This is a genomic window from Rhodoferax sp. RT4P68 (assembly GCF_056521305.1).
Genome location: NZ_JBWMBB010000015.1, coordinates 57,672 through 114,787, shown reverse-complemented (window position 1 = coordinate 114,787; position 57,116 = coordinate 57,672). Strand labels below are relative to the sequence as shown.

The following is a 57,116-nucleotide window of genomic DNA, read 5'->3' as shown; positions in this document are numbered from 1 at the left end:
CCGGAAAGCGGTGCTCGGGCGCCAGCCGGTAGTCCAGCGACAACACGGCGCAGCCAGCCCGGTGCGCCAGCTCGCGGCACAGCACGTCGTGCGTGGCGACGCTGCCGATCGTGAAGCCGCCGCCATGCAGGTACAGCAGCACGGGCAAGGCGTCGTCGGTCCGGGGCGCCACCAGCCGGGCGGCCAGTGTGTGCCCGGCCCGCGCGGGAATTTCCAGGTCTTCCACGCGCGCCAGCTCGCGCCTTGAAATCTCCAGCACGCCGGCCCCGGCCGCATAGGCCAGGCGCGCCTGCTCCGGCGCCAGGGTGTGCAACGGCGGGTGCCCGGCACGCGCCATGCGGTCGATCACGCTGCGCATGGACGCGCTCAGCAGCGTCCTGGGGTCGAGGTTCGGCCTCACGCGGCAGCGCCCTCGTCGGACGGCAGTGTCCAGTCAAAAGGGTCCTGCTGCAGCACCATGTCGATGTCCAGCCCCAACAGCAACCCCACCTCGCCCGGGAAGCTGGTGGCCAGCGCCTTGTCGTCGTAGTGCGCTTCGCGTGCGCGGGCGCGCCACGCGGCCAGATTCAGCAGCCCGGCCATCGGCTCGTGCGCGTCGCGCTCGAACGGTGCAGCCTGATGGGCCAGCGCATCGACAACCACCGGCGGAAAACCCCAGCGCCGCGCCAGCGCCGCGCCGACCTCGGCATAGCTGTAGCCCATCCGGCGCAGTTCCACCCGTCCACGGCGCAGGTCGAACGGGCCGGCTGTGGCGTTCAGCGCCACCATGTCCTGCGGCCGCTCGGCCTGCAGCACCAGCTCGCCGATGGCGTGGACCAGCCCAGCGGTGTAGGCGATGGCCTGGCTCTGGCGCACCTGCGCGGCCAGGGCCCGGGCCAGCTTGGCCACATGCACGCTGTACCGCCAGAACTGCGGCAGTGCGAGGCCTGGCGCCGACCGCAGCCCCCCGGCCATCGCAGCGGCCGACGCCAGCGGCCGCAGATCGGCGACCTGCAAGACAGCCAGCGCCTGGGCGATGCTGGCGATGCCCTGGACACCCGGCTCGGCCGTTATGGGCTGCGGCTGCGCCTGCGCTTGCTCATTGGCCAGACGGAGCAGGCGCGCCGCCAGGCCCGGGTCACCGGCGAACAGCTGGTTGAGCTTGCGCAGGTCAGGCTGCTCGCGTGCCAGCTCGCTCATCAACAGCGCGACGCTCTTGGGCATGCTGGGCAACGCGATCTCGCCCGCCAGCAGATGGTCGAGGTCCATGGTGGTTCGCGCCGCGTACCTGGAGAGAGGTGTGCGTCGCCGGCGTCAGCGCTTGGCCGCCTGCAGGCGGGCGAAGGCCGATGCCATGGCAGATGGCGATGCCGTGTCCTGACGTCCTGCCGGGCGCCCGCCCCGCTGGCCGGCGCCAGCGTGTTCGAAGCGGTTCTCACGCGGGGCGTCGCGCCGCGCCGCTGCGGCGTCCAGCTTCATGGTCAGGCTGATGCGCTTGCGCGCCGCGTCCACCTCCAGCACCTTGACCTTGACGATGTCGCCGGTCTTGACGACCTCGCGCGCGTCGGTGACGAACTTGTTCGACAGCTGGCTCACGTGCACCAGCCCGTCCTGGTGCACGCCCAGGTCAATGAAAGCGCCGAACGCCGCCACGTTGCTGACCGTGCCCTCCAGCACCATGCCCTCGGTCAGGTCCTTGATGTCTTCCACACCGTCGTTGAAACGGGCGACCTTGAAATCCGGCCGCGGGTCGCGGCCCGGCTTTTCCAGCTCGGCCAGGATGTCGCGGACCGTGATGACGCCGAAGCGCGCGTTGGCGAACAGCTCGGGCTTGAGCGTCTTGAGCATCTCGGCGCGGCCCATCAGCTCCTGCACCGGCCGCGCCGTGTGCGCGAGGATGGTCTCCACCACCGGGTACGTTTCCGGGTGAACGCCGGTCATGTCCAGCGGGTTGCTGCCGCCGCGGATGCGCAGGAAGCCGGCGCTCTGCTCGAAGCTTTTGGGCCCCAGGCCCGTCACCTCCAGCAGCTGCTGGCGGGTGGCAAACGCGCCATGGCTCTCGCGCCAACGCACCACGGCCTTGGCCACGCTGGGCGACAGGCCCGAGACGCGCGACAGCAGCGGAACGCTGGCCGTGTTCAGGTCAACGCCGACGGCGTTCACGCAGTCCTCGACCACCGCCTCCAGCGTGCGCGCCAGCTCGCTTTGGTTCACGTCGTGCTGGTACTGGCCGACACCGATCGACTTCGGGTCGATCTTGACCAGTTCGGCCAGCGGGTCTTGCAGGCGCCGCGCAATGCTGGCGGCGCCGCGCAGGCTCACATCTACATCCGGCATTTCCTGCGAGGCGAATTCGCTGGCGGAGTAGACCGAGGCGCCGGCCTCGCTGACGACCACGCGCTGCATCTCGGCGTCCGGCGCAACTTTCTCCAGCCGCTTCATCAGGTCGGCGGCCAGCTTGTCGGTCTCGCGGCTGGCCGTGCCGTTGCCAATCGCAATCAGGTTCACGCCATGCTTGGCGCACAGCTGGCCCAGCGTGTGCAGCGACCCTTCCCAATCGCGCCGCGGCTCGTGCGGGAACACGGTGCCGGTGTCCACCAGCTTGCCGGTGGCATCGACCACGGCTACCTTCACGCCGGTGCGGATGCCCGGGTCCAGGCCCATCACCACGCGCGGGCCGGCGGGCGCAGCCAGCAGCAAATCGCGCAGGTTGTCCGAGAACACTTTGATGGCCACCTTCTCGGCGTCTTCGCGCAGCCGCGTGAACAGGTCACGCTCCGTCGACAGGCTGAGCTTGACGCGCCAGGTCCAGGCCACGCACTTGCGCAGCAGGTCGTCGGCCGCCCTGCCCTGGTGGCTCCAGCCCAGGTGCTGGGCGATGCGGCCCTCGGCCAGGCTGGGCACGGGCGTGCCGGGCTTGGCGCTGGCCGGCGCCTGCGCTTCGGGCAGCACCAGCTTGGCGTCCAGGATGTCCAGAGCGCGTCCGCGGAACACCGCCAGCGCACGGTGCGAGGGCACGCGGCCGATCGGCTCGTCGTAGTCGAAATAGTCGCGGAACTTGGCCACATCGGCGTGGTGCTCGTCCTTGCCGCTGGCCAGTTTGCTTTGCAGCAGGCCCTCATTCCAGAGCCACGCGCGCAGGCCCTGCACCAGCGTCGCGTCTTCGGCCCAGCGTTCGGCCAGGATGTCGCGCACGCCGTCCAGCACGGCGGCCACCGTGGTGAAGTCGTCGCCGTTCTCGCTCTTCTCGGCTTTCACAAATGCAGCAGCCGCATCGGCCGGCACCAGAGACGGGTTGGCGAACAGTTGGTCGGCCAGCGGCTCGATGCCTGCCTCGCGGGCAATCTGGCCCTTGGTGCGGCGCTTGGTCTTGTAGGGCAGGTACAGGTCTTCGACCTCCTGCTTGGACGCTGCCGCTTCGATCGCGGCGCGCAGCGCAGGCGTCAGCTTGCCTTGTTCCTCGATGCTCTTGAGCACGGCCTCACGCCGGTCTTCCAGTTCACGCAGATAGGACAGCCGGGCCTCCAGCTCGCGGAGTTGGATGTCGTCCAGACCATTGGTGACCTCTTTGCGGTAGCGGGCGATGAAGGGAACGGTGGCGCCACCGTCGAGCAGTTCGACCGCTGCCTTGACCTGGTCCTCGCGGATCTTGATCTCGGCGGCAAGCTGGCGAAAGATTTTCTGCATCCTGGTCTGCAATGGGGACAAGGGGCGGCAGTTTGCCACACGCCCGTCATCGCGCAGACACGCCGGGCGCGGACCCGGATCGCGTGGGCCGGCACGCCGCCACGCTGTCTCCGAAACACCTACAGCGGCTTCATCCAAACAGCGACTGCAACGACGCGAGGGCCGAACTTACATTCACATACATCCAATCCACCCTCGCACCGGCCACCAGCCGCAAGCGCACCTTGTCAGGAACGCACCATGCAGTTTGCCCAGAGTCAGCTCCCCCTCCCGGGCCAGTCATTGGCCCGACTCGCCGTGCCGCCTGGGTTGAGCCGGACCGACCCGAACACCCCCTGGCTCGAGGAGCGCCTGCCGTTCACGGTGCGCGTGGTGCGCACCGAGGCCGACCTGCACAAGGCGGTTCAGATCCGCCATGCGGCGTACGCACGCCATGTGCCCACGTTCGCCGAAAGCCTCAGGGCGCCGGAGGCCTACGACGCGATGGACGGCGTGGTCGTGCTACTGGCCGAATCCAAGCTGGATGGCACGCCGTTGGGCACCATGCGCATCCAGACCAACCGGTACCGCCCGCTGACGCTGGAGCAATCGGTCGCGCTGCCAGGCTGGCTGGCCGAGCGCCCGCTCGCCGAAGCCACGCGGCTGGGCGTCACCGATCGGCTGCAAGGTCGCGCAGTCAAGACCGTGCTGTTCAAGGCGTTCTTTCTGTATTGCCAGCAGCAGCACATCGACTGGATGGTGATCACGGCGCGCAGTCCGATCGATCGCCAGTACGAGCGGCTCCTGTTCAGCGACGTCGACCCTGCGCGCGGCTATGTGCCGTTGCGCCATGTGGGCAACCTGCCCCACCGCATCATGTCGTTTGAGGTGGGCACGGCCGAAGCGCGCTGGGCTGCGGCACACCATCCGCTGTTCGACTTCATCTTCCGCACCCGGCACGTGGACATCGACATCGGCCAACCGACGCGCCATGCGCACCAGAACTGGCGTGGCGTGAACACCGCAGGCACGCCGCTCATGCCCATGTAGAGACCGCCTGGCGGCGTGGAGCGTGCGATTGGGTCATTTTTCGACCATAAGTCCAAGGAAGTTCCAGATACGCTCATAATTTGTTGCAAATTGTGACCTCTTGACCGACGCCCGTTGCGCGACAGCGTGAAGGGTGAAAATCGAACGAAATGAAACTTCAAGGCTTGGGCATGCCCCGGCTGCACCACGCGATGGAGACCGGCGTGTACGTCCTGGCGACGTACGCGCTGCCCATCCTCATTGCACTCGTATCCTTGATCGCGCTGGTGGCGTGGTCTCACCACTTCCCGACTTCCAATGCCCGGCCGCTGTCGTTCAGCGTGCTGCGTGACGACACCGGCGCGCTGGACTCACCTGCGACTGCAGCGACGCGGCTGCGCAGCGAAGCCACGGTGGCCTTGAGGGACACCGACATGTCCGAGGCGCCGCATTGGTTCCTGCTGCCGCTCGGCACGCCGCCGTCGCCGCGGCAGGAGAGCATCGAGTTCCCCTCGCGCCATGCAAGCGAGCTGACCTGCTGGAACGCCCAGACCTTCCAGTGGCTCGGCCATGCCACCCGCAGCGTCGGCGAGGGCGCGCTGCAGGCCATCAAGGCCGGCTTTGCGATGGATCTGGCGCAGGTGCCACCGGTGCAGGAGCTGCTCTGCAAGGGCCGCTTCGTCGGCCCGGCCCGGCTGACGGCGCTGGCCTGGCCCCACGGCGAGCTGATGCTGTCGGCACAGGAGTTCTACCGCAAGTCCGGGCTGCTCGATGGCGGCCTGATCGTGCTGGCGCTGTTCATGCTGACGACCGCGCTGATCAACCGCACCAGCGTCTATCTGCTGTTTGCGGTCTGGCTGGTGCTGAACGTGCGCATGGGCGGCCTGTCGGCTGGCTGGGACACGCAGTGGCTGGGCCGGACGGTCCCCACGGACTGGATGCCGCGCGCGCGCCTGCTCACGATGGCGCTGTACTACACGCTGACGATCACGCTGTTCCGCACGCTGTTCCGCGACGATCTGACCAAGGTCGGGTTCACGCCGCTCCTGCGGTTCGCGCAATGGACCTGCGCGCCGCTGGTGCTGATGGCCGCAACGCTGTCCTACGCCACGACATTGCCTTTCATCTGGGCCGCCACAGGGCTGAACACCTGCGTGCTGGTGTTCTTCCTGGGCCTCATCCTCAAGCGCACCCGCTCACGCGTGGCCATGTGGTACGGCGCCTCATTGGCAGTCACGCTGGGCGCCAGTCTGTACGAGGTGGTGTCCGCAGCGCTGGGCACCAAGGGGCTGATCGGCTCGATCAACAGCGTCACAGCGGCACTGTCCTCCAGCCTGCTGGCCTCGCTGGCGATTGCCGAGCAGATGCGCCAGGAGCACCAGCAGCGCCTGGACGTGCAGGCCGAGCTCGAACACACCTACGAGGCCATGCCGATCGGCTTGTTCACGCTGGACCTGCAGGGCCGCTTCACCAGCGCCAACCCGGCCCTGCGCATCATGCTGGGTCAGGACGTGCTCCAGCCCGGGCGCCATGCGTGGCACCAGTACTTCCACGAAGGCGCCTGGCCCCAGCTCTACCAGATGCTGCAGGCGCACACCAGCGGCGAGCTGGAGGTACGCGGGCGCAGCCTGCTGGGCGCCGGGACCAGCCGGCGTTACCTGGTCAAGGCCGCGCTGGCGCGCGACAAGATCGAAGGCTCGCTGCAGGACGTGACCGAAAAGTCGCGCGCCACGGAAGAGCTGCAGTTCATGGCCAACAACGACTCGCTCACCAAGGTGCTCAACCGCCGAGGCATCGAGCGGGTGCTGGAACGCGCGCTGACGCAGATCGACGGACGCAACCCGCTGGCCCTGGCCTACCTGGACCTGGACCGCTTCAAGCTGATCAACGACCTGTTCGGCCACAACGCCGGCGATGAGGTGTTGCAGCAGGTCTGCGTGCGGGTGGGCAGTTTGCTGTCTGGCAGCATGGTGGTCGGGCGCATGGGCGGCGACGAGTTTCTGATCGTGATGCCTTCCACCCGCACGCCTTTGGCCACGGTGATCTGCCAGGGCATCGTCGCCAGCATCGGCAGCACGCCGTACCGTGTGGGCGACAAGGCGTTCCACGTGCGCGGCTCGATCGGGCTGATCGAGGTCGGGCCGAGCACGCGCCCCAAGGACGCGGTGTCCACCGCCGACCGGGCCTGCCGCGAGGCCAAGCGCAACAGCGTGGAGGGCCTGGTCGTCTACGAGCAGAACGCCGTGGCGCTGCGCGAGCATGAGGCCGAGCTTCGGCTGGTAGAACGCTTGTCGGGGAGTTCGGCAACCGAGGGCCTGTACCTGGAGATGCAGCCCATCATGTCGCTCAGCGCGCCGCATGCTTCGCTGAATTTCGAAGTGTTGCTGCGCATGCGCGATCCGGACGGCAAGGTGGTGCCGACCGACCGGGTGATCGCCGCCGGTGAGAACAGTGGCCGCATGGGCATCATCGACCGCTGGGTGCTGTCGGCCACGCTGGCCTGGCTGAACACCCACCTCTCGCGGCTGCGCAACACCCGGTTCATCTGCATGAACCTGTCGGGCGCCTCGCTCAACGACGAGAAGTTCATGCAGGATGTGTTCACGCAGCTGGCGCAGAACATCCATGTGGCCGGCCACCTGTGCTTTGAGATCACCGAAAGCGTGGCCCTGCACGACCTGGCCAACACGCGCCGCTTCATCGACAAGGTGCGCAGCTACGGCGCCAAGGTGGCGCTGGACGATTTCGGCGCCGGCTACACGTCTTTTTCCTATCTGAAGGAGTTGCCGGCCGATCTGCTGAAGATCGATGGCAGCTTCATCGTCAACATGAACAAGCACCCGGCCAACGTGGCCATCGTCGAGGCCATCGTCAACCTCGGTCGCAACCTGGGCATGCGCACGGTGGCCGAGTGGGCCGAGGACCACGCTACGGTGCGCACGCTGGTGGAGATCGGCGTGGACTACGTGCAGGGCTTTGCCATCGCGCGGCCGCAGTCACCGGAGCGGCTGCTGGCGGCGTCTTCCTCGGCCAGCTTCATCGAAGACGAGGAGCTGGCCCGCTACACCTTCACGCTCGGCAAGACCGATGACGTGCTGCTGCAGGTCGACATGTTCGACCACAGCCGGTTCCGCAACATCCACTGAGCGGGCCCGGGGCCGGCGCCTCACGCCTCACGCCTCACGCGTCACGCCTCACGCATGCCGCATGCCGCATGACGCACTACGCCGCGCGCAGTGCGAAACCGATGCGCGGGAAGTGCACGTGCACGGTGCCGGCACGTGGGTCTTGCCGGCGCAGCGTGAAGTGCATGCGCGTGGCGGCGACCAGCTCGCCCTCGGTGGGTTCGGGGCCGAAGCTCTCGGCCGTCACCGTGACCCGGCTGCCCAGCGCGATGCCATGGTCGTCCTGGAAGGTTTCGCCTGACACGGGCAGCGGTTCGGCCGCGGCTGCGACGGCGATGGCGTCGGCCGATGTCATCTTCTCGTCGCGCCCGTGGCCGATGGCGGCGATCCGGTACATCCAGGCCAGCACCGACGGGAAGGGGTCGAACACGCCCGCCGTGGACGGCGTGCGCGTGCGGCAGTACCACAGCGGGTGGTAGGCGGAAAAGTCGGCCAGCACGGGCGCGGCGTCGACCAGATAGTCCTGCGTTTCCAGCGTCTCCGACAAGCGACGCAGGTAGGACTTGAGGGCCGCCGTGGCGTCGGCCGGCCGCAGCCGCGTCATGCCGGCCGCCATGGCCCCGCGATCGGCCGCAAACGCCTTGCCCGCCTCGGGCGGCAGCTTGCCGAACATGTCGGCCAGACCCGCAGGCTGCATCGCATGGGCCATCGACGCCCAGAACAGCGTGCTGTCGGCCCACTGCGCCATGATGCGTGTCAGGCCCTTGTGCTGCGGCGGGTACAGGCTGGGCTGCGGCTGCCAGTGCTCCAGCACATCGCAGATCAGCGCCGTGTCGCAGTAGATGTCGGCACCCACCTGCAGCACCGGCGTGCGCCGGTAGCCACCGGTCAGTGCCTGCACATCCGGCTTGGGCATGATGGGTGGAATGTGGACGGATTTCCACGCTAGTTGCTTGTACCCGAGGATGAGGCGCACCTTCTCCGAGAACGGCGAGGTGGCGTAGTGGTGCAGGATGAGCTCGGACATGGTGCGGTCTCCTTGGGATCAGTGGGGGGCGTGCGGCATGGCACGGTCGACGATGGCGTCGAAGTCGGTGGCACCTGGCAGGCTGCCGTAGCTGTGCCCCCAGTCGCCGGCAATGCGAGAGGCGCAGAACGCGGACGAGACCGCCGACGGCGCGTGGCGCAGCAGCAGCGCGGCCTGCACGGCCAGCGCCACGTCCTGCGTCAGGCGCCGGGCCTGGTGCTCGTCACCGTCCAGTTGGTCGATGCGCTGCGGCAGGGCATCGGCCAGCCGGTCCAGCGCGGCCGACGCCCCGCGCACCGGCGCCAGTTCGGCCGCCAGCGCGGCGCCGACATCGGCCTTGCGCAGCACGCGCAACAGGTCGAGCGCCATGATGTTGCCGGCGCCCTCCCAGATCGAATTGAGCGGCATCTCACGGTAGATGCGGGCCATGACGCCCTGGCCGCCCTCCTCCACATAGCCGTTGCCGCCCAGGCATTCCATGGCTTCCTGCCCAAAGCCAGCGCCGCGCTTGCAGATCCAGAATTTGGCGACCGGCGTCAGCAGCCGGGCCATCAGCGCCTCGTGCGGATCACCCGGGTGATCGAACGCGTGCGCCAGTCGCAGTGCGAGCGCGGTCGCAGCTTCCGATTCGAGTGCCAGGTCGGCCAGCACGTTGCGCATCAAGGGCTGCTCGATCAGGCGCTTGCCAAACGCCTGGCGCTGCGCCGTGTGGTGCAGCGCCAGTGACAGCGCCTGGCGCATCAGCCCGGCCGTGCCCAGCGCACAGTCCAGCCGCGTCATGCTGCCCATCTCCAGGATCTGCGGCACGCCGCGCCCTTCTTCACCGACCAGCCAGGCGCAGGCATCGTCGAATTCGACCTCGGAGCTGGCGTTGGCGTGGTTGCCCAGCTTGTCCTTCAGGCGCTGGATGCGCAGCGCGTTGACGGTGCCGTCCGGCAGCACGCGCGGCAGGAAGAAGCACGACAGCCCGGCCGGTGCCTGCGCCAGCACCAGGAAGGCATCGCACATGGGCGCCGAGAAGAACCACTTGTGGCCGGTCAACACATAGCGCTCGCCCCAGGCGTCGCGGCCGGCGTGACGCGCTTGCGTGGTGTTGGCGCGCACGTCCGAGCCGCCCTGCTTCTCGGTCATGCCCATGCCCATGGTCACGCCGGGCTTGTCGGCCATGCGCTGCAAGCCCGGCGCATACCAGTGGCTCTGCAGTTTGGGCGCCCAGTCCACATAGACCGCCGGGTTGCCGCGCAGCGCCGGTGTGGCGGCGTAGGTCATCGAGATGGGGCACAGGATGGACGGCTCCAGCTCGGTGAACAGCATGAAGCCGGCCGCGCGCTCCAGGTGAGCCGAGCGCCCGGCATCGGCCCCCCAGGGCGTGCCGTGCAGCCCTGCGCCCACGGCGGCCTGCATCAACGCGTGGTAGCTGGGGTGGAATTCCACCAGATCGACGCGGCGGCCGAAGCGGTCGTGTGTCTGCAACTGCGGCGCGAACTGGTTGGCCAGCCGCGCATGGCTCTGCATCTCGGCAGCGCCCAGTTCGCGGCCCAGTGCCTGCAGCGGCGCCAGTGGCAGATGAGGTGCATGGCAGGCCAGCGCGTCACGCAGCGCCTGGTTGCCGGCGAACAGGTCATACCCGACCAGGGGCGCCGGCTGGTTGAAGACCTCGTGCGTGGCGGGCATGGCGGTCTGCGGCGAAGCCGGTCAGACCAGCTGCACGACCTGCTTGCCGAAGTTCTTGCCCTTGAGCAGACCCAGAAAGGCCTCGGGTGCGGCAGCAAGGCCCTGGGCCACCGACTCGCGCGGGCGCAGCTTGCCGCTGGCGACCAGCCCCCCCAACTCGGCCAACGCCTCAGGCCAGACTTCCATGTGCTCGCTGACGATGAAGCCTTCCAGCTTGATGCGGTTGATCAGCAGCAGCGAGGGGTTGGCCAATGGCAGCGGCGCACCGTCGTAGCCGGCAATCATGCCGCACAGCGCGATGCGTGCGAAGGCGTTGGTGCGCGAGAGCACGGCATCGAAGATGACGCCGCCCACGTTCTCGAAATAGCCGTCGATGCCCTGCGGGCAGGCGGCCTTCAACGCGGCCGACAGGCTCTTGGCGTCGGCGTGCACCTTGTAGTCGATGCAATCATCGAAGCCGAGCTCATCTTTCACATACGCGCATTTGTCCGGGCCGCCGGCAATGCCCACCACGCGGCAGCCGCGCGCCTTGGCCAGCGCGCCGAACGCGCTGCCAACGGCGCCACTGGCCGCGCTGACCACCAGCGTCTCACCGGCCTTGGGCGCGATGATCTTGACGAGGCCATACCAGGCCGTGACGCCCGGCATGCCGACCGCGCCGAGGTAGTGCGACAGCGGCACCTGGCTGGTGTCGACCTTGCGCAGGCTGCCGGGCTGCGTGGCGTCGACCACGCTGTACTGCTGCCAGCCGCCGAAGCCGACCACCTTGTCGCCCACGGCGTAACGGGGATGGCGGCTCTCGACGATCTCACCGACCGTGCCGCCCTGCATCACCTGGCCCAGCGGTTGCGGGACAGCGTAGCTCTTGGACTCGTTCATGCGGCCGCGCATGTACGGGTCCAGGCTCATGAAATGGTGACGCACCAGCACCTGGCCATCGCTGAGCGCGGGCGTCTCCGAGTCCACAAGCTTGAAGTTGGCGGTGGTGGCTTCGCCTTCGGGGCGGTTGTCGAGCAGGATCTGTTGGTTCTTGGGCATGGCGATGTCTCAGTCGGAAGGGAGGGTGCGGGAGTTGGGCGAGCGCGGCACGTACTTGAAGGTGCCGGTGGCGTGTGCGCACACGCGGCCCTCGGCATCGACGATGCGGCTCTCGGTGAAGGCCATGCGGCCGGTGTGGTGCAGCACGCGGCCAAGCGCGCGCAGCGGGCCACGCGCCGGCTGCATGAAGGTGGTTTTCATCTCGATGGTGATGACGCCCATGTCGTCGCGCAGGCTGCGCGCGGCCGTGGCCATGGAGACGTCGAGCAAGGTCATGCAGGCGCCGCCATGCGTGACGGCGAAGTTGTTCATGTGCTCCGGCCGGGCTTCATAGTCCATCTCGGACTCGCCGCCCGCAAAGCGCGTCAACACCATGCCCAGGTGGTCGACAAAGGGCACGTCGAGCCCACCGGTGCCCGTCACGCCGCCCCCAGGACGACACTGACCCCGCCGTCGACGGCCATCCATTGGCCGGTGATGTGCTTGCCGGCCTCGCTGGCGTACAGCAGCGCGATGCCCTTCAGGTCTTCGTCGTCGCCGAGACGGCCCAGCGGCACGCCGGCCTTCATGTGGTCTTCGCCGAGCTGGTCGATCAGGCCCGAGGCCAGCTTGGTGCGGAAGAAGCCGGGGCAGATGGCGTTCACGGTGATGCCGTAGTGGCCCCACTCGGCCGCCAGCGTCTGCGTGAAACCCAACACGGCTGTCTTGGACGTGTTGTAGGCCAGGGTCTTCATGCCCACTGGGTTGCCGTTCAGGCCCGCGATGGACGCGATGTTGATGATGCGCCCGCGCTTGTTCGGGATCATGTAGCCGGTGGCCACCTGCTGCGACAGGATGAAGTAGCCGCGCACGTTCAGGTTCATGACCTTGTCCCAGGCCGCGACCGGGTGCTCCTCGGCGGGCGCGCCCCAGCTGGCGCCGGCGTTGTTGATGAGGATGTCGATGGCGCCCATGCGCGCCAGCGTCTCGTCGGCCAGACGGCGGGTGTCTTCCTCCTTGCCGCAGTCGGCCGCGATCCAGCGGGCGTCGATGCCGGCGGCCTGCAGGTCGGCTGCGGCCACCTCCAGGTCGTCGGCCTTGCGGGCGCTCAGCATGATGCGGGCGCCGGCCTCGCCCAAGGCGTGGGCCATCTGCAGGCCCAGCCCGCGCGAGCCACCGGTGATCAGTGCGGTCTTGCCCTGGAGATCGAAGAGTTGTTGGACATTGCGGCTCATCTCGGTTCCTTGGAGTGAAAGACTTACAAAATCAGGCGCCGCGCCTGCGGCACTTTATGGGGAAGACGACGACGTCAGGCGCGAGCGCACGTAGATCAGCCCGAACCCCACGGCGGCCACCAGGCCACCCGCGACGATGAGGACGAGGCCAATCGTCTCGTCCATGCGGTGCGTGGCCAGGCCCAGGACCAGCGTCAGCAAGCCGCCATAGACCAGGATCCAGATCAGCATCTGCAGCCGCTTGATAGATTGGGGTGAAGCCATGGCAGGACTGTACCCCCGCAGATTCCGCACGGCCCGCGTGGATGTCAGAACGCGTCTTCCGCCAGATCGACACAGGTCGGGTCGCGGCTTGCCACCACGGCCAGCCAGGCACCGATCTTGGGCAGCTCGTAGCGGTAGAAGAATCGCATGGCGGCGTGACGGCCTTGTGCGGCCGCGCCCTGCGGCGCGCCTGCGGCCAACGGCGCGCTCACCACGTCGAGCCAGATCCAGGCCAGCACCGCATGGCCGAAGGCCTGCAGGTAGGGCACGGCGTTGGTCAGCGCTTCGTGCGGCTGGCCGGTGGACCACGCAGCACGCGTGGCGGCCAGCACAGCGGCCCATGCATCCTGCAGCTCGGCGGCCTCGCGTGCGAGCGCCGGTTGCAGAGCGGCACGCGCTGCCGTCTGCGCGAGGCGTGCGCCCAGCAGCGCCAGGCCGCGACCGTCTTCCATCAGCACCTTGCGGCCCAGCAGGTCCATGGCCTGGATACCGTGCGTGCCCTCGTGGATCATGTTGAGCCGGTTGTCGCGCCAATATTGCTCGACCGGAAAGTCGCGCGTGTAGCCGTAGCCGCCGTGCACCTGGATCGCCAGCGAGTTGGCTTCCAGGCACCACTCGCTGGGCCAGCTCTTGGCAATCGGCGTGAGCACCTCCAGCAACAGTCGGGCCTCGTCCACCGACGCGGCGTCACCCGTGCGCAGCTCGTCGACCAGGCGCGCGCAGTACAGCTCCAGAGCCAGTGCGCCTTCGCCGTAGGACTTCTGCGCCAGCAGCATGCGCCGCACGTCGGCATGTTCGATGATGCGCACCTGCGGCGCGCTGGCGTCCTTGCCGGCCTTGCCCTGCGGCCGGCCCTGAGGGCGGTTCTTGGCGTAGTCGAGTGAGGCATAGTAGCCCGCCAGCCCCAGCATGGTGGCCGAGGTGCCGACGGCGATGCGAGCCTCGTTCATCATGTGGAACATGCAGCGCAAGCCCTCGTGCGGCTTGCCGACCAGGTAACCGATGGCGCCTGCGCTGCCGCGCACCGGGTACTTGCCTTCGCCGAAATTGAGCAGGGTGTTCGTGGTGCCGCGCCAGCCCAGCTTGTGGTTCAAGCCGGCCAGCGCCACGTCGTTGCGCTCACCCGTCAGCTGGCCCTGGGTGTCGACCAGCTTCTTGGGCACGATGAACAGCGAGATGCCGCGTGTGCCGGCGATCGGTTTGCCATCCGGCCCGGGGATCTTGGCCAGCACCAGGTGCACGATGTTCTCGGTCAGCTCGTGTTCACCGGACGAGATCCACATCTTGTTGCCGGTCAGCCGGTAGCGCGGGCCCAGCGGGTCGTCGCCATGGTCCGCACCGTCGGGCAGCGCGCGGGTGGTGATGTCCGATAGCGACGAGCCGGCCTGCGGCTCGGACAGGCACATGGTGCCGGAGAAGCGGCCGTTGAACTCGTTGCGCGCGAACACGGCCTTCTGTGTCTCGCTGCCGTGCACCAGCAGCAGATTGGCGTTGCCCTTGGTCAAGAGCGACGAGTTGATGCTGACCGAGGCCAGCGCGAAGAAGGCATTGGCCGCCGCCTCGACTGTGTAGGGCAGCTGCATGCCGCCCTCCTCGTAGTCCTGCGCGGCGCTGAGCATGCCGGACTCGGCATAGGCCCGGTTCGCTGCATGACTGGCGGCCGGGAGGATGACCTTCTCGCCATCGAAGCGCGGCTCCTCGGTGTCCACCAGCCGGTTGAACGGTGCGTACTTCTCGCGTGCGATGCGCTCGCAGGTGTCCAGCACGGCGTCGAAGGTCTCGCGCGTGTGATCGGCATAGCGCGTGCGGCCGGCCAGGTCGGTGGCATGCAACCAGTCGTACAGCAGGAATTCGAGGGTGGGCCTCAAGGTCATTTGGCTATCCTTCGTGCGTCGCACTGCGCAGCGCAGCGCCTTCGGTGCGAGCTTGCTTGGAGCGCCCCGGCGCAGAGCTCACGGCGCCGGGGTTTCTGGAAGTTTGGCAATGGTGCCCTGGGCCAGGGCGCAGAGCTTTTCAACGCCGCCCTGCACCGCGAACACTTCGCAAGCGCAGACAGCTTGGGAGCGGCCGACGTGCACGGCGTGGGCCCGCGCGATCAGCCGTTCGCCAACGGCGGGGCGCAGATAGTTGACCTTGAATTCGGATGTCACCACCGGCACGCGCATCGCGGTGCCGCCGGCGAAGGTCAGCGCGTTGTCGGCCAGAAAGCTCAGAACGCCACCGTGCGCAAAGCCGTGCTGCTGCAACAGTTGGCCGGTCAGCGCCAGTTGCAGTTCTACCTCGCCCGGCTTCAGCGCCGACAGCTCTGCGCCGAGCAGCACGCTGAACGGCTGAGACGCCAGGATCTGGCGGCCCAGCGCCAGAAATTCCTGTGCACCCGGCGCTGTGGCGTCGGCGCCGTCAGGCATCAGAGCACCTCGAACACGCCGGCTGCACCCATGCCACCGCCGATGCACATGGTGACCACGACGCGCTTGGCGCCGCGCCGCTTGCCTTCGATCAACGCATGGCCCGTCAGCCGCTGGCCCGACACGCCATACGGGTGACCGACCGCGATCGCGCCGCCGTTGACGTTGAGCCGGTCGCCCGGAATGCCCAGCTTGTCGCGGCAGTAGATCACCTGCACGGCGAAGGCTTCGTTGAGTTCCCACAGGTCGATGTCGCTGACCTTCAGGCCCAGACGCGCCAGCACCTTGGGAATGGCGAACACCGGTCCGATGCCCATTTCATCGGGCTCGCAGCCGGCCACCGCAAAGCCGAGGAAACGGCCCAGCGGTGTGAGGCCGCGCTTTTCGGCCAGGGTTTCGTTCATCAACACGCAGGCGCCGCCGCCATCGCTGAACTGGCTGGCGTTGCCCGCCGTGATCAGGCCGCCGGGCAGCGCCGAGCGCAGGCCGGTGATGCCTTCCTTGGTGGTGCCGGCACGGATGCCCTCGTCGTTCTCCACCGTCACCTGCTTGGTCGTCAGGCCCATGACCTTGTCTGCCACGCCGGCGGTCACGGTGATGGGCGCGATCTCGGCCTTGAACAAGCCCGCCTCCAGCGCGGCCGTGGCCCTTTGCTGGCTGGCGGCGCCGTACTCGTCCATCGCGTCGCGCGAGATGTTGTAACGCTTGGCCACCTGCTCGGCGGTCTGCAGCATGTTCCAGTAGATCTCGGGCTTGTTCTTGACCAGCCAGGGGTCGGTCATCATGTGGGTGTTCATCTCCTGCTGCACGCAGGAGATGCTCTCCACGCCGCCGGCCACGTAGACATCGCCCTCGCCCGCGATGATGCGCTGCGCGGCGGTGGCAATGGTCTGCAGGCCGGACGAGCAGAAGCGGTTGATCGTCATGCCCGAGGTGGTGATGGGCAGGCCGGCGCGCAATGCGATCTGGCGCGCGATGTTGGCGCCGGTTGCACCCTCGGGGCTGGCGCAGCCCATGATGACGTCGTCCACCTCGGCAGGCTCGATGCCGGCGCGCTGCACGGCGTGCTGAACGGCATGGCCGCCCAGGGTCGCGCCATGGGTCATGTTGAAGGCACCCTTCCAGCTCTTGGCGAGCGGCGTGCGGGCGGTGGAGACGATGACGGCGTTGGTCATGGCAATTCCTAGGGTAGCGTTCGATGAGGATCAGTTGAAGGTCTTGCCTTCGGCCACGAGCCGCGCGAGCAGCGGCGCGGGTTGCCAGAACTTGGCGTCGTCCAGCGGGTTCTTGGCAAAGCGTTGCATGGCCTGCACCACGTTGAACAGACCGACCTGGTCCGCATACAGCATGGGGCCGCCGCGGTGTACCGGAAAGCCGTAGCCGAAGATGTAGACCACGTCGATGTCGCTGGCCTTGTTGGCGATGCCTTCTTCGAGGATGTGGGCCGCCTCGTTGACCAGCGAGAACACCAGGCGCTGCACGATCTCTTCGTCAGAGATCTTGCGCGGCGTGATGCCCAACGCCTTGCGGTGCTCCTCGATCATGGTCACGACCTCGGCGTTCGGGATGGCGTCGCGCTTGCCGGGCACGTAGTCGTACCAGCCGGCGCCGGTCTTCTGGCCGAAGCGGCCCTTCTCGCAGAGCAGATCGGCCGTCTTGCTGTACTTCATGTCGGGCTTTTCTTGATAGCGACGCTTGCGGATGGCCCAGCCGATGTCGTTGCCCGCCAGGTCGCCCATGCGGAACGGGCCCATGGCCATGCCGAACTTCTCCATCGCCTTGTCGACCTGCGCGGGTGTGCAGCCTTCGTCCAGCAGGAAGCCGCCCTGGCGGCCGTACTGCTCGATCATGCGGTTGCCGATGAAGCCGTCGCACACGCCCGAGACCACAGCCGTCTTCTTGATCTTCTTGGCCACCACCATCACGGTGGCCATCACGTCCTTGGCGGTCTTGGCGCCGCGCACCACTTCGAGCAGCTTCATGACGTTGGCCGGGCTGAAGAAGTGCAGGCCCACCACGTCCTGCGGGCGCTTGGTGAACGAGGCGATCTTGTCCACATCCAGCGTCGAGGTGTTGCTGGCCAGAATGGCGCCTGGCTTCATGACGCGGTCGAGTTCGGTGAAGACCTTCTCCTTCACGCCGATCTCTTCGAACACCGCCTCGATGACCAGGTCGGCCGAGCCGATCTCGTCGTAGCTCAGCGTGGTCGTCAAGGCGGCCATGCGCTGCTCGTACTTGTCGGCCTTGAGCTTGCCCTTCTTGACCTGGGCTTCGTAGTTCTTGCGGATGGTGGCGACGCCACGGTCCAGCGCGTCCTGCTTCATCTCCAGCATGACGACCGGAATGCCGGCGTTCAGGAAGTTCATGGCGATGCCGCCGCCCATGGTGCCGGCGCCGATGACGGCGACCTTCTCGATCTTGCGCAGCGGCGTGTCTTCGGGCACATCCGGAATCTTGGAGGCCGCGCGCTCGGACGTGAACAGATGGCGCAGCGCGCGGGACTCGGGCGTCCACATCAGGTTGATGAAGGCTTCGCGCTCGGCAGCCATGCCTTCGTCGAACTTCTTCTTGGTCGCGGCCTCGACCGTGTCCACGCATTTGGCGGGCGCCGGGAAGTTCTTGGCCATGCCCTTGACCATGTTGCGCGCGAACTGGAAGTAGGCGTCGCCCAGCGGGTGCTTACAGGGCAGGTTGCGCACCAGTGGCAGCGGGCGCGCGTCCGCCACAGACCGCGCATAGGCCAACGCTTCATCGGCCAGCGACTCGGGCGATGCCGCCATCTTGTCGAACAGCTTCTGGCCGGGCAGCGAGGCAAGCATCTCGCTCTTGACCGGCTCGCCGCTGACGATCATGTTGAGCGCGGTCTCCACGCCGAGCACGCGCGGCAGGCGCTGTGTGCCGCCCGCGCCAGGTACCAGGCCCAGTTTGACTTCTGGCAACGCGACGTTGCAGCCGGGCGCCGCGATGCGGTAGTGGCAGCCCAGGGCCAGCTCCAGGCCGCCACCCATGGCGACCGAGTGCACGGCAGCGACCACGGGCTTGGAGGAGTTCTCGATGGCCAGGATCACGCTGAGCAGGTTGGGCTCGGCCAGCGCCTTGGGCGAGCCGAATTCCTTGATGTCGGCGCCGCCGGAGAAGGCCTTGCCGGCGCCGGTGACGACGATGGATTTCACGGCATCGTCGGCGTTGGCCTTGGCCAGGCCGTCGGTGATGCCCTGCCTGGTGGACAGCCCCAGGCCGTTGACCGGCGGATTGTTCAGACTGATGACGGCGACGTCACCGTGGACTGCGTAGGCAGCGGTCATGGATGGCTCCTTGGGATTTAAAAGAACGAGCGTTCTTTTTTGGTGATTTTAGAGAACGGGAACGTCGGCGTGAAAGAGGACTTGTCCCAGGCGCGACTTGTGACTGGCCGTATCAGCCGGACACCGAAACCCGTGGTTGGAAAGCGCCTCGCCGAGACGGCTCGGAGCGCTTCATACCTCCAGCCATTCCTTGCGGATGTAGCTGTCGGCGCGCAGCGCATCGGGCGTCCCCTGGAACACGATGCTGCCGTGGCCCATGACCAGCGCCCGGTCGGAAATGGACATGGCGATCGTCAGCTTCTGCTCGATCAGCAGCACCGAGATGCCGCGGGCCTTCAGTGCTTTGAGGTACTCGCCCACCAGTTCGACGATCTTGGGCGCCAGGCCCTCGGTCGGCTCGTCGATGATGATGAGTTCGGGGTCGCCCATCAACGCCCGGCACAACGTCAGCATCTGCTGCTCGCCACCGGACAGCACGCCGGCTTCTGTGTGCTGGCGTTCCTTCAAGCGCGGGAACATGCCGTACATATCGTCAAAGCTCCACCGGCTGCCCTGCCCCTTGCCCTTCTGGCCCAGCAGCAGGTTCTGGTGCACCGTCAGTGTGGGAAAGATATCGCGGTTCTCGGGCACATAGCCGATGCCCAGGTGTGCGATTTCATAGGCTTTGCGGCCCAGGATGGGCTGGCCCTTCCAGTCGATGCTGCCCTCGCAGTCCACCAGTCCCATGATGGCCTTGGCGGTGGTCGAACGGCCAGAGCCGTTGCGCCCCAGGAGCGCCACGATTTCGCCTTTACCGATCTCAAGGCTCACGCCGTGCAGCACGTGGCTCTTGCCGTAGTAGGCATGCAGGTTGTCGATGCGCAACATGATCAGTGGGCCTCCGCCAGAACGGAGCCGAGATAGGCTTCCTGCACGCGCGGGTTGGCGCGCACCGCGTCGGGTGTGTCGAAGGCGAGCACCTCGCCATAGACCAGCACGGCGATTTTGTCGGCCAGGCCGAAAACGACGCCCATGTCGTGCTCCACCGTCAGCAAGGTTTTGCCTACGGTGACATCACGGATGAGCTGGATGAACCGCGTGGTCTCGCTCTTGCTCATGCCGGCCGTAGGCTCGTCCAGCAGCACCACGTGGGAACCACCGGCGATGGTGAGCCCGATCTCCAGCGCGCGTTGCTCCGCGTACGTGAGGTTCATGGCGAGCACGTCGCGCTTGCGGTCGAGCTTGATCATGTGCATCAGTTCTTCGGCGCGCGCGTTGGCGTCTTTCAGATCGGCCAGGAACTTCCAGAAGGCGTATCGGTAGCCCAGAGACCACAGCACGCCACAGCGCAGGTTCTCGAACACCGACAGCCGTGTGAACAGGTTGGACACCTGGAAGCTGCGTGACAAGCCAAGTCGATTGATCTCGTAAGGCGGCATCCCGTCGATGCGCCGGCCCGCCAGGCGGATCTCACCGCTGGTGGCGCCGAAGCGCCCGCTGATCAGATTGAACAGCGTGGATTTGCCCGCGCCGTTGGGCCCGATGATGGCGATGCGCTCACCGGCCGCCACGCTGAGATTGGCACCACGGATGATCTCCGTCTTGCCAAAGTTCTTGCGCAGGTCAATCAGCTCCAACGCTGGCGTGCCTGCGGTGCTGGTTGCGCTGTTCACAATGCCTCCCGACGCTTGATTTCTTTTTCGATCTCGACCTGCACTGCGCCCCAGTCGACCATGAAACTGCGGCGCGACACCTCGAACAGGCCGATGCCGGTCAACAGCACGAGGACGCAGCCGAACCAGCTGTCCAGGCTGTTCACGTTCAACGTGGCACCCATGAAACGCAGCTCCGACCCCATGGCGGCGCCCAGCTGCAGGTGGTAGACCATCTCGACCATGGCGGCGGCGCCGGCCAGCAGCACCAGCGCTGTGGCGCCCAACGCCAGGTAGGACGGCCAGAGCTTGCGCAGCAACCCGAAGCTGGCCACACGCAGGTTCATCATGATGAGGCTGGCAATGCCGCCCGGCGCATACATCACCATGAACAGGAACACCAGCCCCAGGTAGAGCAGCCAGGCCTGCGTGAACTCGGACAGCAGCACGAACGCCAGCACCATCAGGATGGCGCCGATGATGGGACCGAAGAAGAACGTGGCCCCGCCCAGGAACGTGAACAGCAGGTAAGAGCCCGAGCGCCCGGTGCCCACGACCTCGGCCGTGACGATCTCGAAGTTCAACGCCGCCAGCCCGCCCGAGATGCCGGCAAAGAACCCGGCAATGATGAAGGCGATGTAGCGCACACGGCGCGTGTTGTAGCCGATGAACTCCACTCGCTCCGCGTTGTCGCGCACCGCGTTCAGCATTCGCCCCAGCGGCGTGCGCGTGAACGCGAACATCGCGGCCACGCACACGAAGGTGTAGATGGCGATGAGGTAGTAAACCTGGATCTGCGGGCCATAGCTGAGGCCGAAGAACGGCTTGCCGGCGACGCGGTTGCCGCTAATGCCAGCCTCGCCGCCGAAGAAGCCCGAGAACATCAGCGACATGGCGAACACCAACTCGGCCATGCCCAGCGTGATCATCGCGAACGGTGTGCCGGCCTTTTTGGTCGTCACGAATCCGAACAGCACGGCGAAGAACATGCCCGCGATGCCACCGATGATGGGTAGCAGGCTGACCGGGATCGGCAGCGTGCCGCCGCTGACGGCATTGAGCGCATGGATGGCCACATAGGAGCCCAGGCCGGTGTAGACCGCGTGGCCGAAGCTGAGCATGCCGCCCTGCCCCAGCAGCATGTTGAACGACAGGCAGGCGATGATGGCGATGCCCATCTGCGACAGCATGGTGGCCGAGAGGTTGCTGGTGAACACCAGCGGCGCCACGGCCATGACCAGCGCGAACAGCCCCCAGACGACCACGCGTCCGACGTTCCAAGGTTTGAAGGTGTAGTGCGTGCGTTGCATGACTAGCCCTCCCGCGTGCCAAGAAGACCCTTGGGCCGGAAGATCAGGATCAGCACCAGCAGCAGGTACGGCAGGATCGGGGCAACCTGGGAGATCGTGAGAGTCAGCAGTGCGTTGCTGCTGGCGGCCGGCCCAGGCTCGAGGCCCAGGGACTGCAGCACGCCCAGCAGCGAGTGGTCCAGCGCGACTGCGAAGGTCTGCAGCACGCCAATCAACACGGACGCCAGAAAGGCGCCGGACAGCGAGCCCATGCCGCCGACGACGACGACGACGAAGATCACAGACCCGACGGTCGCTGCCATGGCCGGCTCGGTCACGAAGGTGCTGCCACCGATCACGCCTGCCAGCCCCGCCAGCGCCGCGCCGGCGCCGAACACCAGCATGAAGACGCGCGGCACGTTGTGGCCCAGTGACTCAACCGCCTCTGGGTGCGTCAGTGCGGCCTGGATGACCAGGCCGATGCGCGTGCGGGTGAGCAGCAGCCACACCGCCAGCAGCATCAGCATGGCCACCAGCATCATGAAGCCCCGCGTCGCCGGGAACGGCGAGCAGACCACGCGCACCGCGGCCTCGGCCGCCCGGCACATCTCGGCCGGCGCAGCGCCCCAGACCAGGCGCAGACCATCGACCGAATGCTGGACCAGCGTGAAAGCCGGGCCACGTAGCGAAGGCGGTGGCGTGAACGAGACCGCCGTGCGGCCCCATACCAGCTGGACGATTTCCAGGATCACGAAAGACAGACCGAAGGTCACCAGCAGCTCGGGCACGTGGCCGAACTTGTGCACCTTGCGCAGGCATAGCCGCTCGAACAGAGAGCCAAGCACGCCGACCACGATCGGCGCCAGCACCAACGCGGGCCAGAAGCCCACCAGTTGCGTCACCGTGTAGCCGGCGTATGCGCCCAGCATGTAAAAGCTGGCGTGCGCAAAATTGAGCACGCCCATCATGCTGAAAATCAGCGTCAGGCCGGAGCTGAGCATGAACAGCAGCAGCCCGTAGCTCAAGCCGTTGAGCATCGAAATTGTGAAAAACTCCATCACCCCACCTTGGCGGCTGTGACCGCCTTACCGCCAAAAAAAGGCCCGAGCCAGAACGTCTGGGTCGGGCCGGTGGGCGACAGCATGCCGCCCGCGCAACCACACAGAACTCAGCCAGGCCGTTTCATCTGGCAGCTCGTCGGCGTGCTGGAGACGTAGGACTCGAATGTCTTGACGGGCACCAGCGTCATGCCTGTCCCTTCAACGCTGTACGCGTTCTTGGCATCGGTCTTCTGCCAGACGCTCAGATACAAGGGTTGCTGCATCTGGTGGTCGGTCTTGCGCATCTCCACGTCGCCGTTGAAGCTCTTGAACTTCAGGCCCTCCATGGCCGCCGCCACCTTGATCGGATCGGTGGACTTGGCCTTGGCCATGGCTTCGGACAGCGCGGTGTAGATGTGGATGACCGAGCCGGTGTAGAAGTCGTCCTTGAAGCGCTTGTTGAACTCTTCGGCCCACTGGCCCATCTGGCCACCCATGTTGTAGTGGTTGTAGGCGATCTGGTAGACGCGGCCGGCGCCGGTCTGGCCCAGCGCCGTCGGCGTGCCGGTGACGCCGGTGTAGTAGGTGTAGAACTTGCCGTTGTAGCCGCCTTCGTTCGCGGCCTTGACCAGCAGCGCCAGATCGGAACCCCAGTTGCCGGTGATCACGGTGTCGGCGCCCGATGCCTTGATCTTGGCGATGTAGGGCGCGAAGTCACGCACCTGGGCCAGCGGGTGCAAGTCCTCGCCGACGATCTGCACATCGGTGCGCTTGCGCGCCAGATTCTCCTTGGCGAACTTGGCGACCTGGTGGCCGTGCGAGTAGTTCTGGTTGAGCAGGTAGACCTTCTTGACTTCGGGCTGGTCCTTCATATAGGTCGTCAGCGCTTCGATCTTCATGGAGGTGTCGGCGTCGAAGCGGAAGTGCCAGTAGTTGCACTTGCTGTTCGTGAAGTCAGGGTCCACAGCCGAGTGGTTGAGGTAGATCACCTCTTTGCCGGGGTTGCGGGCGTTGTGCTTGTCGACGGCGTCGATCAGCGCGCCAGCCACCGAAGAGCCGTTGCCTTGCGTGATGTAGCGAATGCCCTGGTCAAGTGCTGCCTTCAGCGCGTTCAGGCTCTCGGCCGGGCTCAATTTGTTGTCGAAGGGAACGACCTCGAACTTCACGCCGGCCGGGTTGTTCGCGTTGAACTTCTCGGCAAAGAACTGAAAGCTCTTGACCTGGTTGTTGCCCACGGGGCCCATCAATCCGGAGAGCGGATCGATCCACGCGATCTTGACGGTTTCTCCCTTTTGCGCCGAGGCGCCCATCGCACAGGTCATCAAAACCGACGCCGCCACAAGACGCATGGAACATTTCATTGGTGGTCTCCAGTTGGATCAAAAACGAGAGCAAGGTTACAAGTATTCCCGACGGCCCCGCTCAGGGAATGCCCTATCGATTCGAGGTGCTCACAGTCCCGGCAGGCGATAGCCCTTGAGTTGCTCGCGCAGCCGCGTCTTGAGCATCTTGCCAGTGGCGCCGAGCGGAATGGCATCCAAGAACACGACATCGTCCGGGATCTGCCACTTGGCTGTCCGACCCTCGTAGAACTTCAGAAGCTCGTCGCGACTGACCTCGGCGCCGGGCTTTTTCACGACGACCACGATGGGCCGCTCGTCCCACTTCGGATGGAACACGCCGATGCACGCGGCCATGGCCACCGCCGGGTGCGCAACGGCGATGTTCTCGATGTCGATGGAACTGATCCATTCGCCGCCAGACTTGATGACGTCCTTGCTGCGGTCAGTGATCTGCATGAAGCCGTCCGCGTCGATGGTGGCCACGTCCCCGGTCGGAAACCATTCGACACCCTGGGCGTCCTTGACCAACGGCGCGCCACCCTCGCCCTTGAAATACTCGCGCACAACCCAGGGGCCGCGCACCAGCAGATCACCGGCGGCCTTGCCATCGCTCGGCAGGTCGTGGCCCTCAGCGTCGATGATCTTCATGTCCACGCCGTAGATCGCACGGCCCTGCTTGAGCAGGATCTTCATCTGTTCGTCAGCGGGCAGGCCCAGGTGCTTGTTCTTGAGCGTGCACAGCGTGCCCAGCGGCGACATCTCGGTCATGCCCCAGGCGTGCAGCACTTCCACGCCATAGTCGTCGCGGAAGGCGTTGATCATGGCCGGCGGGCAGGCCGAGCCGCCGATGACGGTGCGCTTGAGTGTGGAGAACTTCAGGCCCGCCGGCTTCATGTGCATCAAGAGCATCTGCCAGACCGTGGGCACGCCTGCGGCGTAGCTGACCTTCTCGTTCTCGATCAGTTCATAGATCGACTTGCCATCCATGGCCGGGCCGGGGAACACCAGCTTGGCGCCGGTCAACGCGGCGGAATACGGAATGCCCCAGGCGTTGACGTGGAACATCGGCACTACCGGCAGGATCGCGTCACGCGCGCTGATGCCCATGACATCTGGCAACGCCGCAGCGTAGGCGTGCAAGGTGGTCGAGCGGTGGCTGTACAGCGCGGCCTTGGGGTTGCCGGTGGTGCCGCTGGTGTAGCACATGCTGGACGCGGTGTTCTCGTCGAACACCGGCCAACGGTAGTCGGCGCTTTGGCCCTCCAACCAGGACTCGTAACTCTGCAGGCCGGGGATGCCGCTATCGGCGGGCAGCTTGTCCGCATCGCACAGCGCGACCCAATGCTTGACCGTGGTGCACTTGGCATGCACGGCCTGCACGATCGGCAGGAAGCTGAGATCAAAACACAGCACCTGGTCTTCCGCGTGGTTGGCGATCCAGGCGATTTGCTCGGGGTGCAGGCGCGGGTTGATGGTGTGCAACACACGGCCCGATCCGCTGACGCCGAAGTACAGTTCCAGGTGGCGATACCCGTTCCAGGCAAGCGTGGCGACACGATCGCTGAAACCCAGCTGCAAGGCGTCCAGACCATTCGCCACCTGGCGGGCGCGGCGCGCGACATCACGCCAGGCATAGCGGTGGAGGTCACCCTCGACCCGGCGCGACACAACCTCGCCGTCGCCGTGGTGACGCTCGGCAAAATCGATCAGGCCAGAAATCAGCAACGGTTGGTTCTGCATCAAACCCAGCATGGGTGTCTCCTTGGAAAGCGGCTTGTCGTGGAACATTCGATCGTAAGGGCGGTGCATCCCTGGGACTTACCCGTAACCGCCATTCGGTCTCGGTTACAGGACAGTCAACCCTGTCCTCCAAAGGTCAACACCACCTGAAGGACAATCTACAGCCCAGATCCCGTTTCACACAGACCTGCTGTTCACCATGACACGTGCCATTGAAAAAACCGACGCCGAGTGGCAAGCCCTGTTGGCGAGCAAGGGCGCAGAGCCCGCGGCCTTCCAGGTCACCCGCCGCGCCGCGACCGAGCGGCCCCACACCGGCAAGTACGACCAGCATTGGGCCGACGGCAGCTACCACTGTGTCTGCTGCGGCGCCAAGCTGTTCGAATCCGGCACCAAATTCGATGCCGGCTGTGGCTGGCCCAGCTTTTCCGAGGCGGCCGAGGGCGGCGCTATCGAGGAGCATGTGGACCGCAGCCATGGCATGTCACGAACGGAAACAGTGTGCGCACAGTGCGGCGCCCATCTGGGTCATGTATTTCCGGACGGACCTGCGCCCACGGGCTTGCGCTACTGCATGAACTCGGCATCCTTGCAGTTCGAGAAGCCCTGAGCGCCCGATGAAGATCCTTCTCGACTTCCTGCCGATCCTCGTGTTTTTCGGGGCCTACAAGCTGGCTGGGATCTATGTCGCCACGGCCGTGCTGATGGCCGCCACAGTCGTGCAGATGGGCATCACCTACTGGCTGGAGCGCAAGCTGCAGACCATGCACAAGGTGACGTTGGCGCTGGTCCTGGTGTTCGGCACGCTCACTCTGCTGCTGCAGGATGAGCGCTTCATCAAGTGGAAGCCCACCGTGTTGTACGCGGCCATGGCCATTGCGCTGGCTTTCACGGTGTGGGTACTGCACAAGAATTTTCTGAAGATGATGCTGGGCAGCCAGCTCGCGCTGCCCGATCCGGTGTGGATGCGCCTGAACTGGGCGTGGATCTTTTACTGCGCCTTCATGTCGCTGGTGAACGCCTACGTGGCCCTGTACTACAGCACGGAGCAGTGGGTCAACTTCAAACTGTGGGGCTATGTGTTCCCGCTGGCGTTCATCGTCGGCCAGGGCCTCTATGTCTCACGCCACATGCTGCCCGATGACGTGGCCGAGGAATCGAAGTCGTGACGCCGGCCGCGGACGGTGGCCTGCCCTCGACGGCAGCGCAGATGGAGCAACAACTGCGGCTCGCGTTGCAACCCACGCAGCTGGAAGTGGTGGACGAAAGTGCCGCGCATGCCGGCCATGCCGGTGCCGGCCCACACCCCTACGGCACGCACTTTCGGGTGCGCATCGCATCGCCGTTGTTCGCCGGCCTGTCGCGCGTCGCCCAACATCGGCTTGTGTATGATCCGCTGCGCAAAATGATCGACCAGGGCGTGCACGCCATCGCTATCGAAGTGGTGTTGCCAGTGCACCCATCCGCGGCCCCGCTTTCGCCGGCAGCCCGCGCAACTCTTAAGGAATGACCATGAAAAAATCTCTGTTCTCCGCTGTCGCGGCGGCCATCGTATTGAGCTCCGCAGCCATGCCTGCTCTGGCACAGAACATCGCCATCGTGAACGGCAAGGCCGTGCCCAAGACCCGCATGGACGCACTCGCCGACCAGATGACCCGCGCCGGCCGCCCGGTCTCGCCGGAGCAGGAAGGCCAGCTGCGCGAGGAAGTCATCATGCGTGAGATCTTCATGCAGGAAGCGCAAAAACGCGGCCTGGATGCATCGGCCGAGTTCAAGACGCAGATGGAGTTTGCTCGTCAGTCGCTGCTGGTGCGCGAACTGCTGGTGGAATACCAGAAGGCCAACCCGGTCACCGACGCCGAGATCCAGGCCGAGTACGACAAGGTCAAGGCCGCGCAAGCCGGCAGCGGCAAGGAATACAAGGCGCAGCACATCCTCGTCGAGAAGGAAGACGAAGCCAAGGCCGTCATCGCCAGCCTGAAGAAGGGTGGCAAGTTCGAAGAGATCGCCAAGAAGCAGTCCAAGGACCCAGGATCCGGTGCCAACGGCGGCGACCTGGGCTGGGCCGACCCGTCGGGCTACGTCAAGGAGTTCGGCGACGCCATGGTCAAGCTGAAGAAGGGCCAGACCACCGACGTGCCGGTCAAGACCCAGTTCGGCTACCACGTCATCCGACTGAACGACGAGCGCACGCAGGAGTTCCCGCCGCTGGATCAAGTCAAGCAGCAGATCGGCCAGCAGCTGGTGCAACAGAAAATGACGGCGTTCCAGCAAGACCTGCGCGCCAAGGCCAAGGTCGAGTAAAGCCGACCTGGCTCACCTCAAGCAAACGGCCTCCCATGGGAGGCCGTTTTGCTGAGGCATCGATTCGGGATCAGCCCTGGGCCGGCACCCGTTCGGCCTTGCTGTGCAGCTTGTTCAAGGCGCTCAGGTAGGCCTTGGCAGACGCCACCACGATGTCGGGGTCAGCCCCCACCCCATTCACGACGCGGCCGCTGTTCTGCAGGCGCACGGTGACCTCGCCCTGGCTCTCGGTCGAGCCGCTGATCGCATTGACCGAATACAGCACCATCTCGGCGCCGCTCTTCACATGCGACTCGATGGCCTTGAGCGATGCGTCGACCGGGCCGTTGCCGTCGGAGCTGCCATGCACCTCTTTGCCCTGCGCTGTGAACACCACCTCGGCGTGCGGCCGCTCGCCGGTTTCGCTGTGCTGCTTCAATGACACGAAGGCGTACTGCTCGTTCTCATGCGCCACGTTCTCCTCGCTGACCAACGCCAGGATGTCCTCATCGAAGATCTCGCTCTTGCGGTCGGCGAGGTCCTTGAAGCGCGCAAAGGCGGTGTTGACGTCGGCCTCGCTCTCCATGGCAACGCCCAACTCCTGCAGCCGCTGCTTGAACGCGTTGCGGCCCGACAGCTTGCCCAGCACGATCTTGTTGGCGCTCCAACCCACGTCTTCTGCGCGCATGATCTCGTAGGTGTCGCGCGCCTTGAGCACACCGTCCTGGTGGATGCCAGAAGCATGCGCGAACGCGTTGGCGCCCACCACGGCCTTGTTGGGCTGCACGACAAAACCCGTCGTCTGGCTGACCATTCGGCTGGCCGCCAGGATGTGCTCTGTGGCAATGCCCACGTCCAGGCCGAAGTAGTCTTTGCGGGTCTTCACCGCCATGACGACTTCTTCCAGCGAACAGTTGCCCGCGCGCTCGCCCAAGCCGTTGATGGTGCACTCGACCTGGCGCGCACCGCCGATCTTGACCCCCGCCAGCGAATTCGCCACCGCCATGCCCAGGTCGTTGTGGCAGTGGACGGACCAGATCGCCTTGTCGCTGTTGGGAATGCGCTCGCGCAGGTTCTTGATGAAAAGGCCATACAGTTCCGGCACCGCGTAGCCCACGGTGTCCGGCACGTTGATGGTGGTGGCGCCCTCGGCGATCACAGTCTCGAGCACGCGGCACAAAAAGTCGGGGTCGCTGCGGTAACCGTCCTCAGGGCTGAACTCGATGTCGCCCACGAGGTTGCGCGCGAAACGCACCGACAGCTTGGCCTGTTCGTACACCTCGTCAGGTGTCATGCGCAGCTTCTTCTCCATGTGCAGCGGAGAGGTTGCGATGAACACGTGAATGCGCGCCTGTGCCGCGTCTTTCAGTGCCTCGGCCGAGCGTGAGATGTCACGGTCGTTCGCACGCGACAGAGAGCAGATCGTCGACTCACGCACGGCGCGCGAGATCGCCTGCACGCATTCGAAATCGCCGTTGGAACTGGCAGCGAAGCCGGCCTCGATCACGTCGACCTTGAGCCGCTCGAGCTGGCGAGCGATGCGCAGCTTCTCGTCGCGCGTCATGGAGGCGCCCGGTGATTGCTCGCCATCGCGCAAGGTCGTGTCGAAAATGATCAGCTTGTCGGTCATCGTGGTCTCCAGAATCGTGGTTCACGGCCGCTGCCGGGGAGCAGCGGCCTGCAAGGCAAGCCTTCAGCGAGCGCCAGCCAGAGCGTCGGCCGGCTGCACATTGTCATCGCGCGTGGCCCGGGCCAGGCCGGCGACGATGGCCTTGAGTGAGGCCGAAACGATATTGGCGTCGATGCCCACGCCGTACAGCGTCTGGCTTTCGTCAACGCGCAACTCCAGGTAGGCGACGGCCTTTGCGTTGGCGCCGGAGCCGATGGCGTGCTCGTGGTAGTCAAGCACCCGCACGCGATGGCCTGTTGCCGCCTGCAGGCCGTCGACGAAGGCATCGATCGGCCCGGTGCCAGCACCTTCGACCTGCACGGTCCGGCCGCCAAACTCCAGCTCGGCCGAGAGTTTGACTTCGGTCGTGCCGACGCCGTGTTGCTCAAGGATGCGATGCTGCGGCGCGCGGGCACCATGCAGGCCGTACTCCTGCTCGAACAACGTCCAGAGGTCGTGGGCTGTGAGTTCCTTGCCTTGCGCGTCCATCACGCCCTGCACCACCTGGCTGAATTCGATCTGCAGGCGACGCGGCAACTCCAACCCGAATTCGCTCTCGAGCAGATAGGCAATGCCGCCCTTGCCGGATTGGCTGTTCACGCGAATCACGGCTTCGTAAGTGCGACCAAGGTCCTTAGGGTCGATCGGCAGGTAGGGAATCTGCCATGCGTCACCTTCGTTACGCGCCGCGAAAGCCTTCTTGATCGCGTCCTGATGCGAGCCTGAGAACGAGGTGTAAACCAGCTCGCCCACATACGGGTGGCGCGGGTGGACGGGCAACTGATTGCAGTGTTCGACCACGCGGCGGATCTCGTCGATCTCAGAGAAATCAAGGTTCGGATGCACGCCCTGCGTGTAGAGGTTCAGCGCCACGTTCACGACATCGAGGTTGCCGGTGCGTTCGCCATTGCCGAACAGGCAGCCTTCGAGACGATCGGCACCGGCCATCACCGCGAACTCGCCAGCGGCTGTGCCCGTGCCGCGGTCGTTGTGCGGATGGATGGAGAGAACGATGGCGTCACGCCGCGCCAGGTTGCGGTGCATCCACTCGACCATGTCGGCGAAGATGTTCGGCGTCGAATGCTCGACCGTGGAGGGCAGGTTCACGATGCACTTGTGCTGGGGCGTGGGCTGCCAGACCGCGGTCACGGCATCGACCACACGCTTGGAGAACGCCAACTCGGTACCCGAGAACATCTCCGGCGAGTACTGGAACGTCCACTGCGTCTCCGGCTGACGGGCCGCAAGCTCGCGAAAAAGCGCGGCGTTCTCGGTGGCAAGCGCGACGATCTCGTCTTCGTCCATGCCGAGCACCACGCGCCGCATCATCGGTGCCGTCGCGTTGTAGAGGTGGACGATGGCGCGCGGGGCGCCGTGCAACGATTCGAAGGTGCGCTGGATCAGGGGCTCACGCGCTTGCGTCAAGACCTGGATGGTGACGTCGTCCGGAATCAGGTGCTCGTCGATCAGCTTGCGCACGAAGTCGAATTCGGTTTGCGAGGCCGAAGGGAACCCGACTTCGATCTCCTTGAACCCGACCTTCACAAGCGCCTGGAACATCTTGAGCTTGCGCTCGCCGTCCATGGGCTCGATCAGCGCCTGGTTGCCATCACGCAGGTCGGTGCTGAGCCAGATCGGCGCCTTGGTGATGACGGCGTCGGGCCAGGTGCGGTCGGTCAGGCGCACTGGCTGGAATGCGGGGTACTTGCTGGCAGGATTCTTCAACATCATGCGGTCCTTGGAACTTTGAAAAACCAGCAACGCAAATGCAAAACGGCCCGTTGCTGGTGCAGACGGGCCGTTTCGACAAAGGTTTGCGCGTGCGCTACCGTCTCCGCCCGTGGGGGATTAGCAGTAGGCCTAGCGCGCTGAAATGCATGACGTGCACTCTAGCACAGCTGACCCCGCACGGGTTTCATTTGTGCAGCCCGCGTTCGTCTGGCTCGTCCGTCGAGGTGCTGATCACGCTGGTCTGCTGCCCCTTGGTCTTGCGCCACGCGTACACCACGTACCCGCTGATGCCGTACGCCACAAACAGCCCGAACATGACGACCGGCGGGTGGATGTTGACGATGGCGATGCCCAATGCGATCAACACGATCACGACGAAGGGCACACTCCTTTTCATCTGCACGTCTTTGAAACTGTAGAAGGGCACGTTGGTGACCATGGTCAGCCCGGCGTACAGCGCCAATGCGAACATGAACCAGGTCACATCGGCGCGCGCCACCTCCAGCTCGGTCATGAGCCAGATGAAACCCGTCACCAGCGCGGCAGCGGCCGGCGAAGGCAGCCCTTGGAACCAGCGCTTGTCCACCACGGCCGTGTTGACATTGAATCGTGCAAGCCGCAAGGCAGCGCACGCGCAATAAACGAATGCGGCAATCCAGCCCCAGCGGCCGGCGCCGCGCAGCGTCCACTCATAGGCGATCAGCGCCGGCGCCGCGCCGAACGACACCATGTCGGACAGCGAATCCATCTGCTCGCCGAACGCGCTTTGTGTGTTGGTCATGCGCGCGACCCGGCCGTCCAGGCTGTCCAGCACCATGGCGCAGAAGACGCCTACCGCTGCCAAGTCGAAGCGGTTGTTCATCGCCATGACAACCGCATAAAACCCCCCGAAGAGCGCGGCCAACGTGAACAGGTTGGGCAGGATATAGATGCCCTTGCGGCGCTTGCGCGGCACGGGCTCGTCCAGCAGCGTTAGTTCGGAATCATTGCCATCATGCATGTGACGAGTGTAGTGGAGGGTACCCAATGAAAAAGGCCACCGAAGTGGCCCTGAGGGATCACGGCAAACCGATGATCAGTTGCGGGTCTGGTCGACCAGCTTGTTCTTTTTGATCCAGGGCATCATGGCGCGCAGTTGCTCGCCCACCACTTCGATCTGGTGCTCGGCGTTCAGGCGACGCCGGCTCAGCAACGTGGGCGCGCCGGCACGGTTCTCGAGAATGAAACTCTTGGCGTATTCACCGGTCTGGATGTCCTTCAAGACCTGCTTCATCACCTTCTTGCTCTCTTCGTTGATGATGCGCGGGCCCGTCACGTACTCGCCGTACTCGGCGTTGTTGGAGATCGAGTAGTTCATGTTGGCGATGCCGCCTTCATAGATCAGGTCGACGATCAGCTTGAGTTCGTGCAGGCATTCGAAGTAGGCCATCTCGGGCGCGTAGCCGGCTTCCACCAGCGTCTCGAAGCCGGCCTTGATCAGCTCGACGGTGCCGCCGCACAGCACGGCCTGCTCGCCGAACAGGTCGGTTTCGGTTTCTTCGCGGAAGTTGGTCTCGATGATGCCGGCCTTGCCGCCGCCATTGGCCATGGCGTAGGACAGCGCGAGGTCGCGCGCCTTGCCGGTTTTGTCCTGGTGCACGGCCACCAGGTGGGGCACGCCGCCGCCCTGGGTGTAGGTGTTGCGCACGGTGTGGCCGGGGGCCTTGGGTGCGACCATCCAGACGTCCAGATCGGCACGCGGTGCCACTTGGCCGTAGTGCACGTTGAAGCCGTGGGCAAAGGCCAGCGAGGCGCCTTGCTTGATGTTGGGCTCGACGTCGTTGGTGTAGACGGCAGCGATCTGCTCGTCGGGCAACAGCATCATGACCACGTCGGCGGCCTTCACGGCTTCGGCGACCTCGGCGACCTTGAGGCCCGCCTTCTCGACCTTGGCCCAGGAGGCGCCGCCCTTGCGCAGGCCGACCAGCACCTTGACGCCGCTGTCGTTCAGGTTCTGCGCATGCGCATGGCCTTGGCTGCCATAGCCGATGATGGTGACGGTCTTGCCCTTGATCAGGCTCAGGTCACAGTCCTTGTCGTAAAAAACCTTCATGATGTTCTCCAATGATTCTGGCGAAAACGCCCACGGGCAGGCTCAGGGCGAACGGAAACCGCACTCGCCAGGCAACACAATCCGTTCGCGTCGAGCCTGCCAAAACGCGCGCACGGACTTTTCACAATTCAGACTCTGAGGATGCGCTCGCCCCGGCCGATGCCACTGGAGCCAGTGCGCACCGTTTCCAGAATTGCACTGCGTTCGATCGCTTCCAAAAAGGCATCGTTCTTGCCTTGGTCGCCGGTCAGTTCGATGGTGTAGCTCTTCTCGGTCACGTCGATGATGCGACCGCGGAAGATCTCGGCCATGCGCTTCATCTCCTCGCGCTCCTTGCCCACAGCGCGCACCTTCACCATCATGAGCTCGCGCTCGGTGTAGGCTCCCTCAGTCAGATCGACGACCTTGACCACCTCGATCAGCCGGTTCAGGTGCTTGGTGATCTGCTCGATCACGTCGTCAGAACCGGTGGTCTGGATGGTCATGCGCGACAAGCTGGGGTCCTCGGTCGGGGCCACCGTCAGCGACTCGATGTTGTAGCCGCGGGCCGAGAACAAGGCCACGACACGGGAAAGTGCGCCGGGTTCATTTTCCAGCAGCACAGCGATGATGTGTTTCATGAGCAGATTCCTCTTTTCGCTGCCCTCCCCCGCGCACGGTAATGTGCGGGCTCGGCAGGCAATAGATTCGTCGTTAAAGGGAGCCGCGCCTGCATGGCAGGCCGGCCAATCGTCCGTTCAAAGGTCTTCGGAACCCAGCAGCATCTCGGTGATGCCCTTGCCGGCCTGAACCATCGGGAACACGTTTTCGGTCGGGTCGGTGCGAAAGTCCATGAACACCGTGCGGTCCTTCAGCTTGCGCGCCTCGCGCAGCGCTGGCTCCACATCCTGCGGCCGCTCGATCAGCATGCCAACGTGGCCATAGGCTTCGGCCAGCTTGACGAAGTTGGGCAAGGCGTCCATGTAGCTGCTGCTGTAGCGGCCTGCGTACTCGACTTCCTGCCACTGCCGCACCATGCCCAGGTAGCGGTTGTTCAGGGAAACGATCTTGATCGGCGTGTTGTACTGCAGGCAGGTCGACAGTTCCTGGATGCACATCTGCACTGAGCCCTCGCCGGTGATGCAGAACACCTCGGCCTCGGGCTTGGCCAGCTTGATGCCCATGGCATACGGAATTCCGACGCCCATGGTGCCCAGGCCACCGGAATTGATCCAGCGGCGCGGCTCGTCGAAACGGTAGTACTGGGCCGCCCACATCTGGTGTTGGCCAACGTCGGACGTGATGTAGGTCTCCACGTCCTTGGTCATGTTCCACAGCGTCTCAATCACATGCTGCGGCTTGATCACGTCACCTGCGCCACGGCTGTACTTGAGGCAATCGCGCTTGCGCCAGACTTCGATCTGTTCCCACCATGACGCCAGTGCGCCGCTGTCAGGCTTGATCTCGCTCTCGCGGATCATCGCGATCAACTCGGTCAGCACGTCCTTCACGTCGCCCACGATCGGGATATCCACACGCACGCGCTTGGAGATGCTCGACGGGTCGATGTCGATGTGGATGATCTTGCGCTCGTTCTGCGCGAAGTGCTTGGGATTGCCGATCACGCGGTCGTCGAACCGGGCGCCCACGGCCAGCAACACGTCGCAGTTTTGCATCGTATTGTTGGCTTCCAGCGTGCCATGCATGCCCAACATGCCCAGGAACTTACGGTCGCTCGCCGGATAGGCACCCAGGCCCATCAGGGTGTTCGTGACCGGGTAGCCCAGCATGTCGACGAGCGTGCGCAACTCGTTGGTCGCGTTGCTGAGCAACACGCCGCCACCGGTGTAGATGTAGGGGCGTTTGGCCGTCAGCAGCAGTTGCAGTGCCTTGCGGATCTGCCCGCCGTGGCCTTTGCGCACTGGGTTGTACGAGCGCATTTCCACCGTTTCGGGATAGCCTGTGTACAACGCCTTCTTGAACGAAACATCCTTCGGGATGTCGACGACCACTGGGCCGGGGCGACCCGTGCGTGCAATGTGGAACGCCTTCTTCAGCGTCATGGCCAGGTCGCGGGCATCCTTGACCAGGAAGTTGTGCTTGACGATGGGACGCGTGATGCCCACGGTGTCGCATTCCTGAAAGGCGTCGAGACCGATGGCGGGCGTCGGCACCTGACCGGTGATGATCACCATCGGAATGCTGTCCATGTAGGCCGTGGCGATGCCGGTGACCGCATTCGTGACGCCGGGGCCAGACGTGACCAGCGCCACGCCGACATCGCCCGTCGCGCGGGCGTAGCCGTCGGCAGCGTGTACGGCGGCTTGCTCATGGCGCACCAGCACATGCTGGATGGTGTCCTGCTTGTAGAGCGCGTCGTAGATGTAGAGCACAGCGCCACCGGGATAGCCCCAGATGTGCTTCACGTTCTCGGCCTGCAGGGCCTTGATGAGGATCTCGGCACCCATCAATTCCTGGGGACCGGCGTGCGAGAGAGCGGAGGATGCCGCCGCCGCCGAGGCGAGTTCGGCCTTTGAAATTTCCATGATCAACCTTTGCGAATTTCTCTGACGAAATACCTTGGGTGCCCCTTCGCGCCCTCTTGTGGAAGGTCGTCGGGACTTGAGGCCAAGGCTATGGGCGTACGGTGTGCGTCGCCGAACCTGGACCCGTTTGCTTTTTGATGAGCCGCGCATTATCGCATTGCCAGACCCCTGTTGCAGCCGTGGCTGCCGTGAAGATGCGGCTGGATGCCATAATTGATCTCCTACGCGATCCCCTACGTTGCTGAACGACCGCTCACGGCTCGCTTGTCTTGGCTACCGAAAAAGAACTGTCCGATTTCCTCAAGAGCGTCGAGAGACGGGCCTTCAAGCGCTCGATCTACCACGTTCGCAATGAAGAATCGGCACTGGACATCGTGCAAGACAGCATGATGAAACTGGCGGTCCACTACGGCGACAAGCCCGCTGGCGAGCTGCCCATGCTGTTCCAGCGCATCCTGTCGAACTGCACCTTGGACTGGTTCAGGCGCCAGAAGACCCGCAACGCACTGTTCTCCAACCTGAGCGACTTCGACCATGCCGGTGAGGATGGAGATTTCGATCTGCTTGAAACTTTGGCGGTCGACGATGGATCTCAGTTCACCGAAAGCGCGGAACAGACGATTGGCCGCGCTCAGGTGTTGAAGGAAGTGGAGACGGCAGTCCAGGTCCTGCCAGGTCGTCAACGAGAAGCATTTTTAATGCGTTACTGGGAAGAAATGAGCATTACCGAGACAGCCGCCGCCATGGGCTGCTCGGAGGGCAGCGTCAAGACGCATTGTTCCAGGGCGGTCGCATCCCTCAGTCGGGCATTGCTGGCCAAAGGAATCCATTTATGACCCACCCAACCTTTGTCCAGACACCTCAGGACGTGCTGGGCCGCAAGATTGCGGCTCGCTTATCGCTCGGCAGCGCCGAGCTGGGCCATGACGTATCCGAGCGGCTGCGGGTGGCCCGATTGCAAGCAGTCACGCGCCGCAAGGTGCCAGAGATGGCGGTCACGGCGAGCGCCGTGTCGACCAGCAGCGCCGTCCTGAGCACCGGTGATGGCGCTGGCACCGGCTGGTGGGCGCGTATTGGTTCTACGCTGCCCTTGCTGGCACTGATCGTCGGTTTGCTCGCCATCACCGCCGCGCAAAACGAGTTCCGCGCTGATGAGGTCGCCGAAGTCGACGCCGCTCTGCTCACCGATGATCTGCCCACGACGGCGTACACCGACCCGGGCTTCATGCAGTTCCTGCGTGCGGATGGCGACCCATCCACACGTTGATGCACGGAGTCAGGCCATGCGTTCGCCGAAGCCAAGCGCACCCCTGCCGGCGCGGCACAGCCTGCGAAGATCAGTCACGTGGATGTGCATCTCACTGATGCATTTCAGCGCGATGGCGCAGCAGGCGCCTGCACGGCCGGCGGAAGAGCGGCAACAGCCCACGGCCGTTGCACTGCCCGGCACAAGCGGCCCTTCATGGGGCGAACTGAACAAGTCCCAGCGTGTGGCGCTAAAGCCGCTGGCAGCGGAATGGAATCGCCTGAGCGAGGCGCAAAAGCGCAAATGGGTCGCGCTTTCGCGCAACTTCGACAGGCTGCCCCCGCAGGAGCAGCAGAAGTTGCAGGCCCGCATGGGCGAGTGGGTGGCCCTGAGCGCAAAAGACCGCAGCCGTGCACGCCTGAATTTTGCGGAGACGAAGAACCTTCCCGTTGAGGTCAAGCAGGCCAAGTGGCAGGCGTACCAGGCGCTCAGCGAGAGCGAGCGACGTACCTTGGCTGAACAGGCACCTCGCCGCCAGCTGCCCGGTGCGGCTACGGCTCTGCAGCCGGGGCCGCAAGCTCGGCTTGCGCAGGTTCCTGCTCCGCTAGGCCCGCAAGTCAAAGTACCGCGGATTTCCGTGGCCCCGCACCTGATCGATCCCAACACGCTGTTGCCCCAGGTCGACGCGCCGAGCGCCGGCCTGCGCGCCGCGCCTGGGCATCGAAACCCTCAACGATGAGCGCAGGCTCTCCCGTCAACCCGACTGCTGAAAGTCCCGTCGCAGGCGAAGGGACCGACGTGCGCGCGCCCGGGCTGTGGCGACGCATGGCCTGCTGGCTCTATGAGGGCATGCTGATGTTCGGCGTCGTCTTTCTTGCGGGCTATCTGTTTGGCACGCTGAGCCAGACGCGCCATGCCTTGGACAACCGGCTGCCCTTGCAAGCATTTCTGTTCGTCGTCTTCGGCATCTACTTCACCTGGTTTTGGTCACGCGGTCAGACGCTGGCGATGAAGACCTGGAACATCCGCGTCGTCGGCCGCGATGGCCGAGACATCAGCCAGGCACGCGCCCTGCTGCGCTACGTGCTGAGTTGGCTGTGGTTCGTGCCACCGCTGGCGATGATGGCGCCGTTCGGGCTGCCAGCGGGCGAATCGTTCGTGCTGCTGCTCGGGTGGGTGGTGGTGTGGGCCATTGCGAGCCGGTTTCATCCTCAGGCACAGTTCTGGCACGACGTTCTGGCCGGCACGCGCTTGGTCACAACGCGACCGCTCAGCCGCTGATGCACCAGCCGTACATGACACCCGCGTCCACCAATCTACCCGACCCCAAGCAAGAGCCCGAGCCCGCCCGGCCCTACAAGACGCGCGCCGGCTTGGCGCGTATCCGCTACGCGTTCGGCTTTTCGCTGGCGGGCCTGCGCACTGGCTGGTCCGAGGCTGCCTTCCGCCAGGAGGCCATCGCCGCCTTCGTGTTGATCCCGACGGCGTTCTGGGTCGGCTCCGACTGGACACGCACGGCGCTCCTGGTCGCGTCCGTCGTCCTCGTGTTGATTGTCGAGTTGCTCAACACCGCGATCGAGGCAGCCATTGACCGCATCGGCCAGGAGCGCCATGCCTTGTCTCGCCAAGCCAAGGACCTTGGCAGCGCGGCAGTACTGCTGAGCCTGTTGTTGGCTGCCTGCATCTGGGCGGCAGCGCTGTGGGAGCGCCTGGCGCCATGACACCCGCATTCTCAATCTGCGTGTACTGCGGATCACGTCCCGGCGCCCAGCCGGTCTACGCCGAAGCCGCTGTGGCAGTAGGCACGTGGATCGGCCAGCACGCGGGTCAGCTGGTCTACGGCGGCGGGCGCAACGGCCTGATGGGCGTTGTGGCCGACGCCACGCTGGCCGCCGGCGGGACAGTCGTCGGCGTCATTCCGAAGGCTTTGGTGGAGAAGGAATGGGCGCACCAGGGCTGCTCAGAACTGCTGATCGTGGAGACCATGCACGACCGCAAGCGCATCATGGCCGAGCGTGCGGATGCTTTCGTGGCGCTGCCTGGTGGCATCGGCACCTTCGAGGAGTTCTTCGAGGCCTGGACCTGGCGGCAGCTGGGCTATCACAGCAAGCCGGTGGGCCTGCTGAACGTGGCAGGCATTTACGACGGAATGGCCACGTTTCTGCAGACCATCGTGCGCGAGCAGTTCATCAACGATTGGCAGATGCAGTTGATCCGCATCGACACGGACATCGCGCAGTTGCTCAAGAACCTGATCAATGACGCGGGCCAGGGCAGATCGTTGCGCCTGGACCAGGTCTGAACAGAATCAAACGGCGGACTCGTCTTCCTCGCCGGTGCGGATGCGCACCACGCGCTCCACGGCCGTGATGAAGATCTTTCCGTCGCCGATCTTGCCGGTGCGTGCGGCGCGCACGATGGCATCGACGCAGCGGTCGACATCATCGGACTTGACCACGATCTCCACCTTGACCTTGGGCAGGAAGTCCACGACGTACTCCGCCCCGCGGTACAACTCGGTGTGGCCCTTCTGGCGGCCAAACCCTTTCACTTCCGTCACGGTGAGCCCGGTCACGCCGCACTCCGCCAGGGCTTCGCGAACCTCCTCGAGTTTGAAGGGCTTGACGATGGCGGTAATCTGTTTCATCCGAATCTTTCTGAGGTCGTGCGCGGAAATAGTTGGCAATAGGATAGCGCCATTCCTTGCCCAGGCGACATCGACCTACGCATTTCGTGGCCATCCGGACCCGCCCTTGTGCAGCAGGAAGCGCGAGCGACGCCTCTCACGCACCCAACAGAACAGGACCTTCGCCGTTGCCAGCGCATGACTTGACCCTTCGCGTGTTCGACTCCGTCAGCCACGTGCCCGCACTGCGGTGGGATGCGCTGCTGGCGCTGCACCCCCATCCCAGCCCGTTCATGCGGCACGCCTACCTGCGGGCGATGGAAACGAGCCACAGCGCGAGACCTGCCACCGGGTGGACGCCGCGCTGCATCACCTTGTGGCAGGGGGAACAGTTGGAAGCAGCCTGCGCGCTCTACCTCAAGGATCACTCCTACGGCGAGTACGTTTTCGACTGGGCCTGGGCCGATGCCTATCAGCGCCATGGCTTGGCCTACTACCCCAAGGCCTTGATCGCGCCGCCTTTCACCCCGGTGCCCGGCGCCCGCCTGCTGGCGCGCAACGCTGCCAGCCGGGTGGCGCTGCTGGAATCGGTGCTCGCGTGGTGCCAAACTGAAAACCTGTCGTCGCTGCACCTGCTCTTCGCAAGCGAGGACGATACGGCGGCCTGCGCCGAGGCCGGCCTGATGCTGCGGCACACGGTGCAGTTCCATTGGCAGAACGCAGCGCCTGCCAACGGCGAGCCCTTCGGTGATTTCGACGCCTTCCTGGCCAGCCTCGCGCAGGACAAGCGCAAGAAGATCCGACAGGAACGCCGCAAGGTCAGCGAGGCCGGCGTGCACTTTCGCCAGGCCCAAGGCCGAGATATTTGTGCGTCCGACTGGGATTTTTTCTACCGCTGCTACGAGCGCACCTACCTGGAACACGGCAACGCGCCGTACCTGCAACGCAGCTTCTTCGCGCGCATGGCGCAGGACATGCCCGAGAACTGGTTGCTGTTCATTGCCGAGCACGGCCAAGGCGAGGAGCGACAGCCGATCGCCTGCAGCCTCATCGGCCTGGACGCACAGGAGCGTGTGGCGTATGGACGCTACTGGGGCGCCCTGGCGAGGGTCGATTGCCTGCACTTCGAGGCCTGCTACTACCAACCCCTGGCCTGGTGCATCGCGCAGGGCTACCGGCGGTTCGAGGGTGGCGCGCAGGGCGAACACAAGATGGCCCGGGCGCTGATGCCGGTGCGCACCACCAGCGCCCACTGGCTCGCCCACCCCGCCTTCGCCGATGCAGTGGAACGCTTTCTGGAGCGCGAGGGCGCCGGCATCGCAGGCTACCTGGACGATCTGGCCGGCCGCACGCCGTTCCGCCAGTCGCCGGAGCCGCAATAGGCTTCAGCCCAGTGCCTGTTCGAAGTCGGCCAGCAGGTCGGCGCTGTCTTCCAGGCCAACGGACAAGCGAATCATCCCATCGGCAATGCCCATGGATGCGCGCACCTCGGCCCCGGCCTCCCAGAAGATCGTCGGCGCGACCGGAATGATCAAGCTGCGCGTGTCGCCCAGGCCAGTCGCCTTGATCGGCAGGCGCAGCCGGTCGACGAACTCAAGGCAAGCCACCGCATCGCGCAGTTCGAATGACAACAACCACGATCCAGCCTTGAACAACTGGCGGGCCAGTGCGTGCTGCGGATGCGTCTCCAGCATCGGATAGTGCACCGCCACCACCGCAGGATGCGCCTGGAGGTAGCGCGCCAGTGCAAGCGCCGTGGCGCTGGTGTGTGCCACGCGCAGCGCCAAGGTCTCGGCGCCCAGGCTGATCTGGTGCGCGTGCTCGGACGACAGGTTGCCGCCCATGTCGCGCAAGCCCTTCTTGCGCACCTGCGTCAGGCCCCACTGCTTCGCATCGCCCTTGCGGTACGGCCCGAAGATGTTCGGGTAGCCTTGCCAGTCGTACGAACCCGTATCGGTCACGGCGCCCCCCAGCGCCTGGCCATGGCCTGCAATGGTCTTGGTCAGCGACTGAACGACCAGACCGGCGCCCACATCCTTGGGCCGGAACAGTGCGGGCGATGTGATGGTGTTGTCCACCACAAACAGCAGGCCGCGCTCCGCACAGAGCTTGCCGATGGCCGGCATGTCGGCCACCTGGGTGCCAGGGTTGGCGATGGTCTCCACGAACACCATGCGCGTGTTCGGCTGCAGCGCTGCGGCCACCGCGCCCGCGTCGGTCGCATCGACCGTCGTGATCTCGATGCCGAGATCGCGCAGCGTGCCGAAGATGCTGTTGGTGTTGCCGAACACATAGCGGCTTGCCACCAGATGGTCGCCCGCCCGCAGCAGCGTCAGAAACACCGCGCAGATCGCGGCCATGCCGGTGCCGAAGCACACCGTGCCCACGCCCTGCTCCAGCCGCGTGATCTGCGACTCCAGCGCTGCCGTAGTCGGTGTGCCCTGGCGGGCGTAGTTGTAGCCCCCCTTGAGCGTGCCCTGGAACACGCCGATCAGGTCCTCCACGCGGTCGAACCCGTACTGCGTCGACGTGTGGATGGGCTTGTGCACGCCGCCGTGCTCGACGCCGAAGCGCCGGTCGGAATGCACGATGCCCGTGCTGATGCCTTCAGATGCCATCGGTCGCGTCAGCTGTTCGCCTTCTTGTAGGCCTCGATGCCGTCCATCACTTCCTTCTTGGCGGCGTCCAGGCCTTCCCAGCCCAGCACCTTGACCCACTTGCCGGCTTCCAGATCCTTGTAGTGCTCGAAGAAGTGGCTGATGGCCTTCAAGCGCATCTGGTTCACGTCGTCCACGTTCTTCCAGTGGCTGTAGATGGGCAGCACCTTGTCGGTGGGCACGGCCAGCACCTTGCCGTCCACGCCGGCTTCGTCTTCCATCATCAGAATGCCCAGCGGGCGGCAGGGCACGACCACACCAGGGAACAGCGGGTATGGCGTGATGACCAGCACGTCGACCGGGTCGCCATCACCGCTCAGCGTCTGCGGCACATAGCCGTAGTTGCTGGGGTAGTGCATGGCGGTGGTCATGAAGCGGTCCACGAAGATCGCGCCCGATTCCTTGTCCACTTCGTACTTGATCGGGTCTGCGTTCATCGGAATTTCGATGACCACATTGAACGCGTCGGGAAGGTTCTTGCCGGGGGAGACTTTGTCGAAGGACATGGTGCTACTTAGCGGTTGAGGAATCGGGAGAAAACCTGGGGAGTAACCCTGATTTTAAGGGCGCCTTTGTTCGGTAAGTCGCCGTCAAGACTGGCATTCACGAGTTTTGCTTTTATATTGCGCCGGTTGGCCAATCGTCTCCTGCGGGGGGTTCATGCACGACGAGGAAGCAACGCAGCGGGGCACCGCAAGCGTTGTGCCCCATTTCGAGCAAAGAACAGGCGAGAGGGGATTTCTTATATGACTGGCAACTCGGCGCTGATATTGGCGCTTGTCTGCGGCTTCATTGCCGTTGCTTACGGCTTCTGGGCCCGTAGCTGGATTCTGTCGCAAGACGCGGGCAACGCCCGCATGCAGGAGATCGCCGCGGCGATCCAGACCGGCGCGGCGGCCTACCTGGCCCGCCAATACAAGACCATTGCCATCGTGGGCGTCGTGCTCGCTGTGCTGATCGGGCTGTTCCTGGACATCACGACGGCCGTCGGCTTCGTCATCGGCGCGGTGCTGTCGGGCGCCTGCGGCTTCATCGGCATGAACGTCTCGGTGCGCGCGAACGTGCGCACTGCGCAGGCGGCCACGCGCGGCATCGGCCCTGCACTGGATGTCGCCTTTCGCGGCGGCGCCATCACCGGCATGCTGGTGGTGGGCCTGGGCCTGTTGGGGGTCACGGGCTTCTACTGGTACCTCACCAGCAGCGGCGTGCCCTCCGGCGCCAAGCCGGCTGACCTGCTCAACCCGTTGATCGGCTTTGCGTTCGGCTCGTCGCTGATCTCGATCTTTGCGCGCCTGGGCGGCGGCATCTTCACCAAGGGCGCCGACGTCGGCGCGGATCTGGTGGGCAAGGTCGAGGCTGGCATCCCCGAGGATGACCCGCGCAACCCCGCCGTCATCGCCGACAACGTCGGCGACAACGTGGGCGACTGCGCCGGCATGGCGGCCGATTTGTTCGAGACCTACGCCGTCACCTTGATCGCCACCATGGTGCTCGGCGCGTTGCTGGTGACCGGCGCCGGTGCCAGCACCGTCGTCTACCCGCTGGCCCTGGGCGCCGTGTCCATCATCGCGTCGATCATCGGTTGCTTCTTCGTGAAGGCCTCGCCCGGCATGAAGAACGTGATGCCGGCGCTCTACAAGGGCCTGGCGGTAGCCGGCGTGCTGTCGCTGATCGCCTTCTACTTCGTCACCACCTGGTTGATCCCGGACAACGCCATCGCGGCCACCGGCAGCCAGATGAAGCTGTTCGGCGCCTGCGTCGTCGGGCTGGTGCTGACCGCCGCACTGGTGTGGATCACCGAGTACTACACCGGCACGCAGTACGCGCCCGTCAAGCACATCGCGCAGGCATCGACCACCGGCCACGGCACCAACATCATTGCCGGCCTGGGCGTGTCGATGCGCTCCACTGCCTGGCCGGTGATCTTCGTCTGCATCGCGATCTGGGTGTCTTACGCACTGGGCGGCCTGTACGGCATTGCGATTGCCGCAACCTCCATGCTGAGCATGGCCGGCATCGTCGTGGCGCTGGACGCCTACGGCCCCATCACCGACAACGCCGGCGGCATCGCCGAGATGGCCGAGCTGCCCAGCAGCGTGCGCGATGTGACCGACCCGCTGGACGCTGTCGGCAACACCACCAAAGCCGTGACCAAGGGCTACGCCATCGGCTCGGCCGGTCTGGCCGCGTTGGTGCTGTTTGCCGACTACACGCACAAGCTGGAAGCGTATGGACGGGTCATCACCTTCGATCTTTCGAACCCCATGGTCATCATCGGCCTGTTCATCGGCGGGCTGATCCCCTACCTGTTCGGCGCCATGGCGATGGAGGCCGTGGGCCGCGCGGCCGGCTCGGTGGTGGTCGAGGTGCGGCGCCAGTTCCGCGAGATCCCCGGCATCATGGAAGGCACGGCCAAGCCCGAGTACGGCAAGGCGGTGGACATGCTGACCTCTGCCGCCATCAAGGAGATGATGATCCCCTCGCTGCTGCCGGTGGTCGTGCCGATCCTGGTCGGCCTGCTGCTCGGCCCGGCCGCGTTGGGCGGGTTGCTGATGGGCACCATCGTGACGGGCCTGTTCGTCGCCATCTCCATGTGCACCGGCGGCGGCGCGTGGGACAACGCCAAGAAGTACATCGAAGACGGCCACCACGGCGGCAAGGGCTCGGAGACGCACAAGGCCGCTGTCACCGGCGACACCGTGGGTGACCCGTACAAGGACACGGCCGGCCCGGCGGTGAACCCCTTGATCAAGATCATCAACATCGTGGCGCTGCTGATCGTGCCGCTGGTGATGCAGGTGCACGGCGGGCCGGCACCGGCCGCCACGGCCGCTGCTGCACCGACGATGGCCGCGACCGGCGACGCGCCTTCGTTCCGCGTCGAGAACGGCGTCGTCAGGTTCTACTTCGCCAGCGCCAAGGCCGACCTGGCCAGCGGCAGTGAAGCCGCCCTGGCTGACGTGGCCAAGGCGGTTGCCGGCGGCAAGCGCGCCGTCGTCAGCGGCTACCACGATGCTTCAGGGGACCCCGAGAAGAATGCGGAGCTGGCACGCCAGCGCGCAGTGGCGGTGCGCGATGCGCTGAAGACAGCCGGCGTGCCCGAGGACAAGGTCGAGTTGAAGAAGCCCGAGCAGACCAGCGTCGGCGGGCCGCCTGCAGAGGCGCGTCGTGTCGAGGTGAGCGTGCAGTAAGCGCCTGTTCCGACCCGATCCGGCCCGCCTGCGCGCGGGCCTTTTCCATTGACGGCTGCCGCACCGCTAGACACGGGAGTAAGATTCTTACTTTTCTCAGTAAGAAGGCAAGCGCCATGAAGATCACCAGCAAAGGCCAGGTCACGATCCCGCAGGCCGTGCGCGAGCAGGCTGGCTTGCACCCGAACAGCGAGGTCGAGTTCGAGGTGCGTGCCAATGGCGATGTGGTGCTGCGCCGCATCGTGCCTGCGGTGTCGCCGGTACGCGCTGCCTTTCAAGCGGTGCGCGGCAGCGCCACGGCGCCGCAGTTCAAAGGCATGGGGACCGACGAGTTCATGCGGTTCCTGCGTGGTTGAGGCCCAGCACCGCGTCGCCGAGCCGGACGCGCGCTACCTGAACCGGCCTGCCACACTGGTCGACAGCAACGTGCTGATCGACGTGCTGGCGGACGACCCGCAGTGGGCCGACTGGTCGATCGAACAGCTGGCCTTGCGCGGCGACGAAGCGGCTTTGGTCATCAACCCGCTGATACTGGCCGAATTGAGCCCACGCTTCGAACGGGCGGCGGAACTGGAGGCGGCGCTGGCCGGGTTGCCCCTCAAACGCGAGCCCTTGCCCTGGGACGCGGCTTTTCTTGCCGGCCAAGCCTTCCGCGCCTACCGCAACGCGCCCGGTGCCCCGGATGGCCGCGCGCGGTCCCCATTGCCGGACTTCTACATCGGCGCCCACGCGCTGGTGAGCGGTTTGCGGCTGCTGACACGCGATGCCAAGCGTTACCGCAACTATTACCCCAAGCTCGAGATCATCTCTCCTTAAGCAGACTTCATCGACTTCACCGACCAGCACACCCACCATGCAACTGAACTACATCGCCAACGCCTTCGTCCCCTCCTCCTCCGGCCGCACGATCCCGGTGATCGATCCGTCCGACGGCCAGCCGTTCGACGAGATCCAGCGTAGCAACGCGCAGGACATCGACGCCGCGGTGCACGCCGCACGCCAATGCCTGGACGGCATCTGGAGCAAAGCCAGCGCCGCCGACCGCAGCCGTCTGATGATGCGCCTGGCCGAGAAGATCGCGCACCATGCCGACGAACTCGCCGCGCTTGAGCAGCGCGACTGCGGCAAGCCGACCAAACAGGCGCGTGCCGACGCCCTGGCGCTGGTCCGCTATTTCGAGTTCTACGCCGGTGCCTGCGACAAGCTGCACGGCGAAACCATTCCCTACCAGGACGGCTACACCGTGTTCACCTGGCGCGAGCCGCATGGGGTCACCGGCCACGTGATCCCTTGGAACTACCCCATGCAGATCTTTGGCCGCAGCGTCGGCGGCGCCCTGGCAGCCGGCAACGTCTGCGTCGTCAAGCCGGCCGAAGACGCCTGCCTGTCGCTGCTGCGCGTGGCCGAACTGGCGGCCGAGGTCGGCTTTCCGGCCGGCGCCATCAACATCGTGACCGGATACGGGCACGAGGTGGGCGACGCGCTGGCCCGCCACCCGGGCATCGACCACATCAGCTTCACCGGCAGCCCCAAGATCGGCACGCTGATCCAGCAGGTTGCGGCCGAGCGGCATTGCCCCGTCACGTTGGAGCTGGGCGGCAAGAGCCCGCAGATCGTGTTCGCCGACGCCGACATCGACGCCGTGATCCCGACCGTCATCAACGCCATCGTGCAGAACGCCGGGCAGACCTGCTCGGCCGGCTCACGCCTGCTGGTCGAGCAATCGCTGTACGAGCCGCTGCTGGAGCGACTGGGCGCGGCATTCGACGCCCTGCGTGTCGGCCCCGCCGCGATGGACCTGGACGTGGGACCGCTGATCCGCGCCAGCCAGCAGCAGCGTGTGTGGGATTTCCTGTCCGATGCGCACGCCGCCGACATCCCTGTCGTGGCCCAGGGCCGCGTGGTCGACGAGGCGCCCGAGACTGGCTTCTACCAGGCCCCCACGCTGCTGCGCGATGTGCCGGTCGACCACCGCCTGGCGCAGGAGGAAGTGTTCGGCCCGGTGCTGGCCGCGATGTCGTTCCGCGATGAAGACCATGCCGTCCAACTCGCCAACGCCACCCAGTTCGGCCTGGTGGCGGGTGTGTGGACGCGCGATGGTGCGCGCCAGTTCCGCATGGCGCGCCGTGTGCGCAGCGGCCAGGTGTTTATCAACAACTACGGCGCCGGCGGCGGTGTGGAGCTGCCGTTCGGCGGCGTCAAGAGCTCGGGCTACGGCCGCGAAAAGGGCTTCGAGGCGCTGTATGGCTTCACCACACTGAAGACCGTCGCCATCAAGCACGGCTAGTGGACAGCTCCTCAGGCGAGCGCGGTGTCCAGCAGCATCATCAACACGAAGCCGACCATCAGCCCGCCGGTGGCCCAGGCCTCGTGGCCCTTGCGGTGCGATTCGGGGATGATCTCGTGGCTGATCACGAACAGCATGGCGCCCGCCGCGAAGCCCAGCCCCCAGGGCAGCAGCAGTGCTGAATGGCTGACCGCCAAAGCGCCCAGCACTGCCCCCACAGGCTCTATCAGGCCCGAGGCCATGCCCAGACCCACCGCCACGATGCGGCGGTAGCCGGCAGCCAGCAGCGCCACGGCCACGACCAGGCCCTCGGGCACGTCCTGGATGGCGATGCCAGTGGCCAGCGCGGCAGCCCGCACCGCGTCACCGCCGGCATATGCCACCCCAATGGCCAGGCCCTCCGGCAAGTTGTGCAGTGCGATGGCGAAGACAAACAGCCAGGTGCGACGCAAGGTGCGCGATGAGGAACCGCCCTCCACGCCCTTGATGAAGTGCTCGTGCGGCAGCCAGCGTTCCATCGCCAACAGCGCCATTCCACCGAGCAGGATCGCCGCGCCCACGGTGCCACCGGCCTGCCAGCTGTCGGCACCGCCGCTGCGCGCTGCCGCCAGACCCGGAATGACCAGCGAGAACGCACAGGCCGCCAGCATGACCCCAGCGCCGAAGCCGAACAGCGTGTCCTGCGTGCGGTCCGACAGCCGCTGCGAGAGCAGCACGGGCACCGTGCCCAATGCGGTTGCCAGCGCCGCGACCCCGCCCGCCTGCATCGCAGCGGTGAGCATGCGGTCGGCCAGGATGAACTGCAGCAGTTGCAGCAGCGGCAGGCAGATGCCGGCGGCCAGGATGGTCCAGCCGAGCACCCTGCGCGCGCGGCCGAACACACCCGTCCCCGTGGCGTCGGCCAGGGTCAAGGGCTGCAGCTTGCCGCTCGGCATCTTCATCGGCGTGGGTTCCTTCTGTGCAGCCCGTGTGTGGGCGTTGCCGGCAGCACGCCGTAAGCCTTGCAGCTTGCCGGATCGGGGCGTCGGCCACCGGGCGCTGACGCTGCCAAGCCACGTCAGCGCGGTGCGCGTCCCCGCGTCATCTCTTGGCCGACAGGCTTCTCCCCCACAGAGTCCACAGGGCGGGCCCCCACCCACCCCCTGGGTCACAATCGCAGCATGGTCCACCGCGTCATTCCCGTGTTCGCTGAATCTGCCCGGCCCCTGCTCGTGCCGGCATCGGGCGCAGCGCTGGTGAAAAGCCAAGGCGGGCCCCTGCTCGATCGGATGCAGCGCCCGCTGCGCGATCTGCGGATCAGCGTCACGGACCGCTGCAACTTCCGCTGCAGCTACTGCATGCCCAAGGAAGTTTTCGGAAAGGACTACCCGTACCTGCCGCACAGCGCCCTGCTGAGCTTCGAGGAGATCACGCGGCTGGCCCGCCTGTTCGTGGCCCAGGGCGTGCGCAAGATTCGCCTGACCGGTGGCGAGCCGCTGCTGCGCAAGAACATCGAACTGCTGGTCGAGCAATTGGCCGCGCTGCAGACGCCGGACGGCGTGCCGCTGGACCTGACGCTGACGACCAACGGCTCGCTGCTCGCCCGCAAGGCCGCCAGCCTGAAGGCCGCCGGCCTGAACCGCGTGACGGTCAGCCTGGACGGCCTGGACGACACGGTGTTTCGCCGCATGAACGACGTCGACTTTCCGGTGGACGATGTGCTGCGCGGTATCGACGCGGCACGCGCGGCCGGGCTGGGGCCGATCAAGGTCAACATGGTCGTCAAGCGAGGCACCAACGAGCAGGAGATCGTGTCCATGGCCCGCCACTTCCGCGGCAGCGGCACGGTGCTGCGCTTCATCGAATACATGGACGTGGGCGCCACCAACGGTTGGCGCATGGACGAGGTGCTGCCGTCGGCCGAGGTGGTCGCGCGCCTGTCGGCCCAGTTGCCTCTGCTCGCGCTGGAGCCGTCGGCCCCCGGCGAGACCGCCGAACGCTGGGGCTATGCCGACGCGCAGGGCCGGCACGACCCGGCGCTGGGCGAGATCGGCGTCATCAGCAGCGTCACCCAGGCCTTTTGCCAGGACTGCAACCGCGCCCGGCTGTCGACCGAGGGCCAGTTGTACCTGTGCCTGTTCGCCAGCCGTGGGCATGATCTGCGCAGCCTGCTGCGTGGGGATGCGGCTGATGCAGACATCGCCCAGGCCATCGCCAGCATCTGGCAGCAGCGCGGCGACCGCTATTCCGAGCTGCGCAGCGCGGGCGCACTGCCTGCCGAGGGCGCCCGGCGCATCGAGATGAGCTACATCGGCGGATGAGCCGTGTCCGGCCGCCCGAAGCGGCGCGCTCCTCTGTCGCAGCGATGGGCACCCAGCAAGCACCGCTCCTAGCTGTCGCAAGCAGGCAGGCGCCAACGGCGAAGCGATCCCAGTGAACGTCACGCCAAACCCCACCCAGCAAGCGCACCCTGACGCGGACGGCGCGCGCAGCCCCGTGCGTGCGATCGCGCCGCAGCACGTCACGGGCCTGGTGCTCGCGGGCGGCCAGGGTTCGCGCATGGGCGGCGCCGACAAGGGGCTGCAGGATTGGCACGGCTTGCCGCTGGCCCGACACGCGGCGCTACGGCTGGCCCCGCAGGTCGGCGCGCTGGCCCTCAACGCCAACCGCCACCTGGCGCAGTACGCCGGCTTCGGCTGGCCGGTGTGGCCCGACACCTTGCCCGACTACCCGGGGCCGCTGGCGGGCTTCATGGCAGGCCTGGCGCGTTGCACGACGCCCTACCTGGCCACCGTGCCGTGTGACAGCCCGCTGTTTCCACCGGACCTGGTCGCGCGTCTGGCAGACGCGCTGGCGCGCGCAGGCTGCTCCATCGCCGTCGCCAGCGCGCCCGACGCTACAGGGGTGCTGCGCCGGCAGCCGGTTTTTTGCTTGATGCACCGATCCGTCGCGCCGTCCCTGGCGGATTTCATCGGTGCCGGCGGCCGCAAGATCGGCGCCTGGCTGTCGGCGCAAGGCGCGATCACCGTCGCCTTCGACCAGCCTGATGACGCCCACGGTGCGTTCACGAACGTCAACACGCTGGCCGAACTGCAGGCGCTCGCAGCCGCACCGCTGCACCGCGACCGCCTGTAGCCCCGCTCGGGACGGGGTGCTTCCCGGCGCAGCCTGCGCCGATCGGGCGACGCGCACCGCCCGGCGCCACCCCGGGCCGTGCGTCAGCCCACCCAGCGCCGCGCGTTGTGCCAAATCTCCATCCAGGGGCTAGCGGCGCTTCTGTCTCCCGACGTCCAGCTCATCTGGATGTTGCGGAACACACGCTCGGGGTGCGGCATCATGGCCGTGAAGCGGCCGTCTGCCGTGGTCACCGCCGTCAGGCCGCCGGGGCTACCGTTCGGGTTGAGCGGGTAGGCCTCGGTCGGCTGGCCGGCGTGGTCGGTGTAGCGCATGGCCGCGATCGCCTTCGCCGCGTTGCCGCGCTGCGAGAAGTTGGCAAAGCCCTCGCCGTGCGCCACCGCGATCGGCAGCCGGCTGCCGGCCATGCCCTGCAAGAACAGGCTGGGCGAGGCCAGCACCTCGACCTGCGACAGCCGCGCCTCGAAACGCTCGCTGCGGTTGGTGGTGAAGCGCGGCCAATCCTGCGCGCCCGGAATGATGTCGGCCAGCTCGGCGAACATCTGGCAGCCGTTGCACACGCCCAGGCCGAAGGTGTCGCCCCGGCCGAAGAAGGCCAGGAATTGATCCGATAGCAGCGGGTGGAAGGTGATGGACCGCGCCCAGCCAATGCCGGCCCCCAGCGTGTCGCCGTAGCTGAAGCCGCCGCAGGCCACCAGGCCCTGGAAGTTCGCCAGGTCGGCACGGCCGGTCTGCAGGTCGGTCATGTGCACGTCGAAGGCCTCGAAGCCGCCCTGCGTGAAGGCCCAGGCCATCTCCACATGCGAATTCACGCCCTGCTCTCGCAGCACGGCGACCTTGGGGCGGCTTTTCAAATATGCGGGCGCCACAGTAGTCGTGGGCTCGAAGGTCAACGCCACATGCAGGCCGGTGTCGGCGGGCGCACCGCAGGCCGCGTGCTCGGCATCGGCGCCGGCCGGGTTGTCGCGCTGCTGGCAGATCTTCCAGCTCACGCTGTCCCAGACCTGGTGCAGATCAGCCAATGGCGCGCTGAAGACGGCCTTGGCGTCGCGCCAGACCTGGATCTCGCCCACGCCGGCGTTGATGGCGCCACCGGGCGGGCGCGTCTTGCCGACGAAGTGGCTGTGCCTGGACAAACCATGCGCGCGCAGCACCTGCATCACGTCATTGCGCTCGCGGGTGCGCACCTGCAGCACCGCGCCCAGCTCTTCGTTGAACAGGGCCTTGAGCGTCAGTTCCTCGCGGCGGGCCGAGACCTGGGTCGACCAATTCTTGGCGTCGCCGTATTCAGCCCGGCTGTCGCTGATGCCGTCGCCTTCCGTCACCAGCATGTCCACGTTCAACGCCACGCCGACATGGCCTGCGAAAGCCATCTCGCATGCCGCAGCCAGCAGGCCGCCATCGCTGCGGTCGTGGTAGGCCAGGATGCGGCCCTGGCCTCGCAATTCATTCACGGCATTGACCAGCGCGACCAGGTCTTTTGGATCGTCCAGGTCCGGCGCCATATCGCCCACCTGCCCCAGCGTCTGCGCCAGGATGCTGCCGGCCATGCGGTGTTGGCCGCGTCCCAGGTCGACCAGCACCAGCGTGGTGTCGGCCTCTGTCGTGTCGAGCTGCGGCGTCAGCGTGCCGCGCACGTCGGCCAGGCTGGCGAACGCGGTCACGATCAGGCTCACGGGCGAGCTGACCTGCTTGGCCTGGCCAGCGTCCGTCCACTGCGTGCGCATGGACAGCGAATCCTTGCCGACCGGGATCGAGATGCCCAGCGCCGGGCACAGTTCCATGCCCACGGCCTTCACGGTGGCGTACAGCGCGGCGTCTTCGCCGGGCTGGCCGCAGGCCGCCATCCAGTTCGCCGACAGCTTCACGCGCGGCAGTTCGATGGGCGCCGCCAGCAGATTGGTGATGGCCTCGGCCACAGCCATGCGGCCCGAGGCCGGCGCGTCGATCACGGCCAGCGGTGTGCGCTCGCCCAGGCTCATGGCCTCGCCGCCGAAGCCCACGTAATCGGCCAGCGTCACGGCGCAATCGGCCACCGGCACTTGCCAGGGGCCGACCATCTGGTCGCGGTGCGACAGGCCGCCCACCGTGCGGTCGCCGATGGTGATGAGGAAGCGCTTGGAGGCGACCGTGGGGTGCGCCAGCACGTCGATCACAGCCTTTTGCAGATCGACGCCGTTCAGATCGAGCGGTGCGAACTGGCGCGCCACCGTCTGCACGTCGCGGTGCATCTTGGGCGGCTTGCCGAGCAGCACGTCCATCGGCATGTTCACAGGAGCCCCCGCGTTCGGCGCTGACGTGTTCTCGCTGCCCCCCACGGGGGCTGGGCTCGCTTGGGACAGCCCGGCGGGGCGCTCGAGGCTGCCCGCTGCGTCGGTCAGCACCAGTTGCCGCTCCTCCGTCGCCACGCCCACCACCGCAAACGGACACCGCTCCCGCGCGCAGAACGCCGAGAACGTCTCCAGCGATTCCGGCGCGATGGCCAGCACATAGCGCTCCTGGCTTTCGTTGCACCAGATCTCCTTGGGCGCCATGCCCGATTCTTCCAGCGGCACGGCCGACAGGTCGAAGCGCGCGCCACGGCCCGCGTCGTTGGTCAGCTCGGGGAAGGCGTTCGACAAGCCGCCCGCGCCCACGTCGTGGATCGCCAGGATGGGGTTGGCCTCGCCCTGCTGCCAGCACCGGTTGATGACCTCCTGCGCCCGGCGCTCGATCTCGGGGTTGCCGCGCTGCACGGAGTCGAAGTCCAGCTCGGCGGCGTTGGCGCCGGTGGCCATCGAACTGGCCGCGCTGCCACCCATGCCGATGCGCATGCCCGGCCCACCCAGCTGAATCAGCAACGCGCCGGCCGGGAAGCGGATCTTCGTGGTCTGCCCGGCGTCGATGCTGCCCAGGCCGCCCGCGATCATGATGGGCTTGTGGTAGCCGCGGCGCAGGCTGTCAATGCCGGACGTGGCGGTCTGCTCAAATTCGCGAAAGTAGCCCAGCAGATTGGGCCGGCCGAACTCATTGTTGAAGGCGGCGCCGCCCAACGGGCCCTCGGTCATGATTTGCAGCGGGCTGGCGATGTGTTCGGGTTTGCCGTAAACCGCATCGCCCTCGGCTGGCCACAGTTTGGACACCGTGAAGCCGGTCAGGCCGGCCTTGGGCTTGGAGCCCCTGCCCGTCGCGCCCTCGTCGCGGATCTCCCCGCCCGCACCCGTGGACGCGCCCGGGAACGGCGAGATCGCCGTCGGGTGGTTGTGCGTCTCCACCTTCATCAGCACGTGGTGCGTCGCGGTTTGGCTGACATACAACCGATCCGCCGTCGGCACGAACCGCTCAACAGCCCCGCCCTCCATGACGGAGGCGTTGTCCGAATAGGCCACCACCGTGTGCTGGGGCGCCAGCTGGTGGGTGTTGCGGATCATGCCGAACAGGCTCAGGGCCTGGTCCTCGCCGTCGATGGTGAACTTGGCATTGAAGATCTTGTGCCGGCAATGCTCGCTGTTCGCCTGGGCGAACATCATCAGCTCGACGTCCGTCGGGTTGCGGCCCAGCCGGGTGAAGGCCTCCAGCAGGTAGTCGATCTCATCGCTCGCCAGCGCCAGGCCGAAGCTGCGGTTCGCCGATTCCAGCGCCGCACGGCCGCCGGCCAGCACATCCACATGCGCCATGGGCGCGGCCTGCAGCGTGGCGAACAGGCGCTCGGCCTGCTGGCGGTCCGGCAGCACGCTCTCGGTCATGCGGTCGTGCAGCAGCACTGCCACAGCCTGCAGCTGATCGGCACTCAGCGTCGGCTTGCCGCCGAACAGACTGTCTTTCAACCCGCTCTTGAGCACCAACCGGTACTCGGTGATGCGCTCGATGCGGCGCACCGGCAACGCACAGTTGTGCGCGATATCGCTGGCCTTGGATGCCCAGGGCGAGACCGTGCCCAGGCGCGGCGTCACCACCAGCAGCGGCCCATCCTGCGGGCCGGTGTACGGGTCGCCATAGCGCAGCAGGGCCGCGAGCCGGTCGCCCGCCACGGCGTCCAGTGGCGCGTCGGCCAGCACCAGGTGCACGTAGCGTGCGGCCAGGCCGGTGATCTTGTCGTGGACCGCCTGCAGGCGGGGGAGCAGTTGCTGGACGCGGAAATCGCTCAGGGCGTTGCCGCCTTCGAGCTGGATCAGGTGCGAGGTCACGTTGTGGCGGCCTGTGGTGGGTGGACGGATGGCGCCCCGGCCAGCCGCTGAATGGGGCTGACGGGCACCGCCCGAAAGCGGAAAAGTCGGCAATTTTAGCGACGCCCGCACAGCGAAAACCCAGTGGGATAATTGCGGCCCATGAGCATCACCATCAAAGACGCCGCCGGCATCGCGGGCATGCGCGAGGCCTGCCGGCTGGCCTCCGAAGTGCTGGACTATCTGACGCCCCACATCGCGGCCGGCGTCACGACCAAGGAAATCGACCGTCTGGCGCACGCCTACATGGTCGACGTGCAGGGCACGCGCTCGGCCACGGTGGGCTACCAGCCGCAGGGCTACCCGCCCTATCCGGCCTCGCTGTGCACGTCGCTGAACCATGTCGTCTGCCACGGCATCCCGAACGAGAAGCCTCTGAAGAAGGGCGACATCATGAACATCGATGTCACCGTCATCACCAAGGACGGCTGGTTCGGCGACAACAGCCGCATGTACATCATCGGCGAGGGCTCGATTGCCGCCAAACGCCTGGTGGCCGTCACCTACGACGCCATGTGGCACGGCATCGTCAAGGTCAAACCCGGCGCGCGCCTGGGCGACATCGGCCACGCCATCCAGAAGTTCGCCGAGGGCCAGGGCTTCTCGGTGGTGCGCGAGTTCTGCGGCCACGGCATCGGCAAGGTGTTCCATGAAGAGCCGCAGGTGCTGCACTACGGCCGCCCCGGCACGCTGGAGGAACTCAAGCCCGGCATGACGTTCACGATCGAGCCCATGATCAATGCCGGCCGGCGCGAGATCAAGGACGGCCCCGAGAAGGACGGCTGGACCATTGTCACCAAGGACCATTCACTGTCGGCACAGTGGGAACACACCGTGCTGGTCACCGAGACCGGCTATGAGGTGCTGACGCTGTCGGCCGGCAGCCTGCCGCCGCCGGCCTTCGTGCAGGCACAGGCCGCAACCACTGCCCCGGTCGCAGCTTGAGCTACGCCGCCCCGGCCATCGACGCCCCTGCTCTGCTGGAGCTGTCGGCGCTGCGCGCCCAGTACCAGCAGGACAAGGCCACGCTGCTGGAATCGGTGCGCATCTCCGGCAGCAGCACCCGGGGCGTGCGCGCGACATTGCAGGCGCTTGCCCGGTTGGCCGACGAGGCGCTGCGCACACTGTGGGACCGGGCCGGCTTCGAGCAGCGTTGCGCGCTGATCGCCGTGGGCGGCTTCGGCCGCGGCGAGCTGTTTCCGCATTCGGACGTGGACGTGCTGCTGATGCTGTCCGACGGTGATTCGCCCGAGCAGGACGAAGCCCTCAAGTCACGCATCGAAGGCTTCATCGGCAGCTGTTGGGACGCCGGGCTGGAAATCGGCTCTAGCGTGCGCTCCATCCAGGACTGTCTGGCCGAAGCGGCGAAAGACGTGACGGTACAGACCTCGCTGCTGGAGTCGCGCCTGATCGCCGGCAACGCCGGCCTGTACGCGGTCTTCGGCAACCAACTGCAAAAGGCCATGGACCCGCGGGCCTTCCTGGTGGCCAAGACGCTGGAGATGCGCCAGCGCCACAACAAGTTCGAGAACACGCCCTACGCGCTGGAGCCCAACTGCAAAGAATCGCCGGGTGGCCTGCGCGATCTGCAGCTCATTCTGTGGATCAGCAAAGCGGCTGGCCTGGGCCGCAACTGGGAAGAGCTCGTGCGCAACGGGCTGGCCACCGCGCTGGAGGTGCGCCAGATCAAGCGCAACGAGGCGCTGCTGAGCCTGATC

General features: G+C 66.0%; 51 protein-coding genes (2 of these 51 cut by a window edge). 21 read left to right on the top strand and 30 right to left on the bottom strand.

Going from position 1 to position 57,116, the window contains the following annotated elements:
• The 3 genes in view from AC099J_RS26555 to AC099J_RS26545 are tightly spaced (at most 45 nt apart) and all read right to left on the bottom strand, a layout consistent with a single transcriptional unit that may run on beyond the window.
• On the bottom strand, positions 1-358 hold the beginning of the coding sequence (locus tag AC099J_RS26555) for an alpha/beta hydrolase (RefSeq protein WP_479618377.1). It extends 563 nt beyond the left edge of the window; 358 of the gene's 921 nt are visible here — the first part of the coding sequence; it begins with the start codon at positions 356-358; its stop codon lies beyond the left edge, outside the window.
• A 38-nt stretch (positions 359-396) separates the two neighbouring features.
• Positions 397-1,248 carry an HDOD domain-containing protein gene (locus tag AC099J_RS26550; protein WP_479618302.1) on the bottom strand — a complete coding sequence of 284 codons (852 nt, stop codon included), beginning with the start codon at positions 1,246-1,248 and terminating at the stop codon, positions 397-399.
• Between the two features lie 45 nt (positions 1,249-1,293).
• Positions 1,294-3,666 (bottom strand): Tex family protein, encoded by a 2,373-nt coding sequence (locus AC099J_RS26545; protein ID WP_479618301.1) that lies wholly within the window; start codon positions 3,664-3,666, stop codon positions 1,294-1,296.
• A 240-nt stretch (positions 3,667-3,906) separates the two neighbouring features.
• Between AC099J_RS26545 and AC099J_RS26540 the strand changes: the two genes are divergently transcribed.
• The gene (locus AC099J_RS26540; protein WP_479618300.1) at positions 3,907-4,695 is read left to right on the top strand and encodes an N-acyl amino acid synthase FeeM domain-containing protein; all 789 of its coding nucleotides are present in this window, start codon (positions 3,907-3,909) and stop codon (positions 4,693-4,695) included.
• 149 nt (positions 4,696-4,844) lie between these two features.
• Positions 4,845-7,820, top strand: a complete 2,976-nt coding sequence (locus tag AC099J_RS26535; RefSeq protein ID WP_479618299.1) for an EAL domain-containing protein — start codon at positions 4,845-4,847, stop codon at positions 7,818-7,820.
• Positions 7,821-7,896: 76 nt separating this feature from the next.
• Here the strand turns inward: AC099J_RS26535 and AC099J_RS26530 are convergent, their stop codons facing one another.
• The 16 genes from AC099J_RS26530 to AC099J_RS26455 form a co-directional block, all read right to left on the bottom strand.
• Complete coding sequence (locus AC099J_RS26530) at positions 7,897-8,826, bottom strand: glutathione S-transferase family protein (protein ID WP_479618298.1); 930 nt, start codon at positions 8,824-8,826, stop codon at positions 7,897-7,899.
• A gap of 18 nt (positions 8,827-8,844) precedes the next feature.
• Positions 8,845-10,500, bottom strand: coding sequence for an isovaleryl-CoA dehydrogenase (locus AC099J_RS26525; protein WP_479618297.1), 1,656 nt, complete (start codon positions 10,498-10,500; stop codon positions 8,845-8,847).
• A gap of 21 nt (positions 10,501-10,521) precedes the next feature.
• Complete coding sequence (locus AC099J_RS26520) at positions 10,522-11,538, bottom strand: NADP-dependent oxidoreductase (protein WP_479618296.1); 1,017 nt, start codon at positions 11,536-11,538, stop codon at positions 10,522-10,524.
• A gap of 9 nt (positions 11,539-11,547) precedes the next feature.
• Entirely contained in the window at positions 11,548-11,961 is a 414-nt protein-coding gene (locus tag AC099J_RS26515) for a PaaI family thioesterase (protein WP_479618295.1), read from the bottom strand.
• Entirely contained in the window at positions 11,958-12,752 is a 795-nt protein-coding gene (locus tag AC099J_RS26510; protein WP_479618294.1) for an SDR family oxidoreductase, read from the bottom strand. The genes AC099J_RS26515 and AC099J_RS26510 overlap by 4 nt, the downstream gene beginning before the upstream one ends.
• Positions 12,753-12,806: 54 nt before the next feature.
• A complete protein-coding gene (locus AC099J_RS26505; RefSeq protein ID WP_479618293.1) occupies positions 12,807-13,016 on the bottom strand; it encodes a hypothetical protein in 210 nt (69 codons plus the stop codon).
• Positions 13,017-13,060: 44 nt separating this feature from the next.
• Positions 13,061-14,890, bottom strand: a complete 1,830-nt coding sequence (locus AC099J_RS26500; RefSeq protein WP_479618292.1) for an acyl-CoA dehydrogenase — start codon at positions 14,888-14,890, stop codon at positions 13,061-13,063.
• 78 nt (positions 14,891-14,968) lie between these two features.
• A complete protein-coding gene (locus AC099J_RS26495) occupies positions 14,969-15,424 on the bottom strand; it encodes a PaaI family thioesterase (RefSeq protein WP_479618291.1) in 456 nt (151 codons plus the stop codon).
• Positions 15,424-16,599 (bottom strand): acetyl-CoA C-acyltransferase, encoded by a 1,176-nt coding sequence (locus AC099J_RS26490; RefSeq protein ID WP_479618290.1) that lies wholly within the window; start codon positions 16,597-16,599, stop codon positions 15,424-15,426. The genes AC099J_RS26495 and AC099J_RS26490 overlap by 1 nt, the downstream gene beginning before the upstream one ends.
• Positions 16,600-16,629: 30 nt before the next feature.
• A complete protein-coding gene (locus AC099J_RS26485; protein ID WP_479618289.1) occupies positions 16,630-18,729 on the bottom strand; it encodes a 3-hydroxyacyl-CoA dehydrogenase NAD-binding domain-containing protein in 2,100 nt (699 codons plus the stop codon).
• A 171-nt stretch (positions 18,730-18,900) separates the two neighbouring features.
• Positions 18,901-19,596: an ABC transporter ATP-binding protein gene (locus tag AC099J_RS26480; protein ID WP_479618288.1), complete on the bottom strand. Its 696-nt coding sequence runs from the start codon at positions 19,594-19,596 to the stop codon at positions 18,901-18,903.
• A 2-nt stretch (positions 19,597-19,598) separates the two neighbouring features.
• On the bottom strand, positions 19,599-20,381 hold the full coding sequence (locus AC099J_RS26475) for an ABC transporter ATP-binding protein (protein WP_479618287.1): 783 nt from the start codon (positions 20,379-20,381) through the stop codon (positions 19,599-19,601).
• A complete protein-coding gene (locus AC099J_RS26470) occupies positions 20,378-21,670 on the bottom strand; it encodes a branched-chain amino acid ABC transporter permease (protein WP_479618286.1) in 1,293 nt (430 codons plus the stop codon). The genes AC099J_RS26475 and AC099J_RS26470 overlap by 4 nt, the downstream gene beginning before the upstream one ends.
• A gap of 2 nt (positions 21,671-21,672) precedes the next feature.
• Positions 21,673-22,707 carry a branched-chain amino acid ABC transporter permease gene (locus AC099J_RS26465; RefSeq protein ID WP_479618285.1) on the bottom strand — a complete coding sequence of 345 codons (1,035 nt, stop codon included), beginning with the start codon at positions 22,705-22,707 and terminating at the stop codon, positions 21,673-21,675.
• A 110-nt stretch (positions 22,708-22,817) separates the two neighbouring features.
• A complete protein-coding gene (locus AC099J_RS26460; RefSeq protein ID WP_479618284.1) occupies positions 22,818-24,050 on the bottom strand; it encodes a branched-chain amino acid ABC transporter substrate-binding protein in 1,233 nt (410 codons plus the stop codon).
• Between the two features lie 90 nt (positions 24,051-24,140).
• Positions 24,141-25,784, bottom strand: coding sequence for a 3-(methylthio)propionyl-CoA ligase (locus AC099J_RS26455; RefSeq protein WP_479618283.1), 1,644 nt, complete (start codon positions 25,782-25,784; stop codon positions 24,141-24,143).
• A gap of 187 nt (positions 25,785-25,971) precedes the next feature.
• Between AC099J_RS26455 and msrB the strand changes: the two genes are divergently transcribed.
• The 4 genes from msrB to AC099J_RS26435 are packed head-to-tail and all read left to right on the top strand — an operon-like array spanning position 25,972 to position 28,076.
• The gene (gene msrB, locus AC099J_RS26450) at positions 25,972-26,382 is read left to right on the top strand and encodes a peptide-methionine (R)-S-oxide reductase MsrB (RefSeq protein ID WP_479618282.1); all 411 of its coding nucleotides are present in this window, start codon (positions 25,972-25,974) and stop codon (positions 26,380-26,382) included.
• Positions 26,383-26,389: 7 nt separating this feature from the next.
• The gene (locus AC099J_RS26445; RefSeq protein WP_479618281.1) at positions 26,390-26,941 is read left to right on the top strand and encodes a septation protein A; all 552 of its coding nucleotides are present in this window, start codon (positions 26,390-26,392) and stop codon (positions 26,939-26,941) included.
• 41 nt (positions 26,942-26,982) lie between these two features.
• Positions 26,983-27,282, top strand: coding sequence for a BolA family protein (locus AC099J_RS26440; protein ID WP_479618376.1), 300 nt, complete (start codon positions 26,983-26,985; stop codon positions 27,280-27,282).
• A 2-nt stretch (positions 27,283-27,284) separates the two neighbouring features.
• Positions 27,285-28,076: a peptidylprolyl isomerase gene (locus AC099J_RS26435; protein WP_479618280.1), complete on the top strand. Its 792-nt coding sequence runs from the start codon at positions 27,285-27,287 to the stop codon at positions 28,074-28,076.
• A gap of 70 nt (positions 28,077-28,146) precedes the next feature.
• Here AC099J_RS26435 and AC099J_RS26430 read toward each other — a convergent pair whose 3' ends face one another.
• From AC099J_RS26430 to AC099J_RS26405, 6 genes are all read right to left on the bottom strand, one after another.
• Positions 28,147-29,685 carry a 2-isopropylmalate synthase gene (locus tag AC099J_RS26430; protein WP_479618279.1) on the bottom strand — a complete coding sequence of 513 codons (1,539 nt, stop codon included), beginning with the start codon at positions 29,683-29,685 and terminating at the stop codon, positions 28,147-28,149.
• 63 nt (positions 29,686-29,748) lie between these two features.
• A complete protein-coding gene (gene leuA / locus AC099J_RS26425; protein WP_479618278.1) occupies positions 29,749-31,452 on the bottom strand; it encodes a 2-isopropylmalate synthase in 1,704 nt (567 codons plus the stop codon).
• A 187-nt stretch (positions 31,453-31,639) separates the two neighbouring features.
• Entirely contained in the window at positions 31,640-32,455 is an 816-nt protein-coding gene (gene pssA, locus AC099J_RS26420) for a CDP-diacylglycerol--serine O-phosphatidyltransferase (protein ID WP_479618277.1), read from the bottom strand.
• Positions 32,456-32,530: 75 nt separating this feature from the next.
• Complete coding sequence (gene ilvC, locus AC099J_RS26415) at positions 32,531-33,547, bottom strand: ketol-acid reductoisomerase (RefSeq protein WP_479618276.1); 1,017 nt, start codon at positions 33,545-33,547, stop codon at positions 32,531-32,533.
• A gap of 128 nt (positions 33,548-33,675) precedes the next feature.
• Positions 33,676-34,167 (bottom strand): acetolactate synthase small subunit, encoded by a 492-nt coding sequence (gene ilvN / locus AC099J_RS26410; RefSeq protein ID WP_479618275.1) that lies wholly within the window; start codon positions 34,165-34,167, stop codon positions 33,676-33,678.
• Between the two features lie 117 nt (positions 34,168-34,284).
• Complete coding sequence (locus tag AC099J_RS26405; RefSeq protein ID WP_479618274.1) at positions 34,285-36,072, bottom strand: acetolactate synthase 3 catalytic subunit; 1,788 nt, start codon at positions 36,070-36,072, stop codon at positions 34,285-34,287.
• 269 nt (positions 36,073-36,341) lie between these two features.
• On the opposite strand from AC099J_RS26405, the gene AC099J_RS26400 reads away from it, so the two are divergent.
• From AC099J_RS26400 to AC099J_RS26375, 6 genes are read left to right on the top strand one after another with little or no spacing between them, the layout of a single operon-like run.
• A complete protein-coding gene (locus AC099J_RS26400; protein ID WP_479618273.1) occupies positions 36,342-36,908 on the top strand; it encodes an RNA polymerase sigma factor in 567 nt (188 codons plus the stop codon).
• Positions 36,905-37,339 carry a DUF3619 family protein gene (locus AC099J_RS26395; protein ID WP_479618272.1) on the top strand — a complete coding sequence of 145 codons (435 nt, stop codon included), beginning with the start codon at positions 36,905-36,907 and terminating at the stop codon, positions 37,337-37,339. Before AC099J_RS26400 ends, AC099J_RS26395 begins: the two co-directional genes overlap by 4 nt.
• A 16-nt stretch (positions 37,340-37,355) precedes the next feature.
• On the top strand, positions 37,356-38,057 hold the full coding sequence (locus AC099J_RS26390; protein WP_479618271.1) for a DUF3106 domain-containing protein: 702 nt from the start codon (positions 37,356-37,358) through the stop codon (positions 38,055-38,057).
• Positions 38,054-38,599 (top strand): RDD family protein, encoded by a 546-nt coding sequence (locus AC099J_RS26385; RefSeq protein ID WP_479618270.1) that lies wholly within the window; start codon positions 38,054-38,056, stop codon positions 38,597-38,599. Before AC099J_RS26390 ends, AC099J_RS26385 begins: the two co-directional genes overlap by 4 nt.
• Before the next feature lie 14 nt (positions 38,600-38,613).
• Positions 38,614-39,039 carry a diacylglycerol kinase gene (locus tag AC099J_RS26380; RefSeq protein ID WP_479618269.1) on the top strand — a complete coding sequence of 142 codons (426 nt, stop codon included), beginning with the start codon at positions 38,614-38,616 and terminating at the stop codon, positions 39,037-39,039.
• Positions 39,036-39,620 (top strand): LOG family protein, encoded by a 585-nt coding sequence (locus AC099J_RS26375; protein WP_479618268.1) that lies wholly within the window; start codon positions 39,036-39,038, stop codon positions 39,618-39,620. The genes AC099J_RS26380 and AC099J_RS26375 overlap by 4 nt, the downstream gene beginning before the upstream one ends.
• Positions 39,621-39,626: 6 nt before the next feature.
• On the opposite strand, the gene AC099J_RS26370 is transcribed toward AC099J_RS26375, so the two are convergent.
• Entirely contained in the window at positions 39,627-39,965 is a 339-nt protein-coding gene (locus AC099J_RS26370; RefSeq protein WP_479618267.1) for a P-II family nitrogen regulator, read from the bottom strand.
• Between the two features lie 194 nt (positions 39,966-40,159).
• Between AC099J_RS26370 and AC099J_RS26365 the strand changes: the two genes are divergently transcribed.
• The gene (locus tag AC099J_RS26365; protein ID WP_479618266.1) at positions 40,160-41,326 is read left to right on the top strand and encodes a GNAT family N-acetyltransferase; all 1,167 of its coding nucleotides are present in this window, start codon (positions 40,160-40,162) and stop codon (positions 41,324-41,326) included.
• 3 nt (positions 41,327-41,329) lie between these two features.
• Here AC099J_RS26365 and AC099J_RS26360 read toward each other — a convergent pair whose 3' ends face one another.
• Positions 41,330-42,562 carry a cystathionine gamma-synthase family protein gene (locus AC099J_RS26360; protein ID WP_479618265.1) on the bottom strand — a complete coding sequence of 411 codons (1,233 nt, stop codon included), beginning with the start codon at positions 42,560-42,562 and terminating at the stop codon, positions 41,330-41,332.
• An 8-nt stretch (positions 42,563-42,570) separates the two neighbouring features.
• The gene (ppa, locus tag AC099J_RS26355) at positions 42,571-43,107 is read right to left on the bottom strand and encodes an inorganic diphosphatase (protein WP_479618264.1); all 537 of its coding nucleotides are present in this window, start codon (positions 43,105-43,107) and stop codon (positions 42,571-42,573) included.
• Between the two features lie 240 nt (positions 43,108-43,347).
• Here ppa and AC099J_RS26350 point away from each other — a divergent pair, with 240 nt between their 5' ends.
• From AC099J_RS26350 to AC099J_RS26335, 4 genes are all read left to right on the top strand, one after another.
• Positions 43,348-45,792, top strand: a complete 2,445-nt coding sequence (locus tag AC099J_RS26350; protein WP_479618263.1) for a sodium-translocating pyrophosphatase — start codon at positions 43,348-43,350, stop codon at positions 45,790-45,792.
• Between the two features lie 116 nt (positions 45,793-45,908).
• Complete coding sequence (locus AC099J_RS26345; protein WP_479618262.1) at positions 45,909-46,148, top strand: AbrB/MazE/SpoVT family DNA-binding domain-containing protein; 240 nt, start codon at positions 45,909-45,911, stop codon at positions 46,146-46,148.
• On the top strand, positions 46,141-46,608 hold the full coding sequence (locus AC099J_RS26340) for a type II toxin-antitoxin system VapC family toxin (RefSeq protein WP_479618261.1): 468 nt from the start codon (positions 46,141-46,143) through the stop codon (positions 46,606-46,608). Before AC099J_RS26345 ends, AC099J_RS26340 begins: the two co-directional genes overlap by 8 nt.
• 37 nt (positions 46,609-46,645) lie before the next feature.
• A complete protein-coding gene (locus AC099J_RS26335; protein ID WP_479618260.1) occupies positions 46,646-48,079 on the top strand; it encodes an aldehyde dehydrogenase family protein in 1,434 nt (477 codons plus the stop codon).
• An 11-nt stretch (positions 48,080-48,090) separates the two neighbouring features.
• On the opposite strand, the gene AC099J_RS26330 is transcribed toward AC099J_RS26335, so the two are convergent.
• Positions 48,091-49,020, bottom strand: a complete 930-nt coding sequence (locus AC099J_RS26330; RefSeq protein WP_479618259.1) for a ZIP family metal transporter — start codon at positions 49,018-49,020, stop codon at positions 48,091-48,093.
• Between the two features lie 219 nt (positions 49,021-49,239).
• Here AC099J_RS26330 and moaA point away from each other — a divergent pair, with 219 nt between their 5' ends.
• Together moaA and mobA are read left to right on the top strand one after the other, a co-directional pair.
• The gene (gene moaA, locus AC099J_RS26325) at positions 49,240-50,379 is read left to right on the top strand and encodes a GTP 3',8-cyclase MoaA (protein ID WP_479618258.1); all 1,140 of its coding nucleotides are present in this window, start codon (positions 49,240-49,242) and stop codon (positions 50,377-50,379) included.
• 175 nt (positions 50,380-50,554) lie between these two features.
• Positions 50,555-51,193 carry a molybdenum cofactor guanylyltransferase MobA gene (gene mobA, locus AC099J_RS26320; protein ID WP_479618375.1) on the top strand — a complete coding sequence of 213 codons (639 nt, stop codon included), beginning with the start codon at positions 50,555-50,557 and terminating at the stop codon, positions 51,191-51,193.
• An 83-nt stretch (positions 51,194-51,276) separates the two neighbouring features.
• Here mobA and purL read toward each other — a convergent pair whose 3' ends face one another.
• Positions 51,277-55,359 carry a phosphoribosylformylglycinamidine synthase gene (gene purL / locus AC099J_RS26315; RefSeq protein ID WP_479618257.1) on the bottom strand — a complete coding sequence of 1,361 codons (4,083 nt, stop codon included), beginning with the start codon at positions 55,357-55,359 and terminating at the stop codon, positions 51,277-51,279.
• 141 nt (positions 55,360-55,500) lie between these two features.
• Here purL and map point away from each other — a divergent pair, with 141 nt between their 5' ends.
• Together map and AC099J_RS26305 are read left to right on the top strand one after the other, a co-directional pair.
• Entirely contained in the window at positions 55,501-56,343 is an 843-nt protein-coding gene (map, locus tag AC099J_RS26310) for a type I methionyl aminopeptidase (protein WP_479618256.1), read from the top strand.
• A gap of 32 nt (positions 56,344-56,375) precedes the next feature.
• Positions 56,376-57,116, top strand: the 5' end (the start) of a protein-coding gene (locus tag AC099J_RS26305; RefSeq protein WP_479618374.1) for a [protein-PII] uridylyltransferase. The gene runs 1,869 nt beyond the window's last position; only the first 741 of its 2,610 coding nucleotides appear in the window; its start codon is at positions 56,376-56,378; its stop codon lies beyond the right edge, outside the window.

Excerpts from the sequence above, each read along its gene's own strand:
- AC099J_RS26550 (WP_479618302.1), bottom strand. The coding sequence starts at position 1,248 with ATGGACCTCGACCATCTGCTGGCGGGCGAGATCGCGTTGCCCAGCATG.
- AC099J_RS26545 (WP_479618301.1), bottom strand. The coding sequence starts at position 3,666 with ATGCAGAAAATCTTTCGCCAGCTTGCCGCCGAGATCAAGATCCGCGAG.
- AC099J_RS26540 (WP_479618300.1), top strand. The coding sequence starts at position 3,907 with ATGCAGTTTGCCCAGAGTCAGCTCCCCCTCCCGGGCCAGTCATTGGCC.
- AC099J_RS26535 (WP_479618299.1), top strand. The coding sequence starts at position 4,845 with ATGAAACTTCAAGGCTTGGGCATGCCCCGGCTGCACCACGCGATGGAG.
- AC099J_RS26530 (WP_479618298.1), bottom strand. The coding sequence starts at position 8,826 with ATGTCCGAGCTCATCCTGCACCACTACGCCACCTCGCCGTTCTCGGAG.
- AC099J_RS26525 (WP_479618297.1), bottom strand. The coding sequence starts at position 10,500 with ATGCCCGCCACGCACGAGGTCTTCAACCAGCCGGCGCCCCTGGTCGGG.
- AC099J_RS26520 (WP_479618296.1), bottom strand. The coding sequence starts at position 11,538 with ATGCCCAAGAACCAACAGATCCTGCTCGACAACCGCCCCGAAGGCGAA.
- AC099J_RS26510 (WP_479618294.1), bottom strand. The coding sequence starts at position 12,752 with ATGAGCCGCAATGTCCAACAACTCTTCGATCTCCAGGGCAAGACCGCA.
- AC099J_RS26505 (WP_479618293.1), bottom strand. The coding sequence starts at position 13,016 with ATGGCTTCACCCCAATCTATCAAGCGGCTGCAGATGCTGATCTGGATC.
- AC099J_RS26500 (WP_479618292.1), bottom strand. The coding sequence starts at position 14,890 with ATGACCTTGAGGCCCACCCTCGAATTCCTGCTGTACGACTGGTTGCAT.
- AC099J_RS26495 (WP_479618291.1), bottom strand. The coding sequence starts at position 15,424 with ATGCCTGACGGCGCCGACGCCACAGCGCCGGGTGCACAGGAATTTCTG.
- AC099J_RS26490 (WP_479618290.1), bottom strand. The coding sequence starts at position 16,599 with ATGACCAACGCCGTCATCGTCTCCACCGCCCGCACGCCGCTCGCCAAG.
- AC099J_RS26485 (WP_479618289.1), bottom strand. The coding sequence starts at position 18,729 with ATGACCGCTGCCTACGCAGTCCACGGTGACGTCGCCGTCATCAGTCTG.
- AC099J_RS26480 (WP_479618288.1), bottom strand. The coding sequence starts at position 19,596 with ATGTTGCGCATCGACAACCTGCATGCCTACTACGGCAAGAGCCACGTG.
- AC099J_RS26470 (WP_479618286.1), bottom strand. The coding sequence starts at position 21,670 with ATGCAACGCACGCACTACACCTTCAAACCTTGGAACGTCGGACGCGTG.
- AC099J_RS26465 (WP_479618285.1), bottom strand. The coding sequence starts at position 22,707 with ATGGAGTTTTTCACAATTTCGATGCTCAACGGCTTGAGCTACGGGCTG.
- AC099J_RS26460 (WP_479618284.1), bottom strand. The coding sequence starts at position 24,050 with ATGAAATGTTCCATGCGTCTTGTGGCGGCGTCGGTTTTGATGACCTGT.
- AC099J_RS26455 (WP_479618283.1), bottom strand. The coding sequence starts at position 25,784 with ATGCTGGGTTTGATGCAGAACCAACCGTTGCTGATTTCTGGCCTGATC.
- msrB (WP_479618282.1), top strand. The coding sequence starts at position 25,972 with ATGACACGTGCCATTGAAAAAACCGACGCCGAGTGGCAAGCCCTGTTG.
- AC099J_RS26445 (WP_479618281.1), top strand. The coding sequence starts at position 26,390 with ATGAAGATCCTTCTCGACTTCCTGCCGATCCTCGTGTTTTTCGGGGCC.
- AC099J_RS26440 (WP_479618376.1), top strand. The coding sequence starts at position 26,983 with ATGGAGCAACAACTGCGGCTCGCGTTGCAACCCACGCAGCTGGAAGTG.
- AC099J_RS26435 (WP_479618280.1), top strand. The coding sequence starts at position 27,285 with ATGAAAAAATCTCTGTTCTCCGCTGTCGCGGCGGCCATCGTATTGAGC.
- AC099J_RS26430 (WP_479618279.1), bottom strand. The coding sequence starts at position 29,685 with ATGACCGACAAGCTGATCATTTTCGACACGACCTTGCGCGATGGCGAG.
- leuA (WP_479618278.1), bottom strand. The coding sequence starts at position 31,452 with ATGTTGAAGAATCCTGCCAGCAAGTACCCCGCATTCCAGCCAGTGCGC.
- pssA (WP_479618277.1), bottom strand. The coding sequence starts at position 32,455 with ATGCATGATGGCAATGATTCCGAACTAACGCTGCTGGACGAGCCCGTG.
- ilvC (WP_479618276.1), bottom strand. The coding sequence starts at position 33,547 with ATGAAGGTTTTTTACGACAAGGACTGTGACCTGAGCCTGATCAAGGGC.
- ilvN (WP_479618275.1), bottom strand. The coding sequence starts at position 34,167 with ATGAAACACATCATCGCTGTGCTGCTGGAAAATGAACCCGGCGCACTT.
- AC099J_RS26405 (WP_479618274.1), bottom strand. The coding sequence starts at position 36,072 with ATGGAAATTTCAAAGGCCGAACTCGCCTCGGCGGCGGCGGCATCCTCC.
- AC099J_RS26395 (WP_479618272.1), top strand. The coding sequence starts at position 36,905 with ATGACCCACCCAACCTTTGTCCAGACACCTCAGGACGTGCTGGGCCGC.
- AC099J_RS26390 (WP_479618271.1), top strand. The coding sequence starts at position 37,356 with ATGCGTTCGCCGAAGCCAAGCGCACCCCTGCCGGCGCGGCACAGCCTG.
- AC099J_RS26385 (WP_479618270.1), top strand. The coding sequence starts at position 38,054 with ATGAGCGCAGGCTCTCCCGTCAACCCGACTGCTGAAAGTCCCGTCGCA.
- AC099J_RS26380 (WP_479618269.1), top strand. The coding sequence starts at position 38,614 with ATGACACCCGCGTCCACCAATCTACCCGACCCCAAGCAAGAGCCCGAG.
- AC099J_RS26375 (WP_479618268.1), top strand. The coding sequence starts at position 39,036 with ATGACACCCGCATTCTCAATCTGCGTGTACTGCGGATCACGTCCCGGC.
- AC099J_RS26370 (WP_479618267.1), bottom strand. The coding sequence starts at position 39,965 with ATGAAACAGATTACCGCCATCGTCAAGCCCTTCAAACTCGAGGAGGTT.
- AC099J_RS26360 (WP_479618265.1), bottom strand. The coding sequence starts at position 42,562 with ATGGCATCTGAAGGCATCAGCACGGGCATCGTGCATTCCGACCGGCGC.
- ppa (WP_479618264.1), bottom strand. The coding sequence starts at position 43,107 with ATGTCCTTCGACAAAGTCTCCCCCGGCAAGAACCTTCCCGACGCGTTC.
- AC099J_RS26350 (WP_479618263.1), top strand. The coding sequence starts at position 43,348 with ATGACTGGCAACTCGGCGCTGATATTGGCGCTTGTCTGCGGCTTCATT.
- AC099J_RS26345 (WP_479618262.1), top strand. The coding sequence starts at position 45,909 with ATGAAGATCACCAGCAAAGGCCAGGTCACGATCCCGCAGGCCGTGCGC.
- AC099J_RS26335 (WP_479618260.1), top strand. The coding sequence starts at position 46,646 with ATGCAACTGAACTACATCGCCAACGCCTTCGTCCCCTCCTCCTCCGGC.
- AC099J_RS26330 (WP_479618259.1), bottom strand. The coding sequence starts at position 49,020 with ATGAAGATGCCGAGCGGCAAGCTGCAGCCCTTGACCCTGGCCGACGCC.
- moaA (WP_479618258.1), top strand. The coding sequence starts at position 49,240 with ATGGTCCACCGCGTCATTCCCGTGTTCGCTGAATCTGCCCGGCCCCTG.
- map (WP_479618256.1), top strand. The coding sequence starts at position 55,501 with ATGAGCATCACCATCAAAGACGCCGCCGGCATCGCGGGCATGCGCGAG.